This window comes from Gluconacetobacter azotocaptans, assembly GCF_014174355.1.
Classification (GTDB): domain Bacteria; phylum Pseudomonadota; class Alphaproteobacteria; order Acetobacterales; family Acetobacteraceae; genus Gluconacetobacter; species Gluconacetobacter azotocaptans.
Window position 1 is genome coordinate 112125 of sequence record NZ_JABEQF010000006.1, and the last position, 57671, is coordinate 169795.

Here is a 57671-nt window from a genome sequence, read left to right on the forward strand (position 1 = left end):
AAATTGATCGATCCGCCATGCGTATTCTGTTTGAGTACGATGTTGACGGCCCCTGCCAGAGCGTCCTGTCCGTAGAGGGCCGTGGCGCCTTCCGTAATGACCTCGACATGGTCGATGGCTGAAATCGGAATGAGTGAAATATCGGCTGGCTCGGTGCCCCAGTTTGGCCCGGCGTTGGCATTGAAATTCGCGCCGATATGCCGGCGATGCCCGTTGATGAGAATCAGCGTGTCATCCGCGGATTGCCCGCGGAGCTGCATTGTCTGGACGAAGGCATTGTTGCCGACCCCCGGCTGCGGAGGCGCCGTGATGGCGGCGGAGGCCTGGGCAAGGGCGCTCATGACGTTGGTCTGGCCCGTGGCCAGAAGCTGCGCGCCGGAGAAGACCGTGACCTGGGTTGTGCTGTGAACGCGCGTTGAAGGTGAGAGCACGGATTCGCCCGGCGCCGCCACGCCGGAGACGCTTACCTCCTCTGGGGCGGCGCTCAGGGAGGCCGCCCTGGACTGCGCGGCGTGGCGCGAACTCGGCGATTTGGCCGCATGATGCGCGCTGGGCTGGAGTGCGGCGCCGGAGGCCGATTGTGCGTGCGCGCCCGTAAAGCCGGGAACGAGGGCGGGCAGTGCTACGCCGCAGAGCCAAACAGCCTTTGATAGGAAAGAGCTCTCCATGAGCGTCACCTTGTCCGGGGTTGTGGTTCGTCCGTCACTGTCATATCGGTTTCGTGATCAAATCACACATATAACGGAATGGCAATAAAAATATGGGATTCCGAAAACGCGCCGGGTGACGGGAAAGGCGTGAATAAATAAGGTGTTATTTCAATGTGTTGAATATCATGTCGTCAGAGCCGGCACGAGATGGGCTCTCATGACATGAACAAAAAAAGTTTTTGACGTTCCGAATAAAAAAAATATATTTTTTGTAGATGATCGCAGAACTCCGGACCTTCGTCCTGGTCGCCCGGCTGGGAAGCTTTGCGGCGGCAGCCAGGCAGATTGGCCTGACGCAGGCGGCCATCGGCGCGCAGATCAGGCGCCTGGAGCAGGAGCTTGGTTACGAGGTGTTCGATCGGAGCGGCTGGTCCGTGACATTGAGCGGGAAAGGCGGTGCGATCCTGCCGGAGGTGGAGGGCATTCTCTCCAGCTTCAATGGACTCCGCCATTTCTCCCCGCGGGAGCCAAGCCGCCGGACCTTGCGGGTCGGCGCCATCTCCACCACCCAGACGTCCATTCTCGCACCCGCGGTCGCCGCCCTCTCTGCCGAGATGCCGTCGCTCATGGTCCGCCTGGTGCCCGGAATTTCCATGGTTCTGCTGGACCGGCTGGATGCGGGCGACTTGGACGCGGCCCTGATCGTCCGGCCGCCGCTGGGGCCGATGCCGCATATGACATGGCATCCGCTCGTCACGCAGGACTATGTGATGGTGCTTCCCGAGCGGATGCCCGGCGATGACTGGCGGCAGGTCCTGATGGAGCAGCCGTTTATTCGCTATGACAGCCGATCGTTCGGGGGGCGCACGCTTGACCGTTTTCTGCGTGCGCAGCACCTCGCACCGAGGTCGGTCATCGAGACCGAAGAAGTGCATACCATCCTGCAGATGGTGGCAAGCAACATGGGGTGCACGATCATCCCGCGCGTGCTGGCGATCGGGCTGTTGCCGAACATCCGGACGCTTCCCCTGGGCGAGCATCGCATTTCACGCGAGGTCGGCCTGATGACCGTGGGTCCTCACCAGGATGCCGCCATCGCGGCTTTGATCGGTCATCTGGCAGCCGCGGCGCGCAAGAGCGTCTCTCCATCACCGAGGGAGGGCGGGAGGACCCTCTGATATCGCTTCGATAATGAGGTCGTCGGATGCGACTGCCCGCGACGTCACGTCGGCGAGGCGGTAACCGGATGGGCCGGCGTACGGCCGTTCAGGCAATCGATGATCTGCGTCGCGCACAGCACGGCCGTGGCGCGCATGGCCTCCTCGGTCGCGCCGGCGATATGCGGCGACAGCACCACACGTGGCATGGCCAGGACCGGGTCGTCGGTCGCCGGTGGTTCCCGGGCAAAGACATCCAGGGCGGCTCCGCCGAGCCGGCCGTCTCGCAGGGCGCGGTTCAGGGCCTGGATATCCACCAGGCCACCCCGCCCGGTATTGATCAGCATCGCCCCCGGCCTGATCGCCCTGAGCGCCGCGTCATCGATCGTATTGACCGTATCCGGACGCAGGGGGCGATGCAGCGACACGACATCGGACATCGCCAGCAGGCCGTGCAGCGTATCGGCGCGGCGGACACCCGCCATCCGGATGATGTCGTCGGGGACGTTGGGCGACCAGACCGCGACCTCCATGTCCAGGGCGGCGCGTGCCATGGATGCGACCAGCCGCGCGATCTGCCCGAAGCCGACCAGGCCCAGGGACTTGCCGTGCAGTTCGGCCATGTGGCCCTGATAGCGGAAGCCCCAATTTCCGGCGCGGACTGCCCGGTCCGCCTCGGTGATGCGGCGGGCGACCGCGAACATCAGGCCGATCGTATATTCGGCCACGGACCGGATATTGGTGTCAGGGGTGTTGACCACCATGATGCCGCGCCGTTTCGCCTGGGGCAGGTCGATCCGGTTGGTGCCGACCCCATGCCCTGCGATGACGCGCAGGCCCGACGCGGCTGCCATGGCGCGGGCATCCAGCCCCGCATCCCGGGTGATCACCGCTACGGCGTCCCCGATTTCCGCCGCGACGACCGCCATGTCGGCACTGGAGGCGAACCGCACGGTGATGCCGGCGTCGCGCAGGCACGCGACACCGTCGGAATGAACCGGTTGGACGATGAAGCAGGTCGTCATTTCACATGTCCGATCGGCACTGCGCTGTCCTACAGATTACACAGCAGCATATTATCCCCGCTGTCGAACGTCACGCCGAAGGGGCGGGAGAGGTCGGCGAAACGGGACAGGATCCGCTGGCCTTCCGCCCCCCGTGCCAGGAACGGCACGCCCCTGCGATGGGCCGATTGCCCCAGCCCCAGGGAGACCGGATGGATTTCGATCGCCTCCAGGCCGTCCGGCCCGAAGGTGCAGATCGGCATGACCGTCTCCCAGAAGCGCCGGTCGGCCGGAAAGCCCTTCCGGTCATTGTTGCTGCGGTTCTTGTAGATGCGATGGGGTGTCATCTCCGGGCCTGCCTTGTAGGCCGCATAGGAATCGGCGGGCAGACGCTCCACCAGTTCGTTCTGGCCGATAAAATTCCCGAGGCTGTAGAAGATTGGCCGGTTCTTGTAGATCTCCATGCCGCGCAACAGGTGCGGACCGTGGCAGGCGACGATATCCGCGCCGGCGTCGATCGCGCGTTCCGCGAACAGACGCAGGAAATCGGCGGGGATTTCCACGTCGATCTCGCCCGCGTCGTTATATCCGCTTTCATGTGAATGAACGCTGACGATGACCACGTCGGAGACCAGGCGCGCTTCGCCAATCCAGCGGACGATCCCGGCGACGTCCTTCTCGTTCGGCGTCGTGTGGACCTTCGTATGGTCGGATTCGGTGAAATGCACGCCCTCGAACGACAGCGTGCCTGGGGCGGGCGGATAGCCGAAACCCAGCTGGATCTTGTCGTCGCGCGCCTTCTCCAGGCCCAGCTTCTCGTAAATGGCGCGCAACGTCGCCATTTCATCGGCCGTCACGTGGTGGGACAGAGTGAAATGCAGGGGGCTGACACCCGGACGGCCGGCCATCAGGTTTGTCTGCTCGGCGGCCTCCTGCCCGCGTGCGAAGGTCGAGACGCAGGACAGCATCGCGACGGCGCCCTTCGGGTGGGTGGCGTAGACCGGCCGGCGTGCTTCTTCCAGGTTTCGCCCCACGCCGGCGTACTGGATCTGCCGGCGATCCATCGCCTCGATGGCCTGGCGCAGGCCGGAGATGCTGTAGTCGAGGCTGTGATTCGTGGCCGAGGCAAAAAGATCGAAGCCCGCGTCGGACAGTTCGTCCAGCACCCACGCCGGGGCGCCGAAATGCGTGCCGCCATGATCCAGCGCGGGATCACCTAAGAAATCGTTCGGCACCAGCTCCAGATTGGTAAACGAGATATCGCAGTCCCGGATCATGTCGAACAGTGGCGAGACCATCCCGTCCGTACGGCTGTTCAGACGCCTGAACAGGATGCTGTCGCCCGTCAATGAAACCTTCATGAAGCCAGTGCCTTGTTATTATCGAAAAGGAAAATAAGGAAGTGAAGCGGTTATCCTGCCCGCCGCCATAACAGCGCCGACAGCAGTTCCGTACCCTGGACGAAATCCTGAAAATCCATCGCCTCGTCCGGATTATGGCTGCCATTGGCGTTTCGGACGAACAGCATCGCCGTCGGGACGCCCTGATTGGCGAAGGTCGCCGCATCGTGGCCGGCTCCGCTGGGCATCGACCGGGCCGCAAACCCAAGTTCCGATGCCAGGGATGTCAGATCGTCCTGCAAACCGGCATCCATGCTGGCCGGCGTACTGCCCGACAGTGTGCCGAGGTCGATGCGAACACCGTATTCGGCCTCGACCGCCGTGACGGCGGTGTGGATATGCCGGTCCATCCGTTCCAGGATCGACGGCGTGCGTGACCGCACGTCTATCGACAGATCCACACGTCCGGCGATCGTGCTGAAGTCGGATTGCCGTGGGTCTGTCCGGCAGACCCCGAAGGTGAGGGTCATTTCTCCGCCTTCGGCCTCGATCGCCAGCCACGTGGCTTCCAGCATGCCGATAAGCCGGGCGGTCGCCGCCATCGCATCCTGCCGGTAGGCCCGCGGCGTTGCACCCGAATGGGCGTAGCGGCCATGCACGACGACCTCGCGATAGCGCAGGCTGCCGCAGATGCCCGTGACGATGCCCAGGGTCATGTCGGTTTCCGTCAGGACCGGCCCTTGTTCGATATGGAGTTCCACGAAGCAGTCGATAGCCGACGGTGCCAGGACCGCGGCCGTTACGCGGTTCGACGGATCACCGCCGGCCTGGGCCATATGCGCGGCCAGAGGGCGCCCGCTGTCGCGTTGCGGCACGGTCAGCGCCGCATCGTCCAGCAGCCCGAACGCCGCCTTGCTGCCGATATAGGAAACCGGGAACCAGGCGCTTTCTTCCGCCCGAATGGCCATGACGGTGACATCGTGCACCGGCTGGCAGTCCGCGCGGATCCACCCCGCCAGCAGCGCAATGCCGGCGACCACGCCGGCAGCGCCGTCGAAATTGCCCCCGACGGGTACAGTATCCACATGCGATCCGGTCATGACGACCGGGGCGAGGCGATCCCGTCCCGGCAGCGTCATGTAGAGATTGGCGGCCCAGTCAGTGCGGATTTCGAGCCCGAGGCCGCGCGCCGTGTCGGCCAGCAGCGCATGGGCGCGATTTTCCCCGTCATCGTAAGAGGCGCGGGTCATGCCGACGCCGTCGAAGCCGATCCGATGCAACGCATCGAACAGGGAACGGGCCAGTGCGAAATCGGGCTCCATCGTCGCCATCTTGTTGCTCCACAATGTTCGGGTGGACGCCACCCCGCAAACAGATCGAAAGGAAAGGGCGCGACCAGCCCTTTCCTTTCATCCACGCCATAAGGGAAAATCCGGTCCCGGGTGTGTCCCGGATCAGAACGTGGTGTTCACGCGCAGGTAATAGTAGCCACCATTATAGCCCATCTGGTTCGAATAATCGTCGTAGATCTCGGCCCCCGCATAGGCGCCGTTGGCGGGCAGGCGTCTCGGCTTCATGTTGAACAGGTTGTTCGCACCGACGGCGACGTGAATCTTCTGCGTGGCCTGGTATCCCAGCTCCATGTTGGTGACCCAGACGGGCGTGTTCACGAATTGATAGAAAACGGAATTCGAATTCGCGAAGGGGCCGGAGCGGAAGGACTTCATGTCCTTCGTCTCGCCCCAGCGGAGTTCCTGGAGGTAGACGTCGAATTTCCGCCAGTTCCAGCGCGCGCCCAGCATGATCTTGCTGCGCGGCGACGTCGTCGTCAGATAGGAAATACCCTGTGCCGTCAGCAGGGGATTGCCATTGGTATCATCGCCAAGATGAGTCAGTCGGGTCCGGTTCAGCGAAATGCCCAGATCCCAGGTGATCCGTCCCATGCGATTCAGGTCGGTCAGATAGTTGGCGACGATATCCAATCCCTGCGTCCGTGTGCTGGCGCCGTTGGAATAGTAATGCGCCGTCACGGCCGACGGCGAGATCGTCGAGGGAACCTGGATTCCCATCGCCTGGATGGCATCGACGGCCTGCAGGCCGGAATAGCTGCCGCCATTGACGATGCGGTCGCGGATATTGATCTGGTAGACGTCCGTGGTGATGTTGAGGTTCTTGATCGGGCGCAGCACGAACCCGGCGCTGACGTTCGTCGAGAATTCCGGCGTCAGGGGCACGGCCCCCAATGCGGCGGCGGCGTTCGAATTCACGGCCAGCTGACCACCGGCATAGGTCGGGGCGACGCCCAGGGTCGAATAATGCTCTTCCGCCAGCGTCGGGGCGCGGAAGCCCGTGCTGATGGCGCCGCGGATCGCGAAATATCGGTTGAAGTCGTAGCGGGTCGCGATCTTGCCGGTCTTCGCATCCCCGGCATCCGTATAGTGCTCGAAACGGCCGGCCACGTCGACGTCCAGATGCTTCACCGGCTGGATGTCGAGGTCCACATATCCGGCATAGACATCCCTGTACCACGATCCGGCATTGGTAGGGGACAGACCGACCAGCGCCTGCGAGCCTGCGCCGTAGTAGGAGGCATAGTCACCCGCGCTCATCGTATAGCTTTCCATGCGATGCTCGGCGCCGAACGCCAGGTGCAGCGGTGCGGCCAGGACCGGAACCGGAATCGCACGATGGAAATCGAGGTTGTTGGTCCACTGGGTCGACTGGAAGCCACGCAAGGTGAAGCTGGTCGGTGTCCAGCCATAGGTCTGCAGATAGCTGAGATTCGCCGAATCATGCTGGCGCAGATGGATGTTGTCGGACCCGTAGGTGCTGCTGACATCCCACCCGAAACCCAGGAAATCGTCGCCCTTCAGGCCGATGGTCGCGGCGTAGTCGTCCTCGTCCGACGTGTCGACGGGGTCGAAGCCCCAGGGGTAATAGGACGGCAGCGTGCTGGCGACACGAAAAAATTGCGGTGTTTCACCGTGACGGTGGCCGTAGATGACGTTGCCGTAGAAGTTCGCCTTGCCGCCGAACAGGTCCTTGCCCCAGTTGATCGCCGCGTTCGCCCGCGTCTGGTCGGGCTCGCCTTCCTGATGGAAATCCTTGCGGCCGGTGCGGTTGTCGACCGCGTCGCGCGAGGTCAGGTCGTTATGCTTGAATTCCAGTGCGACATGCAGGAAACCGTCGTCGCCCAGACTGAAGCCATGGTCGCCGCGCACCAGGTAGGTAAAGCCGTCGCCCTGATAGTTCGCGCCGACCAGTCCCTGCTCCGAGCCGCCATGTGCCGATTTCTTCAGGATGATGTTGACGACGCCGGCGATGGCGTCCGATCCGTACTGGGCCGCCGCCCCATCGCGCAGCACTTCGATATGATCGATCATGCTGACCGGGATCATGTCGATGTCGACCGGCGTTTCACCCGATTCCGGTCCGGAATCGGAATTGATGTTGGCGGTGGTGTGACGCCGCTTGCCGTCGATCAGGATCAGAACCTGATCGGGATTGAGCCCGCGCATGCGGATCGACGATGTCAGCGCCGCCTGATCGGTCTGGTGGGCCTGCATGTTCAGCGAGGGGTTGGTCAGCACCAGGGCATCGCCCAGGTCGCCCTGGCCGGTGCGCGTCAGCTGCGCCGAGGTCACCACGTCGATGGGGTTGATGCTGTCGGTCACCTTGCGGCCCAAGCCGCGGGACCCGGTTACGACGATCTGTTCCTTGCCGGCGGATGCGGCGTCGGCCGGCATCGTCATCGGCTTCGGCCGGGTGGTCGCCGTCCCGATCTTCGCTGCCGCCGTCTGCGCATGTGACGCCGGCACCGAGAGAAGGGGCATGCACGTCGTTACCAGAAGGCTCAATACCCGGCGGTTGCCTGGTTTCTTGCTCACCCTGCTTTCCTTCTCTGCATAATCGTCAAAATCATTTCGATCAAATCATTGCATGAAAGAAACTATGAATGAACGTTCGCAAAAATACGTTCATGTTTTACTTTTTCTATCGATCTGCGTGGGAGGCGCGACGTCATGCAATGGGCATGACGTCGGCGTCGGCAAAGCCGATTTCGACCAGTTGTCCGACGGAAAACCGGTCCGGTTCGTTTTCTGTGGGAACCAGCGCGACGACATCCGCCTGCCCGACACGGGCCGTCACCCGCATGTTGGCCCCCAGGAACGTGACACGTTCGACCCGTCCGCTCATGACGTGATCCTGCGTCCGCGCATCGGCGCCAAGACGAAGCCGGGCGGGCCGGATGCCGGCCGGACCCGACGGCAGTTCCACGTAGTTGCATTCGTCAAGAAACGACGCGACGAAGCGATTTTTTGGTTGCCTGTACAGTTCCCATGGGGATCCCGCCTGTTCGATCGCCCCCTGGCGCATCAGCACGATCTGGTCGGACATATGCAGGGCCTCCTCCTGATCGTGGGTGACGAAGATGACGGTTATGCCAAGCTCTTTCTGGATGACCCTGATCTGGACCTGCAATGTCTGGCGTAGTGCGCGGTCCAGCGCGCCCAGCGGTTCGTCCATCAGCAGGATGTCCGGCCGTATCACCAGCGCCCGCGCCAGGGCCACCCGTTGCTGCTGTCCGCCGGACAGGTCGCGCGGACGACGATCGGCCAGGTCGTCGAGCCCGACCATCTCCAGTGCCTCGTCGACCCGCCGGGCAGACTCGCCAGGCGATATCCGGCGCATGTCCAGGCCAAAAGAGACATTGTGCCGCACGGACATATGCGGGAACAGCGCATAATTCTGAAAGACCATGCCGATGTTGCGCCGGTTGACCGGCACCTTGCCGACATCGTTTCCACCGATGCGGATCACCCCGGCATCCGGCGTCTCGAACCCGGCGATCAGCTTCAGCAGCGTGCTCTTGCCCGACCCGGACGATCCCAGCAGGGTGCAGAAGCATCCTGCCGGGATATCGAGCGACAGGTCGCGCAATACGGTTGTCGTGCCGTAGGATTTGCGAATCGCGTCCAGACGGACGGATTTGCCGAGAACGGTGTTCTGTCCGGTCATCGCGTATCCTTCTGAAAAAAGACATTGAGCAGCAGGGTCAGCAGGGTCAGCAGGATCACCAGAACGGCAACGGCGGTGATCGTCGGACTGATTTCCTCGGAAACGTTCTCATAGATCAGGCGGGGCAGGGTGCGGCCGCGCACGTCGGTCAGGAACAGGGCCAGAATCACGTCGTCGAAACTGGTGATGAAGGCAAAGATGGCGCCGGCGGCGACGCCCGGGCCGATGGCCGGCAGCATCACGCGCCGGAACATGGTCGGCCAACTGGCCCCCAGTCCCAGGGCCGCACGTTCCAAGTTGCGGTCGAACCCGCGCAGTGCGGCCTGCGCCGAGAGGAAGACGAACGGCAGGGCGATGACGATGTGTCCCAGTCCCAGCCCCCAATGCCCGCGTATCAGGCCCAGGGGCACCATCTGGTAATACAATCCGACCGCCAGGATGATCGGCGGAACGATCATCGGCAGGATGAACAGGACTTCCAGCCCGCGCGCCAGCCCCCCGCGCAGGCGCGAGACCCCGAGGGCCGCCATCGTGCCGAGCAGCGTCGCGCCCGGGACCGCGATGGCGGCGACCTGTAGGGAATTCCACGCCGAGGCCAGCCATTGCGGCCGCGCCAGCAATTCATGATACCAGCGCAGGGACAGATGCTGTGGCGGGAACGACAGGAACGGCGACGACCCGACGCTCATCGGGAAGACGATCAGCACCGGCGCCAGCAGGAACAGCAGCACCGCGCCCCCCAGCACCAGCATCGCACGGCCCGAGGCGGAGCGGCCGCGCGCGCCCACGGCGAACGGCACCACGCCCCGACCCGACGGGGCCGCGTCGCCGAACAGCCGGTCGAGACCGAATACCGCCTGGAACAGGAAGAAGATCAGCAGGGACGCCAGCAGCATGACGACCGACAGCGCACCGGCCATGGCCCAGTCGAGCTGCTCCTCCACGTTGAACGAGATAAGCTGGGCCACCATCGTCTGTGCCGGACCGCCCATCAGCGCCGGCGTGATGTAATAGCCGAGGGCGCTCATGAACACGATCGTCGCCCCCGCGGCGACGCCCGGGGCCGTCAGTGGCAGGAACACGCGCCGGCACAGCGTCGTCGGGCCGGCGCCCAGCGTTTCCGCGGCATGGATCAGGTTCTGATCGATGCCGCGGAAGGCGTTGTAGAGTGGGAAGACGATGAACGGCATCAGGACGTGGCTCATGCCGATCAGGACGCCGGACAGGTTGTAGACGAACGAGACGGGATGGCGCAGCAGATGGCTGTCCACCAGCAGGGTGTTCAGAACGCCATATCGTTGCAGCAGGATGATCCAGGCCGTGGTCCGCACCAGTGCGCTGGTCCAGAACGGCAGCAGGACGCACAATCCCAGCAGGCGGGCCACGCGCGGGGGAACGGTCGCCATCAGATAGGCGACGGGATAGGCCAGCAGGACCGACAGCACCGTCACCAGCCCCCCGATGCCCACCGTGGTCAGCAGCGCGGTCCGATAGGCGGGGATGTCGACGATCCGCCAATAGGGGCTGAACGGACCGGCCGGGTCGGAAAAACTGAGGATCAGCAGGCGCAGGACCGGCAGCGCGAACAGCGCGGCCAGAAACAGGGTCGGCGGCAGGGCGACCCATGCCGCGCCGCGCCGCATGACGGCGGCGCGCAGGCGCCCGCGCCGGGGTACGGCGGACTCCCTGCTCACGTCACGAACAGTCGACGGGGGAAGTTCGTCAGCCGTTCGTACCCGCCATCGGTGACATGAATGGTCTCGGACATGCCGAAACCGCGCGCCAGGACGTAGGTGTGGAATGTCATGCCCGGCTGGAACGCCCAGGTGCAGCCGGGGGCCGCATCCAGCCCCTCGGCCGCGTTCGGCTGCAGCATCAGGCCCACGGAATAGAACGTCTTGTTCGTGTAGGTCGCGGCCAGGCCGGCCGACAGCACGCCGTCGCGATAGATGCCGTCCGGAACGGCGGCCGGCACGCCGGGCGCTACGGTCGCCAGGGCGGCATCCTGGATTGCGATCAATCGTTCCACCACGCGATGGTCCGCGTCCGTGGCGGTGCCGACCTTCATCGGCCGCATGAATCGCGCGTGGTACTGCCTGACGTTCGGCGTGGTTTCCAGTTGGACGACGTCGCCCCGCAGCAGCGTCCGGTCGGTGTAGGACCCATGCAGGTGGAAGGCCCGTTCGCCGGACGACAGCACCCCCGGGCCGGGCAGGTCGCTGCCGGCGTGGATCATGGCGGCGCAGATCGCGGCCGCCATGTCGCGTTCGTTCGCGCCCGGCCGCGCGCTGTCGATTCCGGCCTGCATCCCGCGTTCGGCCGCCCGCGCGGCGCGGCGCTGATAGGCCACTTCGGCGGGCGACTTGATCAGACGCAGGGCCGACACCAGCGTTCCCGCATCCTCCAGGCGCGCGCGCGGCATGGCCGCGCACAGGGCGAGGTACCGCGCGGCCGTCAGCGTCCAGGACGACAATTCCACCGCCAGGCGGGGGGCATCGCCCACGACGCGGCGGATTGCGGCGATCCCGACATCCATCGGCACGTCGCTGTCGCACCACAGCGCGCGTCCGGAAAAAACGCATGTCTGGTCGAGATAATAGGCTTCGACATCGCGGCAGACCACCACGGGCTCTCCGTCCGCGGGAATGATGGCGAACTGGAACGTGCCGTATGCGCGCGTGAAATATCCGGTCAGCCACGTCACGGTTTCCGGCAGGAACGCCAGCAGCGCGTCCTGCCCGGCGGCCTTCAGCACGGCCTGCACACGCTCGACGCGACGAAGATATTCATCGCGCGCGAACCAGAATCCTGCCTCGCTCATCAGTTTCCTTCCATCACGGCGGTATATTTTTCGGTCGCGTCCTGGCCGTGGCGCGCCCACCAGTCATTGTCGACGAACAGCCCGCGCGCCATCCGTTCGGGCGTCGAGGGCAGCCGCGTGCGACGGGCCGGTTCGATCCCGGGCAGGACGTCGGTGCGGGTGGGGCCATAGGCGACGTAGCGGCTGAATCGCGCCTGCGCCTCGGCCGACGAGATGTAACGCAGGAAGCGGATCGCCGCGTCCCGGTCCGGCGCGCCTTTCACGATCAGGAAATAGCCCACCTGCAGGATGCTCTGGTCCCAGGACATCGCGATCGGCAGGTCCGCATCCTGACCATCCTGGAAGCGGCCGTTCCACCCCAGCGCCATCGCCGCGTCGCCGCTGGCCAGGGCCTGGACCACCTGCGCGCCGGAATTCCACCAGACCGCCACCGAGGGGCGAATGGCGCGCACCTTGTCCAGCGCACGCTGCAGGCCCGCCGGCGTCGACAGCGTGGCGTAGACGTCGGCGGCCGGCACGCCATCGGCCAGCAACGCGGCCTCCAACACCGTAGTGGGGCGGGCGGGCAACATGCGACGGCCCGGAAATTTCTTCACATCCCAGAAATCGGCGAAGGTGCGTGGATGGTCGTGCGGAAAGGCCCGCGTGGAATAGCCCAGCACGGTCGCGAAGATTTCCGACGGTACCCCATAGGGCGTTCGCGCGCCAGGGATCAGGTGGCTCTGATCCACCATGTCGTCGGTAATGCGTTCGAACAATCCCAGCTTCACGCCCAGCATGAAGCTGGCGCCGCTGGTGCCGACGACATCCCAGCTGACCGATCCGGTTTCCACCATCGCCCGGATCTTCGCCAGTGATGGCCCGGTATCCTCCAGCACGGCAAGACCGGTTTCCTTACCGAACGGCGTGAGCCAGGCGTCGCGCACCGCATCCTGGTAGGCCCCGCCCCAACTGGTGAAGACCAGTTCGCCCGCCCGCGCCGGTCCGCACAGGCCCGCCAGCAGACACAGTCCGCCGATGATCGTCCGGTATGGCGGGGCGGTCCGTGTCATTGACGGCACAGTTGGGCGAAGTCGCGCAGCATCGTCTTGGCGTCCTCGGCCTCGCTGGCCGTCCGCATCAGTTCGTCGAGATCCGCGCCGTCGCGTTCCAGCCGCGCGCGGCTGCTCTCGAACCAGGCGCGGGCCTGCACCATGGTGATTTCCGGATGGCCCTGGATGCCCCAGACCGGCATGTCGCGATAGCGCCAGATCTGGTTGGGGCAGAGGTCGGACGAGGCGATGATGCGCATGTCGGGATGGTCGGCGCGGACTTCGTCGTTATGCCAGACGAACATGTGCATGCGCGCGCCGAGATGGCGGCAGAGCGGATCGCCGCTCGCGGCCGGATGGACGTCGAGCCATTTGAACCCGACTTCGCACCCGTCGCGGCGAAACACCTGGTCGCGCCCGCACAGCGCCGAGGCCAGGATCTGGTGCCCGAAGCAGATCCCCAGCATCGGAATCCCACGCGCGGCGGCCTCGCGCACCAGATCATGCTCGCGCAGGATGAAGGGAATATCCTCGTACGCGCCATGCGGGCTGCCCGAAAGGAAGATCCCGGTGTAACCGTCGAGCGAGTCCGGGAACTCGTCGCGATAGGCCCAGTGAATATCCACCTCCATCCCCTCGGAAGCGAATCGCTCGTCGAGCCGCGCCGCGGATATCCGCTGCGCCCCGTTGGCAAGATACAGCAGCCTGTTGCCCATCAGTCGTCTTGTCCTTGCAGCATGGAAATGATCGCATCGCGGGCCCGGTCGAGGTGCAGCCGCATCCGATCCTCCGCCGCGTTGCAATCGCGCGCGGCGATGGCGTCCAGGATGGCCAGATGCTCGTCCTTGCCGCGATCGAAACGTTCGGGCAGGCGGGTCAGGCCGAACATGCGCGTCCTCTGGCGCAACTCGCCGATCAGGCGGCTCAGTTCCCGATTCCCCGAGGCGTCGGCGATCCCGCGATGCAGCAGGTCGTCATTTGCCCAATGGGCGTCGTCCGTGACCAGGCCGCCGTCTTCCATGCCCAGAATCGCGCCGCGGATGGCCTCGATCTGCGCGGTTGTCATCCGCGTCGCGGCCATCCGGGCGGCGTCGCCTTCGATCAGGCGGCGGATGTGCAGGATGTCGATGATCTCCCGTACCGACACGGTGGCGACGAACAGCAGCCGGCCATTGCGGCTGAGCAGCCGTTCGCCTTCCAGGCGGCTCAGCGCATCGCGGACGGGCGTGCGGGACAGGCCCAGCTGCTCGGCCAGGCGGCGCTCCTGGATCAGCGCGCCGGCCGGCAGTTCGCCGCTGAACAGGAAGGTCCGCAGCCGGCCATAGGCGGACGCGGCCAGGGATTCGATCGAAGCGTCGCCCGACAGGTCGGGCAGGGCGGAAGACATCATGACAGGCCAATATGCAGGTGGTATGCCAGATGAGTTCCAGCAGAATTCCATCATCAGGTCCAGTCGATTCGTTCCGGTTTCAATCCTCCGACGCCGTTTCGTCCCCGGACCGTCCATCCATGGAGACGTCGCTTGCCCCTATCCGATCAATCCCTGGGCTTCATGGGCCAGACACGGTCCGGCCGCTCGGTCGCCCTGACCTTTCCGCAGGACGAGCACGAGGGCCGCCTGCGCCGCACCGCGGAAATCCTGAAATCGCGGGGCCTCGCCGCCCTGCTGGTCTTCGCGCAGGAAAGTCACCTGTACCTGACCGGCTTCGACACGGCGGGATATGTCTTCTTCCAGTGCGGGATCATCACCGCCGACGGGCAGGCGGCGGTGCTGCTGACCCGTCGGCCCGACCGGAGCCAGGCTCTGCGCGCCTCGCTCTACGAAGATGTCCGGGTCTGGTACAATGCCGAAGACGCCGATCCGATCCGGGACCTGGCGCGGATCCTGGACGAACTCGGCCTGCGGGGCGAACGGATCGGTGTCGAACTGGACACGTACGGGCTGACGGGCCTCAACTGGGAAAAGCTGCGCACCGGCTTGCAGGATGACGTCGTGCTGGAGGACGGGTCGGGCCTGATTCGCAGCCTGCGCCTGGTCAAGTCGCCCAGCGAACTGGCGCTGGTCCGGCAGGCGGGCGCGCTGGCCGACGATGCCATCCGCGCCATGGTCGACGCGACCGAGCCCGGCATCCTGGACAGCGCCGTGACGGCGGCGGGGGTGACGGCCATGTTGCGGGGCGGCGGCGACATGCCGGCCGGCGGCCCGATGGTCAATAGCGGCCCGCGCGCGATCTACGGCCGCGGCTTTGGCAGCGCGCGTCGGCTGGAAACGCCGGACCAGATGGTCCTGGAACTGGCCGCGTCCTATCGCCGGTACAATGTCTGCATCGAACATACCGTCACCCTGGGTCCGGTCCCGCCGGCACAGGCGCGCATGCACGCGCTAACGGCCGACGCGTTGGAACAGGTGATCGACGCGGCCCGGCCGGGCACGCCGATCGGCCGCCTGGACGATATCCATCGCGCCGTCCTGGATCGCGGCGGCTACCAGCAGGCCCGCTTCTCGGCCTGTGGCTATTCGTTGGGCGCCACGTTCCGGCCGACCTGGATGGATGCGCCGCCGATGATCTATTCGGGTAACCCGCTGCTGCTGGCGCCGGGCATGGTCCTGTTCGTGCATATCATGTTGGGTGACACGACAACCGGCCTGGCCGCCGGCGTGGGCGAGACGTTCGTCATCACCGATGGTGCGGCAGAGCGGCTGAGCATGCTGCGGCCCGTGCTATACCGGAAATAGTCCCCCGAATGGAGGGCCGGCCGTGACGGTCATGGAATCCGGCCCTGCCATCCCCCAATCCGCGTTGCGATGTGAAGCCACGACATGGATACACGCTTTCTGGAAAGCTTTATCATCGTCATCGAACATGGTTCGCTGGCCGAAGCCGCGCGCCAACTGGGCATCACGCCCGCCGCCGTGGCGCAGCGGATTCGCGCGCTGGAGGACGAAATCGGCTGCACACTGATGCAAAGGACCGGACGGACCGTCAAGCCGACCGAACATGGACTCGCCATCATCGAGAACAGCCGTTCCATCATCACCAGCGTCAAGGATTTGCGTGCGGTCGCGGCCCTTGACGAGCCAGTCGGCAAATTGCGGCTGGGCGCCATTTCCAGCGTCGTCAGCGGCATCCTGCCGACCAGTCTGAAGCTGTTCTTCGAACGCTTTCCGGATATCGAGCTGCACATCATTCCCGGCGCGTCCTCCGAATTGCACAACCGGGTGCAGGACGGGTCGCTGGATGCGGCCTTCATTGCCGAACCGCCCTTCGATATTCCAAAAACCTGCCGCTGGTGCACCTTCCGTTCCGAACCGCTGGTCGTCCTGGCACACGCGGGCATCGTCTCGAACGATCCGGCCGAGATCCTGCGCGGCAACCCATTCATCCGCTACGACCGGAATCACTGGGGCGGACGGCTGGCCGATACCTGTCTGCGGCGGTGGGGGATCTGGCCGCACGAACGGCTGGAACTCGATTCATTGGAAGCAATCGCCATCATGGTCAGTCAGGGGATCGGCGTATCGCTGGTGCCGGACTGGGCCCCGCCCTGGCCGGCCGGAATCGATCTGCGCAAGATCGGCCTGCCTCGCCCCGCGCCATGCCGCAACGTGGGCATGCTGTGGCAAAACCATTCCCCCCGGAGACGGCTGGTCGAACGCCTGTTGCAGGTCCTGGCGGAACGTCACGCCCCCTCGGATGCAAAGGCATTGTAGGGCAAGAAGATAGGACAACCGGTCTTTTTGCCGCCCCCTTCGCGGCCCTATGCTTTCCCACCTTGATCGAGGGATACTTGCCGATGTCAAAACCGTTCCACCTGGCCTTTCCCGTCGATGATCTCGACGCCGCACGTCATTTCTACGGTACGGTGCTCGGCTGTCCGGAAGGGCGCAGCACCGATGCCTGGATCGATTTCGACCTGTTCGGCAACCAGATCGTCACCCACCATAATCCCGCCCGTGCCTCGGAGGAGGGGAATGTCAGCCCGGTGGACGGCCATAACGTTCCCATTCCGCATTTCGGTGTGGTTCTGGATATGGCGGACTGGTCGGCGCTGGCCGACCGCCTGAAGGCGCAACAGGTGCGTTTCGGCATGGCGCCGCAGGTCCGCTTTGCGGGGCAGCCGGGCGAGCAGGCCACGATGTTCCTATATGATCCGGCAGGCAATGCGCTGGAATTCAAGGCATTCGCCGACCTGGACCAGCTTTTTCGCACGACTTAGGAGACCTGTGCGCGGGTGCCTGAACGGGCGGAGAATGCATCGAACCAGGCGTCCGGGGACGGATCGAGAAGATCTGCGGTACCTGGAAACGCAGCTACGGCCTGCGCGGGATGCGATGGCGCGGCCTCGCCAAAGCCGCCGTCCAGGTTCCGCGATCGCATACAACCTCAGGCGCACGCTCGATATCGTCACCGCATAACAAGGCGCAGGTCTCATCAAAGGGTCGCGGGAGGCCGGCCTGCCAGGGCGCTTTCGATGAGGTGCGACAGCAGCAGGACCTGTTTGTCCTGTCCGCGTGCGCCCCACAGCATGAGGCCCACCGGTAGTTCATCGGTCGGGATGGGCAGGGAGCTGGACGGCAGGTCCAGCAGGTTGCCGATACGTGTATTGCGAAGCAGCAGCCCGTTGGTCCGTCGGAACGCTTCGTCATCGTCGAGGGAGTCGATGCGCGGTGCGGTGACCGGGACGGTCGGGAGCAGCAGGGCGTCATACCCGGCCATCAGGGCGGACATCCGGGCGATCATGACGCGGCGCTGCTCCTGCATGGCCAGGTAGGTCGTGGCGGAGACCGCATATCCCGGCACGACGCGAGACCAGATGCGGGGATCGATCTGCCGGGTTTCGGCCGGGGACAGGCCGGCCAGGATGGCGGCCAGTTCGATGGCGGGAAACAGGCCCAGCCCGTCCAGATGCGCCAGGCCGTCCAGGATATCCGTGATATCGACATCGACCGGCGTGGCGCCGGCCGCGCGCAACGCCTGCTCGGCCGTCCGCATGGCCGCGAGCACGGCGGGCTCCGCCCCGTCATACACGCTGTCGGTCCGGATGATGCCCAGGCGATGGCGTGACAGCCGTGCGGCGCTCCGTGTCGGCGGCAGCAGGCCCGGCCGATCCGACAGGACGGCGAAGGCATGCGCGCATTCCGCCACGGTGCGGGCGATGGGCCCGATCGTATCCAGCGTTGGCGACAGCGGAAAGGCGCCGTCCAGAGGAACGTGCCCGCTTGTCGGCTTGAAACCGGTCAGGCCACACAGCGCCGCCGGAATGCGCACGGACCCGCCGGTGTCGCTGCCCAGTCCGATATCGCACATCCCGTAGCCCACGCTGGCGGCCGCGCCCGAGGACGAACCGCCGGGAATGCGCGTGGCGTCGCGCGGGTTGCCGGGCGTGCCGAACGCGGCGTTGATCCCGATGCCGGAGAACGCGAACTCGCTCATGTGCGTGCGGCCGATGATGATGGCGCCGGCTTGCTTCAGGCGCTGCACGGCCGTGGCATCCGTCTGCGCGGGCGGCGCGGACGCTCTGACCGGGGCGCCGGCGATCGTCACCTCGCCGGCCTCGTCGAACAAATCCTTGACCGACAGGATGCACCCGTCCAGCGGTCCCAGCGCCAGGCCCTGCGCGTGCCGCCGTGCCGAGGCTTCGGCCTCCTGCAGCGCGGTGTCGGCGTGGATCACGCGAAAGGCCTGCCGCTCGGGGCGCGTCGGATCGTCCAGGACGGCCAGGCGCCGTGTCACCCGGTCGACGATGTCGTGCGATCCGGTGGCCGGTGTGGGGGTGGGACGGGCCATGCTCTTTCCTTCCTCTGGCCTTCTCGCGCGGTCAGTCAGGCAATGACGGGCAATTCCCGCACCGTATAGCGATGGCGCAGGGTTGTGTCGGTACGCGGGTCGTACAGTTCCACGGTCCAGGCGTCCGCGCGGAAGATGCCTGCGATGGTGGGGACGGTGCCGCAGAACATCACGCTGCCGTCCTGCAACCGGCCGTTGTCGCGGGCACGGCAGGTCTCGACCAGTTCTTCCGGCCGCAGCAGGGCGGACAGCGCGCCTTCCTGGTAAAGTGCCCGGACGCCGTCGATTTCGCTGTAGGCCCGGATGACCAGGGCGTCCCAATGCGTCCGGACGTCGTCGAAGCGCCAGAACCGCGTTCCGACGATCTTGGGGCATAATTGCTTCGACAGGGCGACGCTGTAGGCTTCGCTGGTACGGTCGGTATGGTCGGACCCGACGCCCACCAGCAGGCCGTCCGGCGACCAGACAAGCACGGGTTCGGCCTCGCCGGATGTATCATGGCCGACGACCTCGATCTCCTCGGCCTGCGTGAGGCGGTCGGCCGAAACCCGATAGAACAGCGGGGTGCGCGATGGCGGGGCCACGCCGATGGCGGCCAGTTCCTGGATATGGTGATCGACGTCCTGCCGGTCGCGGCCGGCCCAGCCGGCGATGACGACGCTTTGTACAGCAGGCAGGGATGCGGAATAGGTCTTCATGGTCTTGTTCCGAACTGGAGCGTTATCCGATGAGATGAACCGGCCTTGTCGCAGGCCGGGAAGCGCGCGTGCGTCCTGCCGTCAGGGATCGGCTTCGTCGCCAGCCGGTGTCTCGCGGGCCAGCAGCATGCCGGCGCCGCTGACCAGCAGCGCCGCGAGCGTGTAAAGCGAGATGGCGAGGGTCGAGGACGTTTCCCTGAAAAGGCTGGCCATGATCAGTGGCGCGAAGGCCCCCCCGCCGGCCAGGCTGCCGAACGTGTAGGCGATGGAGGCGCCGGTATAGCGAATGGCGGGCGGAAACTGCTCGGTAATGATCGCCCCCTGGACGGCATACATGGCGGCATGGATGGCCAGCCCCGCCGCCACGGCCAGGACGATCAACGCGAACTGCCGGGTGTCGGCCAGGGGAAAGAACGCGAACGCGACGGGAATCCCGCACAGCAGGCCGGCCGCGAAGATCGGGCGCGACCCGATCCGGTCGCTGAGATGCCCGTACAGCATCGTCATGACCACGCCGCAGGCGGACCCGGCGAGCAGCGCCGTCAGAATGACCCGGCGCGGCAGCCCGTCGATCTGGTTGACATAGGTGATGCTGAAGACGACCAGCAGCGCATAGAGCACGTCCGGCCCGATCCGCGAACTGGCGGCGACCAGCAGCCCGCGCTTGTGCCGGCGCAGCAGGAGGCTCACCGGCGTCCTGATGATGGCATCCCTGCGTTTCAGGTCCTGGAACATCGGCGTTTCGGCTATGGACCGGCGCAGGACCAGACCGAAAATGACCAGCAGGCCGCTGAGGGCGAACGGAACGCGCCATCCCCAGCCGACGAACTGGTCGTTGTCGAGCGTCGTCACCAGAAGGCCGATGACCGCCGACGACAGGATCGTTCCCAGCCCGGGGCCCACCTGCGCCCAGGACGCGTTCAGGCCGCGCCGGCCCGCGACGCCATGTTCCACGGTCAGCAGCACCGCGCCGGCCCATTCGCCGCCCAGCGCGATTCCCTGGGCCAGCCGCAGCAGGACCAGGACGATCGGGCTGGCGATCCCGATCGCGGCGAAGGTGGGCAGCACGGCGATGAGGCTGGTGGACAGCCCCATGACGATCAGCGTCACCATCAACACCGTGCGTCGGCCGATCCTGTCCCCCAGCCGGCCGAAGATGACGCCGCCCAGCGGCCGCGACAGATATCCGACCGCATAGGTGGAAAACGCCAGAAGCGTGCCGATCATCGGTACACTGGTCGGAAAGAACAGCTTGTTGAAGATCAGCGCCGCCATGGTGTTGTAGATCATGAAATCATACCACTCCAGCGCGGTGCCGATCATGCTGGCCAACGCCAGGCGCACGCCGCCGGATCGCCTGTCGGTATGGGGAACGATAGAAATATCCTTATGCTCCGTCTGGAGAAAGTCCATCCCGCCTGTTGCGGTGTCGTGCATCACTGGAACAGAGACGACAGTCTTCCGGCATGTATCGATGGAAACCGGGGCCACGGTAGCGGCCCGCCAACAGGCCAGGCAAGCAAGAATTCGAAGAGAGCGGTGATCATATTTCCTTATCGATCCAGAGGAACGGCGAAGCGTTCCCCCACGCGGATGCAATAGGCGCGTGTTTCCCGGCGCGCGGTCTCGACGACGGCGTCAAGGATCTCGTTCCCCGGTTCGGGGCGATAGCTGATCATGATCGGCAGGTGCGGCAGGCGCACATCGTCGGCGATCAGCGCGACCTGGCTGCTGTCCAGTTCCTGCTCGATCGCCGCCAGCGGCATCGAGGCGATGCCGATTCCCGCGTGCACCAGGCGCATGATTACCGCGATGGACGCGATGCAATGAAGCAGGTTCAACTGCGTTCCCGATTCGCGAAACGCGTCCAGGACGGAGGCATGGGGCAGGGATCCGTGCGGAAAGGTAATGATGGGATAGCCGGACAGCGCGGAAAAATCGGAGGGATGGCGGGCCGTGTCGGGATCGTGGCGGCGGATCCATCCCATCGGGAATTCGCACAGCATGTCGTTGCGGATATTGGCGTCGGTCACGGCGCTGGTATGCATGGCAATGTCGATGGCGCCGCGCTTGAGAAGATCCTGCAGGGCACGGCTGGGTTCGGACGTGATCTCCAGCGCCAGGCTGGGATAGGCGACCTGCAGCGCCTGCAGGATGCCCGGCAGAACCGTGTGGACGACGGATTCGATCACGCCGATGCGTACGGTGCCGTGCGGGGCATCGGTCTGGGCGATTGCGCGTTTCAGCTCGCGTTGCGTTTCCAGCATGCGTTCGCTGAAAATCAGCAACGTCTGGCCGGCCTGCGTCAGCCGCAGGTCGCGGCTGTCCCGGTCGAACAGGCGGTGGCCCATCTGTTCCTCGAGCGTGGCGATGCGGCTGGAAATGGCGGCCTGGCTGATGTTCAGCCGCGCGGCGGCGCGGCGGAAGCTGCCCAGGCGGGCAATCCAGACGAACGCCTCGAGAAAGCGGAGGTTCATGCGGGATCTCCTTGCCGTGCGAACCGACAGCGGGTCGGCGATAGTCTTCGTATCTTCAAGACAGCTTCTCTAGCCTTGCAGGATCCGGGCGAAGAGCGCGGCATCGACATTCCCCCCGCTGATCACGACCACGCTCGTCGTGCCCCGCACGTCGATCTTGCCCGACAGGATCGCCGCCAGGGGGGGCGACGCCCCCCGGCTCGGTCACGATTTTCAGATGCTCGAAACAGGCGCGCATGGCGGTGCGGACCTCGCTGTCGCTCACCACCAGCACATCGGTCAGCAAGGCGCGGTTCAGCGGAAAAGTCAGGGCGCCCGGCGTCGGGTCCATCAGCGCGTCGCACAGGGACTCGGCCCCGCCCGTATTCGACTGCCGTTCGCCCAAAGCCAGCGAGCGCGCCGTATCGTCGAAGCCCGCGGGCTCGACGGCGTAAAGGCGGGTGGCGGCGTTCAGCGCCCGCACCGCCGTGCCGGCCCCGGCGATCAACCCTCCGCCGCCGACGCCGGCCAGCACCGCATCGGGGCGCAGGCCGCGCTCGGCGCATTGCTGCATGATCTCAAGCCCCACGGTCCCTTGTCCCGCCATGATATCCGGATCGTCGTACGGATGGATGATCGTGGCGCCGGTCCGTTCCGAGATTTGCCGGCCGATCTCCTCGCGGTTCTCGATGGCGCGATCGTACAGACGCACGATGGCGCCCTGGGCCCGCGTGGCATCGATCTTCAGTCGCGGGGCGGTATGAGGCATGACGATCGTGGCGGGAATGCCCCGGCGCGCACAGTTCGCCGCCACGGCCTGGCCGTGATTGCCCGATGACCACGCCACCACGCCGCGCTGCCTTTGCGCGTCGGGCAGTTGCTCGATCCGATTGCACGCGCCACGGAATGTGAAGGATCCGGTATGTTGTAGCGCCTCCAGCTTCAGCAGCAGCCGCGCCTGCAGCCGCTCGTTCAGCCGGGGATTTTCCAGCAGGGGCGTGCGGACGATGAACGGCCCGATGCGTTCGGCGGCCTGGCGGATGCGCGCCAGTGTCAGGATTGGAGGCGTGCCGGACTCCGTGGATTTGGACGGCATGGGATTTCCCGGAATGATATGGACGAATTGTGATAAAATCGTAATGAATTCGCGATCGCGATCCGATTTCCAGTCGTGAATACGGTATGAATATATTTAGATAATGAAAAATTATATCGTTATTATTTATAGTTCGGCATGTTGTTTTTCGGATGAATGGAGGCGCCGTGTCGGCTTGGCGTTTCTGGCGCGACGTGGGGGCAGCATGATATAAATATGCTTTATCGGTTGGGGATCGTGAACGATGGATTTCAAGAGCCTCGAGGCGGTGCTGTGGATCGATCGGCTGGGCGGATTCAAGGCGGCATCGGAAGCCCTGCGCATGACGCAGCCGGCAATCTCGATCAGGGTGTCGCAGCTTGAAACCCTGCTCGGGGCCAAGATATTCCATCGCTCCGCCAAGCGCGTGGTCCCCACGCCGATCGGCATGACGCTGATCCGGTATGCCGAGCGCATCCTGGAACTGCGTGACGAGGCGATCCTGACCATCAAGGGTCATAGCGAGGAAAACGGCATCCTGCGGCTGGGCACGATGGAAACGGCTGTGCACACCTGGCTGTCGCGGCTGCTGTGCCGCATCGACGAGAAATATCCCAATATCACCGTCGATCTCGATATCAGCATTTCCGATGACATCCAGCGCAAGGTGGCGAAGGGCATGCTGGATATCGGGCTGTTCGTCGGGCCGGTCAATTCGCCGATGATGATCGAGACGCCGGTCTGCAGTTTCGATGTCGCGCTGATCGCGCCGCGCGCGGTCGTGGACAGGCGTACCGGGCGCATCGACCTGGGTAGCCTGCCGTCCCTGCCGATCATGACGTTCTCGCGCAATACCGTTCCACATTCGATGTTGCGCAACCTGCTGTCCCGGCAGGGGATCGGCCATCATCGCGTCAATGCCATGAGTTCGGTGCCGACCATCGTCAACATGCTGCTGAACGGCACGGGGCTGGCGCTGCTGCCGCCGGATGTCGTGCGATCCCATCTCGACTCAGGCGAATTATGCGTCCTCGACGCCGGCCTGACGCTTCCCCCGCTCAACTGCGTCGCGGGCCGGCTGATCAAGCATGGATCCAGCCTGGTGGAAGACATCGTCATCATGGCGCAGGAGGTCGCGCGCGAAGCCGACGGCCGGGCGGAGTGACGCATGGGCTACCTGGCCGGCGTGATGGAAAAGAGCGGTTGGTGATACCCCACCGGCGCGCCGTCTTCCGCCCGGCAAGGGCCGATCGTTCCGGCCAGCGGCGCGGTCACGGGCAACAGGGCGTCGTCGATCCGTACGGAGGCCCGGATATCGTCCTGGGCCACCGGCGTGCCTTCGGCGCCCCGGGGCGTGTCCTCCAGCGGGCGGCATCGCAGCAGCAGGCCAGGCTCGGGACTGACGGCCCAGATATCGGAAGGAATGTCGGACGGGACGGGTGGGGCCGGCCGGGGCGTCGCCCCGCTCTCTCCGGCGGGGGGCGCCAGCCTGATCCCCAGCCGGGACGTGCCGTCCTGGCATTCGAGGGACAGGACGCCGCGCGCGCGCATCAGGCGCACGATCCGGCGGCGGCGTTCGATGCTATCCACGCGCGTCATCCTTCGCCCCGGCGCGCGCGCAGGGCTTCCATGGATGGTCATGGCCTCGTCGCGAAAGGCGGGTCGTCCGTCAGGCGTCGATGCAGCGGGTCGCGGGGACGAGATATGCCTCGTATAGACGGGTGTCCATGCGGACGTCGAAACCGCCCGCCGGGCGCCATCGCGGGATCGTGCCGGGCGGCTGGCATGAAGGTGGTCGGATTCTCGGCATTGATCCGGCATTCGATGGCATGCCCGCTCGGCGCGATGTCCTCCTGGCGGATCCGCAGTGCCTCGCCCATCGCAATGCGGATCTGTTCCCGGACGATGCCGGTCGTCATTTCCGTCACCGGATGTTCGACCTGAAGCCGCCCGCGCGGCGTCGAGGAACAGGGCGGATTCGCGGTCATGCTCAGCCGGGCGGCATCGGGGGGCTGCGTCACCTTCGGGGCTCCGGGAAACAACGGGCGTTGGTCATGCGTAATGCCGATATCCTTGACGGGACAGGCGGGCATGACGCGGCCGTATGAAGGCCGAGCGTCGTGCTGCCTGTCAGCACGATACAATAAAGAATGCGTTTTGCATCACAAATAATAAAAAAACATTATAAAATATCATTATTTGTCGGTATTTATATAAATTATTTGCAATTGTCTGTCATGTATTCATATTCGTTTCTGGAATGCTATATTCCGCCGCGCGGGATTGCGCGCCCGCGGGGTGCACCATCATGAAAGGGACGCAGACCATGGCCCAACCCGGTCCAGCGACGTTACCCTATTTCAATGCCTCTCCCGCCGAAGTCCGCCGCCTCTGCCGAACGGGCCAGGTCACGGACATGACGGCTGGCATGGCCGCCGGGTATATCCAGGCGAACATCGTCATGCTGCCGGCGGCCCTGGCCGACGCATTCCATGAATTCTGCCTGAAGAATCCCAGGCCATGCCCGCTGGTCGGCATGTCCCGCCCTGGTGAATACGGCATTCCCGCGCTGGGCGCGGACCTCGATCTCCGCACGGACCTGCCGCGCTACCGGATATGGCGGAATGGCGTCCTGGTCGTCGAGGCCAGCGACCTGGGCGATTACTGGCAGGACGACCTGGTGACGTTCGCGCTCGGCTGTTCCTTCTCGTTCGAGAATGCGCTGACGGCCTGCGGGATCCCCATGCGCCACCTGCAGACGGGCAGGGGCGTGTCGATGTACCGGACGAATATCGCCTGCACGCCGGTCGGGCCGTTTTCCGGCCCCGTCGTGGTGTCGATGCGCCCCTTCCGGTCGCAGGACATCATCAAGGCGGTGGAGATCAGTTCGGCCATTCCTCTGGCTCATGGATCGCCGGTCCAGATCGGCTTTCCGGCGGAAATCGGCATCGCCGACATCGGCACGCCCGATTACGGCGACGCGACGCCGGTGGCCGAGGACGAACTGCCGGTCTTCTGGGCGTGCGGCGTCACACCCCAGGCCGTGCTGGCGGCCAGCATGCCGGAATTCGCCATCACGCACGCGCCCGGGGCCATGCTGGTGACGGACATGCCGATCGCGCATTATCAGGACCTGGTGGAGCGCCATCGCCGCGGAGTCATCTGACCGACGCGTTCTCAACAAAAGAAGGATCATCCGCTTGACCGATCGGGCTGTGCGTTCAACGGAGCATCTCGACGGCCGGTCGGCCGCTCGCCCCTCGGCGGAGGCCGCCCTTCCTCCGGCGGAAGCCCGTATCCTTCGGGCGGCCGCCTGGCGGATTATTCCGCTGCTGATCCTGTGCTATATGTTTTCCTACCTGGACCGGATCAATCTCAGCTTCGCGCGCCAGCCGATGGAGCACGACCTGAATTTCTCCGATGCGACGTTCGGGCTGGGGGCGGGCCTGTTCTTCGTCGGCTATATCGCCTTCCAGGTGCCCTCCTCGGTGTTGCTGATGCGCTTCGGTGCGCGGCGCACCATCGCCGCGATCATGATCGGCTGGAGCCTGATCTCGTTCCTGTTCACGATCGTGGACACGGTCTGGCAGTTCTGCGCCCTGCGCGTGCTGCTGGGCGTGGCCGAGGCGGGGTTCTATCCGGCCGTGCTGTACTACCTGGCGTTGTGGTTTTCCCGGCAGATGCTGGGCCGAGTCACTTCGGGATTCCTGATTGCCATCCCGCTGTCCGGCGCGCTCGGCGGCCCGGTCTCCGTCTTCATCCTGTCGCGGCTCGATGGCGCGATGTCCGTTCCCGGCTGGAAATGGATGTTCGTGATCGAGGCGCTGCCCGCCCTGCTGCTGGGCTTCGTGCTGCTTCGATGGCTGGATGACGGGCCGGCCGACGCAGGCTGGCTTGATGAGTCGCAGCGCCGTCTGCTCCTGACGCGTGCCCCGGCGGGGGAGGGCACGGGGCCGGCGGGGGCCGGGGGACGCACCCCGCGCGCGTTCACGGCCCTCACGCGTCCGCTCGTCCCCCTGCTGATCGTGATCTGCTTCTGCCAGGCCGTGTGCAATTACGGGATCGTCTTCTGGATTCCGACTTTCATCGCGCAGGTGCTGGCTGTGCCCCCATCACAGGTTGGCCTCTATACTACGCTGCCGTTCCTGACGGCGATCCTCGCGATGACCCTGAACGCGCGCAGTTCCGATCGACGGCAGGAACGGCGCTGGCATATGGCCGCGCCCTTCCTGGCCGTGTCGGTGCTGCTGGTCCTGGCCTTCCTGTTCCAGGGGCACGGCGCCGTGGCGCTGCTGCTGCTGACGGGCGCGCTGGCGGCGGCGCTGTGCGTAACGGCGATGATCTTCACCATTCCCGCGCTGGTCCTGGAAAAGGGCACGCTGGCAACCAGCCTTGCCTGGATCAACAGTCTCGGCGCCCTTGGCGGGCTGATCGGCCCATACGCAATCGGTTGGCTGCGCGTCCATACCGGCCAGCCGCTGGCCGGATTGTTCCTGGTGGCCGTCTGCGCCGGTGTCGGGGGCGTGGCAACGCTGCGCCTGCCGCGCTGACCGGCCAGGCGTGCGCCGCGTCAGCGATGGACCAGAGTTGAAATCAGGGCGTCGAGATGGGCGGGGGTGGATTGCCGGCCCGTCATCAGGCCCAGTTCCCGATAGAAGACGTCATCGCCCAGGGGCAGGGTGACGACCCCCGGCGGCATGACGGCGTCGTCATCGACGGGAATGATCGCGACGCCCAGTCCCGCTTCCACCATGTCGCGAATGGCGACGATGTCGTCCATTTCGACATGATCGTTCGCCACAAGATCGCATCGCCGCAAAAAAAGATCGACGGCGCGTCCGCCGAACGACGTCCGTTCATAGCGGACGAAGGGCTGCGTCAGGACCAGCGTCCGCCAATCGTCGCCCGGCATGTCCGCCGGCTTGATCAGGCGATAGCGCTGCCGGACGACGGGCGACCACGCCAGCGCCGATGGAATGCCGAAGGGCGGCCGCACCATCAGCGCGACGTCGATTTCACCCGTGTCCACCTTGTCCAGCAGACGCAACGAGATGTCGGGAACGATGCGCAGCTGGACATGTGGAAAATCGCGCCGGAACGTCTGCATCGCGCGCGTCAGCAGCCCGTGGGCGCTGGAGATCGTGCCGACCCGCAGCACGACAGGCGCCACATTCTCATCCGTCATGTCCGAAAGCTTCTGGAAGGCGGCGACAACGGTCTCGGCGCCGGCAAGGACGCGCTTGCCGTTCCGATTGAGCGACACCGCCCGTCCCGAGCGATCGAACAAGGGAAAGCCCAGCGCGTCCTCCAGCCGCCGGATCTGCCCGCTGACGGCCGATTGCGTCAGGTTGACCCGCGAGGCGGCGGCGGCAAACGACCCCAGTCGCGCGACATGGAGAAAGGTCTTGAGTTCGGTCAGCATCGATTCATCAGCAAAAAACGTTCTCAGGCGGAATATATAACATTTTTCGTTCGTGTGTCGTCGTTCTAGCAAGGGAATGATCCTTTCCGCCACGTCGCGAGCACGTCCATGACCGTCCAATCCGACCTTCGACCGTTTCATCTCGCCTTTCCTGTCCATGATATTGCGGCGGCACGCCGTTTCTACGGCGAAATCCTGGGCTGCCCGGAAGGACGCAGCGCGCCGGACTGGGTCGATTTCAACCTGTATGGGCATCAGGTCGTTGCCCATCTCGCCCCGCAGGAAGCCGGGCAGGTGCAGCGGAACGTCGTGGACGACCACGGCGTTCCGGTCCGGCATTTCGGCCTTGTGCTGACCATGCCGGAATGGGAGGATATGGCGGTGCGCATGAAGGCCGCCAATATCTCCTTCATTATCGATCCCTATATCCGCTTCAAGGGAGAGGCGGGCGAGCAGGCGACGATGTTTTTTCTCGATCCCAGCGGAAATGCACTGGAATTCAAGGCTTTTGCAAACATGGACATGCTGTTCGCCCGCTGAGGCGCCGGCGAATCCGGCTGCCGCGCCGGACCGGTCGAGGAAGTAATAGCACCCGAACGGAAGTATAGAAAAAATTGACAGGGGTATCCGCAATCCGATAGCCATCGGGCCGGGTTGGGGGCAGGGCGGTTCGCGCGGACGATGCCGCCCTGCCCCTTTTGTATTCATGCTTCGTTAAATAAAGTTAAATTCCGTCCGGTCGGCGTTGATTCGGATGCCACGGAATATAAAATGGAAGATGTCCGGCATCTGCCCAGGATATTCTGCCATGATTTTTTTAAAAAATTCAGGGAATTTCGATTTTCCAGTTGAAAAACCATGAACGTGCCGTTTGTTCGCGATCGTCGGGTGAATGCGGTTTTTTTTGGTAATGTTCCGTCCATGAGCGGGACAAACGGACACGATCGATTTCCTGATATCGGCCGACAGAGCATATTGGACCATGCGATAAAATAACTTATTTATTTCAATAATTTGGATCAATAAGAAAACATTATAATAACAGATAAGGAAATAATTATTCCCATGTGGAAACGTCGTCATTATGCTGAAAAGCAGATGACGGCCGTCCGCGAGAGAGGGGCCTGGCCATCCGGTTCGCCTTCATCCTGCGGTTTCTTTCTGTTCTGGAATTGAAAGATGGTCATACGGGACGTGAGGCTGTCGACGCGGTTTGCCTCTCCGGTTCCATGAGCGGAATATATGACAGGCCGCGGCGGAACGCCGGGATGGCTTGATAGATAAAAGTGATCAAGTCCATTTCTGAATTCTGTCTTGCCTGTTCTTGTAATAGACGGTTAATTTTCGATTTCGCATCGAAATGGATCCGGAACGGAGAGCGGTTCCGGGATGCAGTGCGGGCCGCTTCCGCCGATGGTCATGTGGATATTATCGTTATTTCATAAGCATGAATCTTTTTTGACCATGCGGTCGAGATCCGTCGCGCGGGACCTATCATGTTCGTTCCCATGCCGGACGCAGGGAAATTTCTGGAGAATGATATGACGAAACTATACCGGGCACATATGCGAGGTAAGAAAGAGTACGCCGCATCATGTGCGGTATGGGTCATGCTCGCTTTGTCAGGATATGCGGCGCAGGCGCAAACGCAGGCCGTCGCTTCGCGGAAGAAGTCGGCTCCGTCCGCCGCCCATGCGCCGGTTGCCGCCGCCCGGCGTGCGGCGGCCGCCAGGGCGCAGAGCGAGGCCATTACGGTGCAGGCCGCCGCCGTGCCGGGCAATTCCGTCCTGTCGCCCTCGACGCGGGAACACAGCACCGTCCAGGTCTATCGTTACAGCGCCGAGCAGTTGCATGAAACCGGACAGACCAACATCCTGGCCGCGATCGCCCAGCTTTCGCCGGCGGTGACGTCGTCGCCCTTTGGCGGGATCGGCGGAAACGGCTTCAACAAGACGATGCAGCTGCGCAATCTCGGCGCCGACCAGACCCTGATGCTGGTCAACGGCAAGCGCCGTCACGTGGATGCCAATTTCAACTATTATCAGGCCGGACCGAATTACGGCACCGATCCCGCGGACCTGTCCCTGATTCCGATGAGCGCGATCGACCATGTCGAGATCATCACCGAGGGGGCGAGCGCGCTGTATGGCCAGGATGCCGAGGCGGGCGCGGTCAATATCGTGCTCAAGGAAAATACGCAGGGCGGGACGCTCAATCTGCAGAACAGCGGCTATTATCCGGGCGACGGCCAGTCTTTCGACGGCAATGCCGATTACGGCATCCGCCTGGGACATTCCGGCGGTTACCTGAACTTCGCGGGGCAGGTCACCAACCAGCTGGCCACCAATCGGTCCGGCGATTATCCGGGCAATCTCTATTTCGCGGGCAATCCGCTGAACCAGACGGTCAACCGCGATGTCCAGCGCCTGGCCGGTACGCCGCGAACGCTGCTGGAAGCCGGCAGCATCAACATGGCGTATCCGCTGTCGCCGCAATTCGAGTTCTACAACACCTCGACATACGCTCACAAGGACATCACCGAGACGGAAACCTATCGTGCGCCGTCGAACGACAATGTCGTGCGCGCGCTGCATCCGAACGGCATGGAGCCGCTGTGGCTCGGAACGGAAAACGACTTCCAGGTCAATGATGGGATCCGGTCGTCCAATTTCCTGGACATGCAGTGGGACGCCTACGTGAATTACGGGCGCGACCAGATGAGCAACTGGATCACCAACACCGACAATCCCACCATGGGCGTTGCCAGCCCGACGACATTCTATACCGGCCAGTTCATCTCGTCCCAATTGTCGGTGGGCCTGAAATCGACCAAATTCTTCCACACCGCCCTGCTGCCGCGTCCGATCAACCTGTCCTATGGCTTCGAATATCGGCACGATATGTACCAGGTGAATCCGGGCGACGCGGCGTCGGTCCTCAATGGCGGCGTTCCGGTGCTGGATGGTCCTGACAAGGGGATTGCCGTCTCGGCGGGCGCTGTCGATAAATTCGGTGTTCCCGCCGCCGCGGGGGGGACGCTGTCGCGCAACATCTATGATGGTTCCGTCAATGTTGACCTGTACGCGACAAGGAACTGGGAGTGGACGTTCGGCGGACACGCGGTCGGGTACAGCGACGAAGGCGTCGCGGCGACGGGGTCAATCGGGACCCGCTACAATTTCAGCAAGAACTTCGCCCTGCGCGCCAATGCGAACACCGGCTATCGTCCTCCGACCCTGGCGGAGGAAGCCTTCTTCGCCGAAACGACCTATCCGACCTACCGGACGGCCCAGCTGCCGGTGAATTCGCCCTGGGCCAAGGTCCTCGGCGCGTCCCACCTGAAGGGCGAGCAATCGCGCAGCTTCAGCGTCGGCATGGATGCGACATTGCTGCCGAACTGGACCCTGACCGCCAACCTGTATCGTATCTCGATCAACGATCGCCTGTTCAACACGTCGCAATTCGGCGGGACGGATGTCGAGAACCTGCTGGCGGGCGCCGGTCTGCCGGGCGTGCTGTATGCGTCCTATTACAGCAATCCGGTCAACACGACCACGAATGGTGGTGACATCTCCACGGCATATACGTGGCACGGGGGGGGCGCCGGCACGTTCCAGTTCCGCCTCGGGGTCAATATCGCGGATACGGAAATCAGCCACTATCATGCGACGCCTTCCACCCTCGCCGACCTGGGGCTCAGCACGTTCAACCGCACGAACGAGGAATATCTGATCCATTCCGCGCCGAAGAACATCGAGAACCTGACGGTCGTCTGGAACAAGGGACCATACTCCGTCCGCGTGCAGGAGCAGCGGTTCGGGTCCTATACCTGGGTGGCCTCGCCCTCGCTGACGCAATCCCAATGGACCTATGCGGCCCCGTCCTACATCACGAATCTTGAACTGGGTTACGATATCTTCAAGCGCTGGCATTTCGCCATTGGCGCCTATAACCTTGGGAACCACTATCCGACCAAGGCCAATGCGGCATCCCGCGCCGCCCTGCAGAATTCCTTCATTTATGCGGGGAACTCACCCTATGGCTTCAATGGCGGTATGTATTACGTCAAGACCTCTCTGAAGTTCTGACGATCCCATCCGGTCGTCATGGGGCTCGTTTCACCGCTGTCGGTCCGCATCGCGCGCCGGCAGCCAGCGAGTTCGACAGTGCGGCCGGGTTGGTTTCTCGATGGCGCTATTGATGCCAGCTCAGGCCCTTCGGCACCATTGAGAAACCGCAGGCGCGCAGGGCGGTGTCCAGGCGCGTCATCCTGACCGGGCGGTCGTCAACCATTTCAAGCGTGAACATGAGATGCTTCTCGCGCTTCAGCGCGGCGGCGAGCGCTGCAAGGCTGGTGCTGAGCATGGGGGCGAGGGCGGGATCATCCGCATCGATATAAGTCAGCAGGTTACGGCCGCCCTGCGTAAGATAGAGTACGAGGCGGTCATCGGCGATCACGACGAACGCGCCGCCACGGCGGGTCGGGCGGATCGCGGATCGGTGCGGCGGCCATGGCAGAATCATGCCGAAGGGGTTGGCCGGATCGCCCGCCGAAAGCGCGACCGGAACGGGATCGGCGGAGCGCGTGTCTGCGAGTTCGCGGAGCCGGTACGGTCGCGCGTCCCGCGAACCGGGAGGCTCCCGGCCCTTCGACGAAGCGGCCGCGCACGATCTGCCCCGGGTTTACCGGAGAGAGATCTGTTCAGTGTTCAGGCTGCGATATCAAGTTTGTTCTGATCTGCATAGAAGGCCCGTTCGGCTTCGGCAGGAGGCCTGTAGCCGATTGGTGCCAGCAGGCGTTGGTTATTATACCAGTCCACCCATCTGAGTGTTTCCCACTCGACCTGCGCCATGGATTTCCATGGCCCCAGACGGTGGATGACCTCGGCCTTGTATAAACCGTTGATCGTCTCCGCCAGTGCGTTGTCATAGCTGTCACCGACAGTGCCGACCGAGGCATCAATGTCTGCCAGCGCCAAGCGTTCGGTATATCGGATCGATAGATATTGTGATCCACGGTCCGAATGATGGATCAGTGCTGTGTTTCCAGCGGGCTTTCGTTGCCAGATGGCCTGTTCAAGGGCGTCGAGCACGCACTGGGTGGTCATGGAGGTCGAGACCTTCCAGCCCACGATCCTGCGGGCGAACACATCAACGACGAACGCCACGTAGACCATGCCATTCCAGGTCTGGACATAGGTGAAGTCCGAGACCCAGAGCTGGTTGGGTGCCTCGGCCCGGAACTGCCGGTTGACCCTGTCATCGGGACAGGGGCGCGCCGTATCCGGGCGGGTTGTGGTGACCTGCCGGCCCCGGATCACGCCCTTCAGACCCATCTGCCGCATCAGGCGCTCGACAGTGCAGCGCGCGACCGGGTGGCCTTCCCGTCGCAGGCTGTGCCAGACCTTGCGCGCGCCATAAACAGCACGGTTATCCTGCCAGATCCGACGGATATGCTCCATCAGTTCCCCATCGCGTCGGGCACGCGGGCTGGCCCTGGTCGGATCTCTGGCTATGGCCGCCTGATGATAGAACGTCGACGGGGCAATCGGCAAAACGTGACAGATTGGCTCGACCCCGTAATCGGCTCGATAGGTTTCAATAAACGCGATCATTTGCGAAACGGGCGGTCGAGCTCCGCCTGGGCAAAATAAGCCGAGGCCTTCTTCAGGATCTCATTGGCCTGACGAAGCTCCCGAACCTCACGTTCCAACGCCTTGATCCGTGCCCTCTCGGTCGTGGTCGGTCCCGGTTGCGCACCCGCGTCTCGCCGGGCCTGCTTCCACCAGTCGTGCAGGCTGTCTCCCGAACAGCCAAGCTTGCCACCAATCTCACGACAGGCAGCAGAAATGCTCGGGTAATCTGATCGGTGCTCTTCCAACAAGCGCACGGCGCGCTCACGGAACTCAGGCGAATAACGCGATGTCTTCTTCTCTACCATAGGGCTCATCCTCCGAGAGTTTTACTCTCCGGTAAACCCGGGGCAGTTCATTCGTGGCAGTCCCGAAGGGACCTGGCCGCACGATGAGCAATGCGTCGTCGTATATGCACCTGACATCCAGCTAAGGAGTCTTGGCTATCCCCAGCCGTGAAACCGACGTTGATACGTCGTTGACACGTCGTTGACACATGGGTACTCGAAAACGTAGTATCGACGTCGTCGATACCTTATGGAGTTGGCAATGAAAGCCGTGGTTAAAAAGTGGGGCAATAGCGCGTCGATCCGCATTCCCGCGTCGGTCATGGCGGCTGCTGGATTGAAGTTGGATCAGCCGGTCGACGTTCGCGAGGAAAGCGGACGCGTGATCATCGAGCCGGTCAGCAACATGGAGTATGATCTGACGGAGCTGCTGTCGGGCATTACGCCGGAAAATCTCCATGCCGAAGTTGATTTCGGCGCTCCGGTTGGCAAGGAACGCCTCTGAAATGGCGGCATACGTGCCGGACGCCGGCGACATTGTCTGGCTCGAATTCTCCCTGCAGGCCGGCCATGAGCAGGCTGGGCACCGTCCCGCAGTCGTTCTCTCGCCGGCGACTTACAATCGGATCGGCCTACTTCTGTGCTGCCCGCTTACGACCAAGCGGAAAGGTTATCCCTTTGAAGTCGCGATCGACAACGACCGGCAGAGCGCGGTGCTCGCCGACCAAGTGAAGTCACTCGACTGGCGAGCCCGAGGGGCTAAGCGGAAGGGGCGGGTGTCGGAATCGGAACTCGCCGAAGTGCGTGCGAAGGCCCGTGCCCTGATTGGGAAATAATCCATCTAAGGAGCAGATCATGAGCAAGAATGAAAACGCCAAGTCGTCGCTGTCGGCCGAGAGCGAATTTGTATTCAGGACGGAGACGTCGCCCTTTGTGTTTCCGAAGATGTGGACGCCGAGGCGAGGCACACTCTGGTAGTTGGACCGACACGTAAGGGCATGTCCCAGCCATGGCTGGACGCCTGGCGGGCGGCTGGCCTGAATCAGCGGTCCAAGTAAGGAGAAAATCATGCGCGCCGCGAAAATACCGGGATTTGGCACGGTAATGGGAATCGTTAGCTTAACTTTCCAGGTGAGCGCATTGGGCGCGCTGGTGATCGCGATCGCTGCCGCCGCGACGCACGCCCTCGGGATGGCAATGATCTCTGCCACCTGGATGATCTTCGCACTTCTCTTCGTATTCCTCACCAACAGCTACTTCGAACAATCCACGTAAGAAGGTGTCATTTTGTCGAAAGCCGATTGTTCGCCCGGTCTTGCCCTGTTGTCCCTCGCCTGCGGGGCGTTCGCGATCGGGGTGACCGAGTTCACCCCCATGGGGTTGCTGCCCGTCCTGGCGGACGGGGTCCATGTTAGCGTGCCCAAGGCAGGCGGCCTGATCAGTGCCTATGCCTTCGGCGTAATGGGGGGCGCGCCCTTCGTCACCCTGCTGCTGGCGCGCTATCCGCGCAAATATGCGCTGATCGGGCTGATGATCCTGTATGCGATCGGCAACCTGACCTCGGCCGCCAGCGGCGACTACATGCAGTTGCTGCTGTCTCGGATCCTGACCAGCATGGCACACGGGGCGTTCTTCGGGCTGGGGGCCGTGGAGGCGGCGAGCCTGGTCGCGGCCAACCGCCGGGCCAGTGCGGTGGCCAGCATGTTCATGGGGCTGACGGTCGCAAATATCTTCGGCGTGCCGGCGGCGACCTGGCTGGGCGATACGCTGGGCTGGCGCAGCGCGTTCGCCGCCATTTCGCTGTTGGGGGTCATCGCGGTGGCGGCCCTGTCCTTCGCCCTGCCATTGGCGGAGGCCGGGCCCAGGCCGGACGCAGCAGCCGAGATGAAAGCGATCATGCGCCCGAATGTGCTGATGGCGCTGGGCATCACCGTGATCGGCGCCGGGGCAATGTTCGAACTCTATACCTATATCGTGCCGATGCTGGAGCATATCACCAAGGGGGGGGCGACCCTGGCGACGGTCGCGCTGATGCTGATCGGTGTCGGGTTTAGTATCGGCAATGCCATCGGCGGCCGGGCGGCGGACCGGTCGCTGGCCGGCACGTTGCTGCTCTTCTTCCCGATCCTCGGCCTGATCATGCTGGCCTTTCCCTTCGCGGCGCAGACGCCGGCCGGCGCGCTGGTCGGGGTCCTGCTGTGGGGGATCGCCAGCTTTTCCCTGATGCCGGCCTTGCAGATGCGGACCATGCAGGCCGCGCACGATGCGCCGGGGCTGGCGTCGTCGGTCAATATAGGCGCGTTTAATCTGGGCAACGCCCTGGGAGCTGCCTTGGGCGGGGCGGTTCTGTCGCTGGGGTTCGGCTATCCGATGGTCTCCGCCGCCGGGCTGGGGATCAGCCTGCTGGGGGTGGTGCTGGTCCTGCTCTCCCGTACGGGGCGGCTGTCGCCGCAAGCAAGATGAGGCGTTCGGACCGAGATCTCCTAAGTGTTTAGTTCTGAGGTGCCCCCTTCAGCCGAACACGCATGAGCCAGTGCCGCTCGAGGGCACGACCGTCCTCGTGAACGGCGCCGCTGGCGGCGTAGGGCACTTCGCGGTGCAAATCGCGAAGGTGAAGGGTGCGCGCGTCATCGCCGTGGCGTCGGGCAAGCATGAATTGCTGCTGCGTGATCTCGGTGCTGACGAATTCATCGATTTCACCAAAACGCCTCCCGAAGAGGTTGCACATGACGTTGATCTCGTCATCGACTCAGTTGGCGGACCGAAAACCGGCCGCTTCTTGCGCACGCTCAAGCGGGGTGGCGCATTGTTCCCGGTGTTCCCCTTGGGCTTCTCCGGTGCTGAGGACGCCGAGATCCGTTCGACCCGCTTATGGTTCACCGCCCAGCCGGCCGCATGCACCAGTGCCGTAATCCGCCGGTAGCCATAGCGCCCATATTGCCTGGCCAGGGCGATGATATCCTCAGTCAGTGCCTCTTCATCATCCGCCCCGCACGGCACCTTGCGCTGTGTCGACCGGTGCTGTCCCAGAACGCGGCATACTCGCCGCTCGGACACCGCCATCGTGCTACGAACATGGTCGATGCAGCGCCGCCGCCGCGCGGGGCTCAGAAGTTTCCCTTCGCCGCTTCCTGCAGAATAAGTTTGTCCGGCGTCAGATCCGAGACCGCCCGACGAAGCCGCGCGTTCTCCTTCTCCAGTTCCTTCCTCCGACGAGCCTGATCGGTTTTCAGGCCGCCACATTCTTTGCGCCAGCGATAATAAGTCTGCTCGCTGACCCCAATCCGCCGGCAGGCTTCTGCGGCCGTTCCGCCCTGGTCCAGAACAATCTTGACCTCACGCAGCTTCCCGATGATCTCTTCGGGCTTGTGCTTCTTCAAGGGCATCTGTCGTCCCTTCAGCAGTGAATTCCATCTTACTCAATGGACCGCCCTGAAGGGGGCACGCTCAATGCGTGATCGCACTTCCATGCGAGAACAGGGCACGCATCCAGGCCGATCAGCCGTCTGAACCATGACCATTGCAGCGCAGCATGTTGCAAGATCATCTGGAAGGCGTCTCGGCACCGCTCTCGCTCACCCGCGCGCATTTCGAGGAGAGTTTTTAGAACCGTTCGATCTGGTTCCGGAAATCGTTCAGGCGATCCAGTGTTGCCACCGTATGGTCGCGACGGGCGACCGACAGACCGAAGGCAATGGCTTCCAGAACGGCGACTGTCGCCGAATGCAGGGCGATATGTTCTTCCTTGCCGCGCATTGCCGACACGATGACGGTGCCGGGCGGCACGTCGGCTGCCGCGATCCGGTCGGTGACCAGCACGACCGGCAGGCCCATGCGTCGGGCTTCGCGAAACAGGAGCGCGATTTCGCGATACAGCGTCCCATAGGCCATGATGATGACGCCGTCGCCCGGATGCAGCGCGACCAGATCGTCGGCGAAGGCGCGGCCGGTGGTGCCGATCGGCAGGCTGGCAACGCCGTTCCGGTTCAGGACCCGGCAGATATAGTCCGCCAATCCATTGGAAGGGCCGATCCCGAAGACGACGATGCGCGGGCAGGGGTGCAGTGCCCGCACGGCATCGGCGATATGCCGCCGCGTGGCCGGATGTTGCAGGGTGGCCGCCATGTCCGCATGGGTCTGCAGGATGCCGCCCACCGCGTCGTCGAGGTCCGAACCGATATCCTCGATCGTCTTGGATAATGCCGATGCCGGGTCGCGCGCATGTGTCAGGCTGGCGATCAATGCGGCACGCAGGGCCGCCAGGCTGTCGAATCCGATGGCCTGCACCGAGCGGATCACGGTCGCGTCCGACGTGCCGATCCGTTCGGCCAGTTCGGCCGCGGAACTGGCCAAGGCCAGCGGACGGTTGGCGTGAATGAACTGTACCACCCGGCGCGCCATCGGGGTCAGTCCTGAATCGGGACGAAGGCTCTCGGCGATCGGGTCGGGTTTCAAGACGTTTCAGGCCTCCGGATTCGTCACGAACGCGCCGACATAGCAGGCGGGGCAGGTGGGGGCATCAAGTTCATCAAACCTTCATTCCGTAGTGTTTGCGACAATTCTATAGGGATCGTGTCGCATCGGCTACGGGGGCCCGGATCGGAATGGCGGGAAGGACATGACGGGCGTGCGTGTGGCCGCCGCCGCGCTGCTGCTGCTGGTTCTGTGGTGTCTGGCCAGCCTGGCGGGCGGGCGTGGGCCGGGGCTGGTCATCTACAGCTCGGTCGGCGCGGCACCGGCCGTCGTCGCCGCCTATGCCCGCGAAACCGGCCGGCCGGCGACTGTGCTGGTGATGTCCGGCGGCATGCTGCTGGCGCGCGTGTCGGCCGAGGCGCACCATCCGCGCTGGGATGCGGTGTGGTTCGAGGGTGATGACGGCGCCGTGGCCCTGGATCGGACGGGGCTGCTGGCGCACGGCATGGTGCCGGATCTGGACTGGACGCCGACCGGACGGGACCTGCTGCCGGCTGACGGATCGTACGAGGTGACCGGTTTCACGCTGGCGGGCGTCTTCCTGTCGCGCCGTGACCAGGCGCATGCGCCACGAAACTGGCGCGATGTCATGGGGGCCGCGCGCGTGGGGATGGCCAATCCGGCACTGTCCGGCCCGGCTTATCCGCTTCTGGCCGGGATGCTGGCGCTAAATGGAGGCTGGCCGGCGGGACGGGCGGCGTTGCGGCAGATGGTCGCGGGTGGGCTGCTGGTCGGGCCCTCCAACCCGTCGGTCCTGATGGCCCTGCGTGCGGGACGGATCGGCATCGCGATCGTGCAGAGCACGGCGGCGATGGCCCTGGCACGCGCCAATCCCGATTATGTCGTCGATATTCCCTCTCCGGCCTTCGTCCTGGCTGCCGTCGCGGCGGTGGCGGCGGACCGGCCATCGGGCCGCCGGCAGGAGGCCGCGTCTTTCCTGCGTTTCATCATGCGCCCCGATATCCAGTCCTGGCGCATGCGCCAGCCTGGTGCCGAGCGGCTGTTCTGGCCCGTGACCACCCGGCCCGCCCAGCCCGACCTGCCCGATGCGGGCGCGATCGCGCTGTCGCATCCGGACCCGGAGGTCTGGGGACCGCGTCAGGCCGAAGTGACCGGATGGTTCCAGCAGGAGATCATGCGGTGAGGGGCATGCGGCGTTTGATCGGGGCCGTGGGCACCTGCGGATCGTCGGCGCTCTTCGGTGCCGTCATCGCTGTCAGTTTCCTCTATCCGCTGGCGCGTTTCCTGCTGCTGCCGCTGATGCCGGACTGGGCGCCGCTGCCCGGGTTGGGGACGGTATCGGGTCTCGGTCTGTCGTCGGAGGCATTGGGGAATACGGTGCGGCTCAGCACCGAAGCCGGGCTGCTGGTGATTCCGCCGGGGCTGCTTGCCGGGTTCCTGCTGGAACGCCGGCGGTGGCGCGGTGCGGGCCTGCTGTCCGCCGCGCTGTGGGGCGTGTTCCTGATGCCCAGCTACCTGCTGACCATGGGCTGGCAGATCGTGATGGCCGCGCCGTTCCTGACCGATGGTCCTGTCGGTCGTCTGTTCTATGGCGAAGCAGGGATCGTTGCGCTGCTGACGGTCAAGGGGCTGGCCTTTTCGTCGGTGGCGGCCCGCGCGGGCTGGCATGCGGTCGGTGCCGACATGGATGCGGCGTCGCGGGTGCATGTGCCCGCGGCGTGGCGGCGCGCTTGGCTGACGCTGCGGCTTCTGCTGCCCGTGGCCGGCAGCATGTTCGCGATACAGATGGTGGCCGCGTCACAGGATTTCGGTATTGCGGCAACGTTGGGGGCACAGGCGCACATCCCGCTGGTCATCTATGCCATCTATCAGAATCTCTCGACCGTTCCGCTGGATTTCATCCAGGCTGCCCGGCTGAGCTGGGTTCTGGTGCTGCTGGCCCTGGCGGCTCTGGTGGTGCAGGCCGCGCTGGCGCGGCGCGGCACGACGACCGCCGGGGGGCATCGGCACCGTTCTGGTACCCTGGCCTGTGGCGGGGGTATGATCGTGCTGGCATGGTGTCTGACGGTGGGCGTCCTGCTGGCGGGGGTGGTGGTGCCGCTGCTGGCCCTGGCGGTGCAGGCCATGGGTGACACCGGCGCCGGCGATCGCCTGTCGATCGACGGGGACGGGTGGCGCGGGATCGGCCTGTCGCTGCGCTATGCATTCGTTTCGGCGGTCTTCGCCGTTCTGCTGGCCGCCCTCATCCTGGGCGGGCGCATGCGGGCCGATGGTTCGGGGCGTGTGGTGGCGCGCATGCTGCTGTGGCTGACATCGGCGAACATGGCGGTGCCGGGCGTCATACTCGGCGCCGCCTATGTGATCGCGTTCAATGGTCGTGTCCTGTCCCTGTACGGCACGCCAGCCCTGCTGATCCTGGCTTATACCGCTAGCCATCTTCCGATCGCTATCCGCTTTCTCGATGCGCCGTTCGCGCAGCTGCATCGCGGGCTGGGCGAGGCCGCGCGCGTGCATGGGGTGTCGCTGGCGCGGCGGGTGGAACGGATCTACGTGCCGCTGCTGCTGCGGCGGCTGACCTGGGCGTGGGGCATGGTGTTCGTGACCCTGTTCTTCGAACTGCCCTTGTCGGAAATCCTGTATCCCGCAGGCGGCGCGCCCCTGGGTGTCACGCTGCTGTCGCTGGATGATACACTGCATTACGGGGCCGAGGCCCGGCTGGCGCTGGTCGCGATGGGGATTTGCCTGGCGGCGACGGCGGTTGCGACGATCCTGGTGCCGCGTCTGGTGACGGGTTCCGGGCTGGAACGGACAGGTGGGTCCGGAAAGGCCCCGACCCTGGAGCAAGAGAATGTCTGAAAATATCCTGTCTCTGGATGGACTCATGAAATCCCATGGCCGGACAAGGGTTCTGCGCGGCATTACCCTCGATGTTCCGCGCGGGCAGTTCGTGCTGCTGATGGGCGGCTCGGGGTCCGGCAAGACGACCTTGATCCGCCTGGTGGCGGGGCTGGAGCGGCCCGATGCGGGGAGCGTGACATTGCGCGGCAGTCGGGTCGACAGCCACGCCGAGGGCGTTTTCGTGCCGCCGGAGCGACGCGGCCTGGGCATGGTCTTTCAGGATTATGCGTTGTGGCCGCATCTGACCTGTCTGGACAATATCGTGACGGCCATGCCCGGCCATGGGCGTGATCGGGGGGAGCGGGCCCGTGCGCTGTTGCGTGACGTGTCCTTGGCAGGACTGGAGGAACGCTATCCCGCGCAATTGTCGGGCGGCCAGCAGCAGCGGGTCGGCCTGGCACGGGCTCTTGCGGCGCGACCGGACCTGCTGCTGCTGGACGAACCCTTGTCGGGACTGGATGTCGAGGTACGCGGCCGCATGCGCGACCAGATCCGCCGTCTGGTGCGCGAGACCGGATGTTCCGCGCTGTTCGTGACCCACGATCCGGTCGATGTCTGGCGCCTGGCCGACCGTGTCCTGATGCTGGAAGGTGGGCGGATCGTGCAGGATGCCGCGCCGGACGGGCTGTACCGCCACCCGCTTTCGCCGCGCATCGCGCGCATGACCGGCGCCGAAGGCGCGTTGCCGGTCATGCTGCGCCGCCGTGACATGCGATGGGGGTTCGACGGTGCCAGCGGATTTCAGGACGTGACGCCGGTCGGTGTGGACAATGAGGGGCCGGCTTGCGCCTATCTGCGCCCCGAAGGCGTGCGGCGGGGGACGCGCGGCCATGCGGCGATCCGGATGGACATGACGTTCGAGGCCGGACGCTGGCGCACCCTGTGGCATCTGCCGTCCCTCGACTGGTCGGTACATAGTCTGGAGGCCGACCTTCCGCCCGAACATGCCTTCCTGAATTTCGATGGGCAGCATCTCTTCGCCTATCCGGCGTCCTGAGCATGCTGAACCGAACCGGTCGTGTCAGCGTAATCGACGATATTTCCGTTCCGTCGGGCGGCGGCATCCTGCCCCGAGGGCTTTCCGTGCGCGCCCTGGGCAACGCCCATGCCGGGCCATTCGAATTCGACGTGCCGGCGGGCGCGTGCCTGGTCATTACCGGCATGTCCGGCGCCGGCAAGTCCGTGCTGCTGCGCATGATGGCGGATCTCGACCCCCACCAGGGGGACGTGGCGCTGGACGGGCGGTTCTGTTCCGCCATGCCGGCCCATCGCTGGCGGCGGCAGGTCGTGTACCTGCCGGCCGAGCCGGGCTGGTGGTCGGATTCGGTCCTGGACCATATCCCCGACGATGTGCTGACCCGCGGCCTGATGGCCAAGGCCGGCCTGCGCGCCGGGGTGCTAAACGATCCGGTGCATCGTCTGTCCACCGGCGAACGGCAGCGCCTGGCCCTGGTGCGCGGCTTGCGCCTGGCTCCGCGCGCGTTGCTGATGGACGAACCCTGTTCCGCCCTGGATGAAGCGACGACGCTGATGGTGGAGGCGATGATGCGCGAGGTGATGACCGGCGGGACCGCGATCGTCCTGGTGTCGCACGATTCGGCACAGGCCATGCGGATGGCCGACCTGCGCCGCGAATTGGCGAACGGGCATTTTGTCGGGGTGGATTCATGACGCCGATCCTGCTGAATACCGGCGACATGCTCATGGCGGCAGGGCTGATCGTCGGCTGCGCGGCACTGTCGCTTGTGCTGTCGCTGGGCATCCACCGCACGCTGGTTGTCGCCGCCATACGCATGGCGGTCCAATTGGTCCTGACCGGAAGCGTGCTGCTGTTCGTTTTCGGCCGGTCATCGGTCTGGCTGACCCTGCTTGTGCTGGCTTTCATGTTTTCAGCCGCGACGTTCGAGGTCGGGTCGCGCCAGGTCGCGCGGCTGACACCGGCGTGGCATTTCGGAATCGGCGGGTTCAGCACGATGACGGGTACCATTATCGTGGTGCTGGTCGGGCTGCTGACGGCGCTGCAGCCGCATCCCTGGTACCAGGCGCGCACCGCCATTCCGATGACGGGCCTGCTGCTGGGCAATGTGATGAACGCGACCAGCCTGTCGATGAACACGCTCCTGTCCATGGTCTCGCGCGAACGTGCCGCGATAGAGGCGCGGCTGATCCTGGGGGCGACACGCGCCGAGGCGATGAACAGCCTGATCCGGCAGTCGATCCGTACCGCGCTGATTCCGACCCTGAACCAGATGGCCGCCGCGGGGGTCATCACGCTGCCGGGGATCATGACGGGCCAGATCCTGGCCGGAATGGACCCGTTCGAAGCGTCGAAATACCAGATCGTGCTGATGAGCCTGATCGTCAGCGGCAACATGATCGGCGCCACCTTGTCCGCCGTTCTGACTTCGGCGCGGTTGAGCGACGCGCGGGGGCGGCTGCGGCTGGATCATCTGGCACGGTGAGCCGTGCCCGCTTGGGGTGGTGTAGCTGTAGCTACATTGGCGACTTTTTAAATCCCAGAGGTCTATTTTGATCAATCGTGGCATTTCTGCAAATTTTATTTGAGAATGCGAAGCAAGATACAAATAAAAAATATTTTCTTCATAAAAATGGAACATCAATTTCACGAAAATGATTTTGGGTGCGTGATAGAAGGCTGCCCGTGTCGTGATCGCTACGGGAGGTCCGAGGCGGCCGGCGGCTATTCCGAGGGTCCAATGCTACAACCTGTTCTTTTTCGTCAGCGATCGTCGCGCCGCCTGATGGGGCGCAAGGCACGTGGCTTGGCTTCTACTGCGCTGGTCTGCATGGGCATGATGTCTGGCGTATCCGTCACCCATGCTGCGCCGGCCGCCGATAAGTCGCGCGATACCATGCAGAAGAAAGGCCGGGTGACGTCGGGGACGGCGAAGAAAGACGGCAAGGTGGCGGCCTCCACCATCGCGCCGACGGGCGAGCAGATCGAGACGATCGGTCGGACGAAAGTCGATTCCGCAGCCTATCAGGCCCCGACCAAGGCACCGTTGGCAGCCTTCCAGCCGACATCGGTCATCAGCCAGCATTTCATCGAGAACAACATCCCGCCGTCGGGCAGTTACGACACCATGGTGGCGCTTGCGCCCAGCGTCATGACCATCGGATCGAACGGGCCAGGCCTGGCGGAAAACAAGGTGTCGGTCCGCGGGTTCTCGGATGGCCAGTATAATGTCCTGTTCGATGGCATCCCATTCGCCGACGGCAACAACTTCACGCATCACACCACCAGCTATTATACCGCACACGACCTGGGCGACATCAGCGTCGATCGTGGCCCGGGTGATGCCAGTACCATGGGCTATGCGACGTTCGGCGGAACCATTGCGGTCAACGGCAAGGCGCCGACCGACCGGCGCGCGGTCGAAGCCTATGGCAGTATGGGTGCCTGGAATACCTATACATATGGCGGCGAGTTCAATAGCGGCCGGATGAGGAAACTGAACAACGCATCGTTTGTATTCGATGCCGGCGGCGTCCAGAGCGACGGCTACCAGACCTATGCGGGGCAGCAGCGATACAATTTCTACGGAAAGTGGATCCAGCCGGTCAACGACCACACCACGCTGACCTTCATGGGGATGTACAACAACCTCGTCCAGTATGTGCCGCCCGGCGTGACGACAGGGGAGATCGCCGCCTATGGTGCCGATTACGGCCTGTCGAACAATCCGAATTCGCAGAACTACTATAAATACAATGTCGACACCATTCAGACCGACATGGCTTATATCGGGCTGAATTCGGATATCGGTGGTGGATGGACCATCGACAATAAAACCTATACTTATGCCTACTACCATCATGGTCATAACGAAAATGACGTGAACGGCACCACCCAGGCGCAGTATCTCGATGCCGCGCCGGTCTGGAAGGGGAATGTCGTCGCGTGCGGCGGAACGTACGGCGCCAGCAAGATGACCTATAATTCCGGCCCGGGTTGCGAATACGGCCAGGCGATGCGACAGGATTATCGCGCCTGGGGCGATACGTTCGCCGTCAAGCGCGATTTCGGCCTGGTGAAGCTGAATCTCGGCTTCTGGCTGGAACATCAGACCGACACCCGCCAGCAGGGCAACATCAATTGGGCGACCGGCCAGTTCACCAATCCGACGGCCCCCCTCAACCGTCTCATGACGCTGGAAAATCTCAGTGCACAGCCTTATGTGCAACTGACGTTCCGGCCCTTGCCGAACCTTGAAATTTCGCCGGGCTTCAAATACGCGCTGATGGTTCGCCAGATCAACGCGCCCGTCAATCAGAAGACCGGCACGCCGCTCAACTATGACCAGACCTACGGCGCGCCCATGCCGTCGCTGAATGTGCATTACATGGTCAACCCGAACTGGTCGGCCTATCTGCAGATCGCGCGCGGCTTCCTGGCGCCGGATGCCGCCTATTTCTACACACCCGATCCGGCGGCCAACAAGGTCAGTCCGGAAAACACCATGAACTATCAGATCGGCACGGCCTGGCAGAGCCGGCGCTTCACCCTGTCGGCCGACGTGTATTACATCAATTTCAGCAATTTCGTTACCAGCGCCAATCAGAACATTCCGGGCTATGGCCTGATGACGGTCTATTACAACCAGGGGGGCGTCAATTATTACGGGATCGAAGGTGAAGCGTCCTACCATCTGGGTGCCGGCTTCACGCTGTTCGCCAATGGCAGCCTCAACCAGTCCAAGACCCAGGGCACCGGCGCGCCGATCGCCAACGCGCCCGACGCCACGGCGGCGGGCGGCCTGATCTATGAACATGACGGGCTCTATGCCTCGGTGATCGATAAATGGATCGGCGCGCGGGCCGGCGTGATCAGTTCGGCGGGCAAGGCCATGAACGGGCTTGACCCGTTCAACCAGTTCGACGTCTCGATCGGCTATACGGTTCATGGCAAGGATCATTCCGTGCCACCGATCAAGTTTCAGCTCAGCGTAACAAACCTGGCCGACAGCAAAAAGATCTTTTCCTATTATGGGATGACGGCCGAGGGCGCGGCGCTGTGGAATACCCAGCCCGGTCGCGGTTTCTTCGGGTCGATCTCTGTGCCCATCGGGTTCTGATCGCCTGCCCGGAAAATCATGGTCCGTGAGACGCCGATGCGGCGCCCGTCATCGCGGTGAGGTTGTCATTGGCGCTGCGATTGCGGGTAATTTAAATAATCGCCAATGTTTTAAAAATTCAGCCACAATTGTTCTTCATAACCTTCACGCAGTTTTCCAATACGCTCGAATATAACACCTTCATTCATTTCGCAGTTGATCCGCTGTTGTCGCGGAGACCGCCTTTCCGGCGGTCCATGACTGCCGAACGGATGGGATGTTGTAGAAATGAGAAAAATGTTTCTTCTTGTGGGCACGGTTCTGGTCGGTTGCGGAACGGCTGTAGCCGCGCCGTTGAATGCCGACACCGGCCCGGTGCAATTCCTGCGCAGCACGCCGTTGCCCGAAATCACCGAAGGCGGCTTCGATCATTTCGCTGTGGACAAAAAGGATGATCGCCTTCTGATCATGGCGGAAAAACATGCGACGGTTGAAATGTTCCGTCTCAGCGACGGGGCTCACCTGGCTTCGGCCGGCGGGTTCGGTTTGCCGCATACGCCTGCTTATGTCGCCGACCAGCATCAGATGTTCGTTTCGGACGACAAGCTGGGCTGCGTCGTTGTCGACGTGCCGTCGCTGAAGATCGCCCACATCATTCCACTGCGTCAGGGTGCCGATGAAGCGATCTTCGACAAGAAGGCGGGCCTCTTCTATATCGGCAACGGCGGCAAGAAGGACAAGTCCGACAATTCGTCGATCAGTGTGATCGACGTCAAGACGTACAAGGAAGTCGCGCGGATCGCGATTCCGTCGTCCAATATCGAGATGATGGCCATCGATCACGCGCGCGGCCTGATGTTCGCCAACCTGCGCGACAAGAACCAGATCGCCGTCATCGATCTGGCGACGCGGACGCTGAAGACGATCTGGACCGTCCCCGGCCTGAATCTGATCACGCCGATGGCCTATGACGGCAAGACCCAGCGCCTGTTCGTCATCGGCCGCAGGCCGGGTAAGCTGTCGGTGATCGATGCGACCAACGGCACGCTGCTCTCTACCGCCGGTTCGGTGGATACGGCCGACGGCATCACCTGGGATGGCGGAAATGCCCGTCTGTATGTCAGCGGCAGCGAAGGGCTGAGCGTCTTTCACCGCGACGACGCCGATCATTTCACCGAAATCCAGCGCATCGACACCAAGACCGGCAAGGTCTCCGTCTATGTCGACAAGCTGAAGCAGCTTTATATCGCCCATGCCAGGACGCCGGCCGGTCCGGCGGCGCTGGACATCTACACCGTGGCGCCCGATCCGATCGCTCAAGCCGCCGCGAAGGCGGCCGCCGACGCCAGGAAGAAGCCCTGACATCCCGCTCGTCGCGCCCCGTCTCCGGGGTGCGGCGGCCCTGATATCCCGATTTTTCCCCGTCAAATCCAGCGAGGCCGCCCAGCGTGCCCGCACCGCCTGGAGTCGTCATTTTCGATGCGTATCCATCCGATGCTATGCCGCAGTACGCTTTTATGCCTGGCGACCGCGCTGGCCCCCGTCGGGGCGCCTCTTCTGTATGCCCAGGATGTACAGAAGGTGGAAAAGTCCCATCATGACGGGAAGAGGCACAAGGAAAACAAGAAGCACCACGGTGAGCGGGCGTCGCATGCCAATACCGGGCGATCTCATGGCAGTGACGCCGGACGTGGCGCACGGCACGCGGACGCGGTGCGCTCCTCCGCCCCCGAGCATCTTCAGGTCGTGGGGTTCAAGCGCCCGCCCAAGGCCAATGCCCTCGGCACCATCGAGGAAGCGCGCCTGGTCCAGAAAAACGCGCCCAACATCGTCGTTCTGATGCCGCAGTCGGAAATCGAGAAAATTCCGAACTTCGTTCTGGGTGATGCGATGCGCCGGATGCCTGGAGCCTCGATCATCTTCAAAAGCGGCGAATCGCGGGCTCTTCAGGTACGTGGCCTGGATTCCAGCCTCAACGGCGTGATGTTCGAGGACGTTCTGCTACCCGCCGGTTCGATGAGCAGCTCGGGCCGTGCCATGCCGCTGGATGCCATGCCGGCATCGCTGGCCGGCGCGCTGGAGCTTACCAAGACCAACCGCCCCGAGCAGGACGCCATCGCGCTGGGCGGCCAGATGAACATCCTGTCGCGCGATATTGGCGAAAATCAGGACCCGTTCCTGAAATTCCACCTTGCGGGCGGCTACCGCGATCCCAGCGCGACACCGGTCTTTCAGGGCACTCTGGCGGGCGGCATGCGGTTTGGCCTGCGTGGTGATCCCTTCAATCCCCATGCATCGGGCGACAAGCCGTTCAGCGTTTCGTTCTTCCTCAACGGTTTGACCGACTGGTTGAACATGGGGGACCTGCAACAGAAATTCGCGTCGGGCGATCCGGTCGGCAGCCAGGCGAACAAGGTCACGCAGGCATCGCAGGTGATGTATGCGGGGCACAAGGTGCGTTATTCCTACGGCGGCACGCTGGGCTGGGATATCGACCATAATAACAAGATCTATCTGAAAATGTTCGAATCGGCGATCTACGCGCCGGTCGTCAGGAATCAGCTGATCTATGCGTTCAGCCCCAAGACCGGTCTGGGTGATCCGGGGCAGGATGGTACCGCAAGCCTGACGCAGGGCGTGACCAATACCAAGACAACGGATCTGGAGCGGGTTTACAAATTCGGAGGCGACAGCCACGTCGGAAGATTCAAGCTGGACTATTTCGGCGCGTGGGCCGCCAACAATGTCGATCAGACTTCGTCCTATGTCTCCAATTTTTCTGGCCCGACAAATGTTCCAGTCAGTTATGACAATGTGACCAATCCCCTGCGCCCGACGGTCACCGTGCTGAACGGAGTCAACCCGCTGAACTATAATGCGTACAAACTATCGTCCTTGAGCAACCAGATCCAGCACGACAAGGATTACGAATGGACCGGCCATGTCGGGGCGTCGACGGAGCTGAACCTGTTCCGCGAACTCAAGGGCATGCTCAGCTTCGGCGGCGGTCTGCGCATGGAGCACATCCAGCACTATGACCCGACCTACACATATTCCAACCTGCCTGGCGTCACTGCCGGGCAGCTGGCGGGCAGCGACCGATGGACGTTCTTCGACGGGCTTTATAATATCGGCTACCCGGCGGGCCCTCACCAGGTCAACCAGCTGGCCAGCAGCGCGATCGATCCGCAAGTCACCAGCTCCGCCGGCACGACGGCGCAGCAGCAATATATCAACGATAACGAGAACGTCTATAATACCTATCTGCAATATCGGGCGACCTGGCGTCGCCTGGGTATCCTCGCCGGCTTCCGCTATGAAAAGACGGATGGTGTCTATCGCGGTACGCAGACGGTTACGCAGGGTAGTGTCACGACGCTCTCACCGCGCGCAGTGGGGCAGGAATATGCCAATTTTTTTCCCACCCTACAGTTGCGCTACAATATCACCGATAATCTGATCGGCCGCGCCAATTGGTCCACTGCCGTTGGCCGCCCCGGCTTCAACCAGGTAACGGCCAGCCAGACGGTCAATACGTCCACGAACGCGGTCAGTATCGGCAATCCTGGGCTGAAGCCGACCACCGGCAATAATTTCGACGTGTCGATGGAATATTACCTGCCGCATGGCGGAATCATTTCCGGTGGGGCATTTTACAAACTGTTCAAGAACTATATCGTCAATTACACGAATTATTGTACAGGGTGCTACAACCTTCCCGGCCAGGCCACCGTCAGCACCTACGCCAATATCCCCGATGCCTACGCCCGCGGATTCGAACTGAACTACCGGCAGCAATTCGAATTCCTGCCAGGAATTCTGAAAGGGCTCGGGGTCGGCGGCAATATGACCTACGTCAACTCGCGCGGCCAGCAGCGCAACGGCACGCAGGAGACGCTGCCCAATACCACAAGCCATATCTGGAATTTCGAAGCCTTCTATAATTATGGACCGGTCAACGTGCAGTTCAACGGCAATTACCAGGGGCTGACCATGACCGGTCTGGGCTCGGATCCGTCTCTGGACAGCTACGTGCAGCCGTTCCTGAATTTCGACATCGGCGCGAGCTACCGGATCAATCGCAGGGTCAGCGTCAATTTCCAGGCCCGTAACTTCACCAATACGATGCAGAACGCGACGCAGGGCATCTCCGCGAAGAGAATGGTCGAACTGCAATATTTCGGCTCGGCCTACATGTTCGGTGTCGATGTCTCTTTGTAAATTCAAATCAATAATTTCCAAAAAAATTCATGCTGGAACGACGTTTTCGTCCTTCTGGCGGGCCGGTCGGGGCGGTATGACGGGTTTCTGCAAGGAAACATGCCCCCCGCTATGTTTCACGGATGAAAAACAAGGTAGACATGACCAAGCGATCGATCTTCAGCCGTCTCGGCGCTGCTCTGCTCGTGACTTCGTCGTTCGCGGCGGCCCAGCAGGCTCATGCCGCGCGTCACGCGGCACCGGTGCTGGAAGGCGTGCCGCATTACGACAACATCATCGTCATCGAGATGGAAAATCGCCAGTATGGCGAAATCATCGGTGCCGATCCGGCCAGTTCGCCCCATATGACGGAACTGGCGCGGACCTATAATTCGGCCACTTCCTATTACGGGATCACCCACCCCAGCGAACCGAACTATATCGCCATGATGGCCGGCGACCAGGAAGGCGTCCTGGATGACGATGGCTGGTACTGCCAGGCCGACGGCACCCCGCTGCCGGCCGAAAGGGCGATCGTGGCCGGCAAGCCGGATGCGGCACCGATGAACCGGCCTTGTAACGGCATCAAGAAGAACAAGGCCTATGTCGCGCATCATTTCACGGTACCGAATTTCTTTGCGCAGCTGAACAAGGCTGGCATTTCCTGGTCGATGTACAGCCAGAGCATGCCCACCAATCCGCAGACCGGCGAAAGCATGCCGGAAATGCCCACCTATCCGGCATCGGACGATACCACTGCCGACGTGCGCGGCCTGTATGCGTCCAAGCATAATCCGTCGGTCAATTTCGACGATATTCGCGAGGCGGCGGATTTCCATGCGCATAATCGCGGCGAGAAGGCCTTCTTCAACGACCTGGCGGCGGGCAGGCTGCCGCGTTTCGCCTATTTCGTACCTGACCAGTGTCATGACGATCATGGTCCGTCCGGCCCCATGAACGATCACCCGGAGTGCAAGGGCCATGGCTATGGGCCGTCGCCGCTGCTGACGACAGGAGACAATTATGTCCAGACCCTGGTGCACCATATTCAGGCTTCGCCTCAGTGGAAGTCGAAGAAGAACGTGGCGATCGTGGTCACGTTCGATGAGGATGACAGCGGTGGCGCTGGTGTTCAGGGCTGCTGCGGCTATCATCCGGTTGCTCCCGGGCAGCCGCACAAGGGCGTGGTCAACCAGGGTGGCGGACGCATTCCCACGCTGGTGATCACCAATCACGGTGTGCGCGGCGTGCAGGACGACACGCCCTATAATCACTATTCGCTGCTGCGTACGATGGAAGATGCGTTCGGCATCGCCGGGCATATCGGCCACGCCAATGACGGGACGGCGGCCCAGCCGGCCGACGGCTCGTTCGTGCAGACGCCGGTCGTGCCGATGGTCAGGATGTTCGCCCTGGCAGCACATTGATGGCAGGCGGGTCGGGGCGCATGGGTGCGGCGACCCGGCCCGCCGGGCGGGTGGCTGGATGGTGCGTGCTGGCCACCCTGCTGGTCATGCCCTGGGGTGCCGGCACAGCGCGGGCGGCAGACGGGTTGTCGCCCGCCGCCCGGCTGGGTCGGCAATTATTCTTCGATCCTGGACTATCGGCCTCCGGCCGGCAATCCTGCGCCAGTTGCCACGATCCGGCCAATCACTATGCGCCCTCCAATGCCCGGCCGGTGCAGATGGGCGGTGCGGCCCTGGACCGGGCCGGAGTCCGGGCCGTCCCGACCCTGACATACAGGGATGAAAATCCCGATTTCTCGGAGTCTTTGGAGAATCCGGATGAATCGGCCAGCGGCCCTGGCGGCGGCTATGATTGGGATGGTCGCATGGCGTCGGTGGCGGCTCAGTCGGCCAGTCCACTGACCACGCCATTCGAAATGGCGAATCCCGACCTTGCGGCCGTCCGCGCGCGCGTGCGGCGCAATCCGGACTATGTGCGGATATTTACCAAATTATTCGGCGCGGACATATTCGCCACGCCCGATCGGCTGGTTCAGGCGATGGGGACGGCGCTGGCGGCCTTTCAGCATGAAGATACGTCCTTTCATCCCTACAGCAGCAAATATGATCTCTATGCGCGCGGCCTGGCGACACTGAGCGCACAGGAACAGCGGGGCATGGCGTTGTTCAACGACGCCGACCGTGCGAACTGCGCATCATGCCACACGGCCGGCCAGGGGCCGGGACGCGACGGCGCGACATCGGTGGGTCAGTTCACGGATTTTTTCCTCAAGGATATCGGTGTTCCCGCCAATCCGGATATCGCACCGGCCGGAAACGGGGCCTACGACATGGGGCTGTGCGGCCCGCTGCGCACAGATCTGACCCCGGCGCGCGACCCGGCCAATCGGGCTTATTGCGGGCTGTTCATGACGCCGACATTGCGCAACGTCGCCAGCCGGCATGTCTTCTTTCATAACGGGTCTCTGAAAAGCCTGCGCGACGTCGTCGAATTCTACGTCACCCGCGATACCGACCCAAGCCGATGGTATGGGCGGCAGGATGCGGCGCTGCCCTATGATGGGTTGCCACCTGATCTGCGCGGAAACGTGGACCGTGCGGACATGCCTTTCGCCGCCCAGACCCGCGGCGGCAGGCCGATCCTCTCGGAACGCGAGGTCGATGACCTGGTGGCCTTTTTGAAAACCCTGACCGATGGCTATCGGATTCCGCCGGTCCAACCGAAATGATCACGATGCAGAATTTTCCCTCCCTTTCCTATGATCCTGTGACGCGCCGGCTGCACTGGATCACCGCCGCCATCGTGATCCTGCAATTCGCCGCGGGCGAAAGCTGGGGCTGGTTCGGACCGGTCTGGAAAACGGCGGCCCGCAATATTCATACCAGTGTCGGGGTGGCGTTCGCGCTTCTTCTTCTGGTGCGTCTGTATTGGCGCTGGACACGCCGGGCCGGTATGCCGCCGGTGCATGGCCGGCTGGTGCCGGGGGTTCATGCGCTGTTATACGGGCTGCTGATTGCCGAAGTGGTCGATGGTATCGGCTGGCGATTGACGGGCACCCATCCGCTTTATGTCTTTGGCGCTAACATAAGCTGCGGCGCCTGCCGGCTGGATCGGTCCTGGCATAATGCCCTGACCTGGCTGCACCATTATGGTGCCTGGGTTATCATCGTACTGGCATGCGGCCATGCCGGCGTCGCGTTGTGGCATCATCTGGTGGGGCGCGATGATACGCTGGGGCGGATGCTGCCGCCTCTCCGCCCCCGGTGATGGTACGGATCATTTCCCGTCGGACAGGCTCTCCAGATAGGCCACGATATCCGCCCGGTCCCGATCATCCGTGATACCATCAAGCGCCATGCGTGTGCCCGGCGCGAAGGCGGCGGGGTTCTTCAACCAGGCGGAGAGTGTGTCGGCAGTCCAGACCTGCGGTTTGTGGGCCTGAAGGGCAGGCGAAAAGTTGAAATCGGCCATGGAGGCGATTGGCCGGCCCTGTACGGCATAGAGGTTGGGTCCGATCATTGCCGCGCCGCCGCGATCGAAATTATGGCAGTCGGAACACATGCTGTCCGCCAGATCGCGGCCGCGCGAACGATCGCCATGCTGCACCAGATTGGCGAACGGCGTCTCCGCGGCGTCGGACGTGGCGATTACGGGTCCGCCCGCCAGGGCAGACAGGGTCAGGAACAGGAACATTCTTTTCGACATCGCATGTCATCCTTTCGGCCTTTTTGTGTCGGAAGTTTAAAGGGGCGCATCGGGCATCACGAGAACATGTGTCCGGAATGCGAACGATATTCAAAAAACATTCACGGAATATAGAACTGTCGACGATTCGCCATTTTCGATGGTCCCTCGGGAGGGCTGTAGTAGCAATAAATTCTATCTTGGAATTGAGAAATTCTCATATTTGAATATATTTCCGAATTTCATATTGCAATTTTGTATATATTGTCTTCTATAAAGCAAGTTTAGTCATGATATTTTCTTCCGATGATAATTCATGCACGTCGCCCGACGGCAGGTGCGGACCATGCGCCGATTCCTGTTATCGATGCTGTCATTTCCTTGCATTCGAAAAAGGTCGTTTCCAGATGAAATCAGTATATATCGTGTTTACGTCCATGTTCCTCGCTGCCGGTACGGCCATGGCGGACACGAAGTCGCCGGTGCATTACGATCTGGTCCACGCCCCGACCGCGTAGACGCGCTTATGCATTAACAATTACATCGGACTACCCCATGGGGCTGCGCAGCAATCCGACTCTGGTCCATTTTCAGGCTCGACACCTTGATCGGCCTCCGGTTGCGGCCCAGAATCGTGCCAGCTTTCGCCGCTTCCAGATACCAGTCGCATATCTCGGATACGGTCATTCAGGCCCGCACAGCCCGGCCCTCGGCCGACGGGTCCTTTCCTTGCGCAACTTCGGTCAGTCGTTGCCGCGCCATGTCGCGGGCGATCTCGACCGTCAGCCGACTTCGCATTAGGCTTTAACGCATCGACGCTACGCTTTGTAAGCTTTGCCATTTTCTTCAACTCCGTTTCGATATCGTTCCTCGTTTGCTTCCCCGGCTCCGACGGCGGTGGCCGGGGAAGCAGGGGGGAAACAAAAGTGGACGATTCGGCAGTCTTTTTCTGTCTTTTCTGTGCTGACTGCCCGAGAGACATTAACCGTCGATGTGACCGTGCCGCGCTCGTTGCCACCGAGTGGACGAAACGCGGAGAGGGGCGGCTTCCACATAATCGGGGAGGATGGCGGCTATGCGTGGCGTGGGTGATCGCGCATGTGGGACGGAAGCTGGCGGTGAGCCGTGCAGCACGCTGGCGACGGCGGAAATCAAATGTGGTTTGACCCACGGGTGGAAGCGCTGAAGCACTTAGTCTCCGCAGACCGCCTGCCAACGCATCTGAGGCATCCTGCCCGCGCGGAAGTATTATCCTCGCGCGATTAAGGCCGCGAATTGCGTGATGTCGATATTCCCGCCGGACAGGATCACGCCGACCTTCTTGCCTGCCACCTCGACCGCACCCTGCAACGTAGCCGCGGCCGCGAGGCACCCTGTCGGCTCAACGATCTGCTTCATGCGCTCGGCGATCAGCCGCATGGTCTCCACCAGTTGCAAGTCAGTGACCGTCACCATCTGCGAGACGTGTTTTTGCATGAGCGGAAAGGTGAGCGACCCGAGCGCCGTCGTTTGCGCCCCGTCGGCGATCGTACGCGGGACCGGAATCGTCACGATCTCGCCACGCGTCAGCGATTGCTGCGCGTCGTTGCCCGTTTCCGGTTCCACGCCGACGACCTTGCAGCCCGGCGACAGCTCCGCCGCCACCAGCGCAGATCCTGCGATCAATCCTCCCCCGCCAACCGGCACCAGCAGGAGATCAAGCGGTCCGGTCTCCTCGAACAGTTCCAACGCGGCCGTGCCCTGACCGGTGATGACGTCGAGATGGTTGAACGGCGGGATCAGCGTCAGCCCTCGCTCCGCCGCCAGCCCGGCGCCAATGATGTTGCGGTCCTGCGTGTAACGGTCGTAGAGCACCACCTCGGCGCCATAACCGCGCGTGGCTATAATTTTCATTGCAGGCGCGTCCTCGGGCATGACGATGACCGCCGGAATGCTCGCCAGAGACGCCGCCAGCGCGATTGCCTGGGCGTGATTGCCGGACGAAAACGCCACCACACCTCGCGTTCGCGCCTCGGGATCGAGGGCAGCAATCGCATTCACGGCCCCTCGGAACTTGAACGCTCCAACCCGCTGCAGATGCTCTGCTTTGAAAAACAGTTCCGCGCCCGTGCGCGTGTTCAAGGCGCGAGAGGTCAGGACCGGGGTGCGGTGAACGACACCGGCGATACGCGCGGCGGCAGTTCGGACAGAGGAAATATTCGGTACGGGCATAGCTGTCCTACAATCGACGGAGAGAGAGAGAATAAATTATTCATCGGCAAGAAGAATCACACAAGACGCTGTTATCGAACCTATTTGACCCAACCCTATGCCTGAGCCGTTTTAATAACGCGGTGCCGCCTGAGAGCCTGTTTGAAAATGCGCGTCGGATCGCCGCCAGCGCGCATTTTCAAACAGGCTCTGAGTCCTGGGCCGTGAACTCATAAAATTGTTTGGTGTTTAACGGCTCGCGTGATCCAGGGCTTCGGACTGAGGGAGCCTGATGACGCGCTGCGGCTACGAACTCACCGGCCGCGAATGGTCTATGGCGGCATGGGAGGTTCCCGCGGCGGCCTCACCTGCTTCTCACGCTGGGTCTTTCGGCAAAGGAACCTCGTGGAATGCTTCTTCAAAACGATCGAACAGTTCCGAGGTGTCGCAACCCGATACAAGCGTCCCGATAACTATCTCGCCGCTGTAAAGCTCATCGCAGCGAGAAGCTGGTGTCGGTGTTTTATGAGTCGACGCCCTGAGCAACCAAAGCCCTGCTGGTGAGTAGCCCGCCTGTGACGAAGGAGACCGCCATGACGTTCACCCGTTCGCGCCCGTCTGTGCTGTCGACCCTGCTTGCGGCCGTCTTGCTTGCCGCTTCTGGTGCGGTTCGGGCCACAGCGCAGACCACGCCTGCGGCACCGCCTTCCAGCCATGCGGTGGCGACGCCGGATAACGCCATTCTGCTGACGATCTTCCTCAAGCACGATGAAAACCGGCCTTTGGGCGAACTGAGCGCCCAGCTCGAGCGGCAGGGATTCTACAAGGCGTTTCCGCCGAA

General features: G+C 63.3%; 49 protein-coding genes, 4 pseudogenes and 1 other annotated feature (2 of these 54 cut by a window edge). Of the genes and pseudogenes, 27 read left to right on the top strand and 26 right to left on the bottom strand.

Annotation, left to right across the window (positions count from 1 at the left end):
- Positions 1-668 (bottom strand): annotated as a pseudogene (locus tag HLH34_RS09915) (TonB-dependent receptor plug domain-containing protein); it reaches 1811 nt to the left of the window's first position.
- A gap of 257 nt (positions 669-925) precedes the next feature.
- Between HLH34_RS09915 and HLH34_RS09920 the strand changes: the two are divergent.
- On the top strand, positions 926-1828 hold the full coding sequence (locus tag HLH34_RS09920) for a LysR family transcriptional regulator (protein WP_183119424.1): 903 nt from the start codon (positions 926-928) through the stop codon (positions 1826-1828).
- Positions 1829-1872: 44 nt separating this feature from the next.
- On the opposite strand, the gene HLH34_RS09925 is transcribed toward HLH34_RS09920, so the two are convergent.
- The 10 genes from HLH34_RS09925 to HLH34_RS09970 all read right to left on the bottom strand — a co-directional run bounded on the left by HLH34_RS09925 (position 1873) and on the right by HLH34_RS09970 (position 14412).
- Positions 1873-2832: a hydroxyacid dehydrogenase gene (locus HLH34_RS09925; protein WP_183119425.1), complete on the bottom strand. Its 960-nt coding sequence runs from the start codon at positions 2830-2832 to the stop codon at positions 1873-1875.
- Positions 2833-2861: 29 nt separating this feature from the next.
- Entirely contained in the window at positions 2862-4172 is a 1311-nt protein-coding gene (locus HLH34_RS09930; RefSeq protein ID WP_183119426.1) for a CapA family protein, read from the bottom strand.
- A gap of 50 nt (positions 4173-4222) precedes the next feature.
- The gene (locus tag HLH34_RS09935; protein WP_183119427.1) at positions 4223-5482 is read right to left on the bottom strand and encodes a Zn-dependent hydrolase; all 1260 of its coding nucleotides are present in this window, start codon (positions 5480-5482) and stop codon (positions 4223-4225) included.
- Between the two features lie 123 nt (positions 5483-5605).
- Entirely contained in the window at positions 5606-8038 is a 2433-nt protein-coding gene (locus tag HLH34_RS09940) for a TonB-dependent receptor plug domain-containing protein (protein ID WP_183119428.1), read from the bottom strand.
- 133 nt (positions 8039-8171) lie between these two features.
- Positions 8172-9170 (bottom strand): ABC transporter ATP-binding protein, encoded by a 999-nt coding sequence (locus HLH34_RS09945; RefSeq protein ID WP_183119429.1) that lies wholly within the window; start codon positions 9168-9170, stop codon positions 8172-8174.
- The gene (locus HLH34_RS09950) at positions 9167-10864 is read right to left on the bottom strand and encodes an ABC transporter permease (RefSeq protein ID WP_220792121.1); all 1698 of its coding nucleotides are present in this window, start codon (positions 10862-10864) and stop codon (positions 9167-9169) included. The genes HLH34_RS09945 and HLH34_RS09950 overlap by 4 nt, the downstream gene beginning before the upstream one ends.
- Positions 10861-11991: a M24 family metallopeptidase gene (locus HLH34_RS09955; RefSeq protein WP_183119430.1), complete on the bottom strand. Its 1131-nt coding sequence runs from the start codon at positions 11989-11991 to the stop codon at positions 10861-10863. Before HLH34_RS09955 ends, HLH34_RS09950 begins: the two co-directional genes overlap by 4 nt.
- The gene (locus HLH34_RS09960) at positions 11991-13043 is read right to left on the bottom strand and encodes an ABC transporter substrate-binding protein (protein WP_183119431.1); all 1053 of its coding nucleotides are present in this window, start codon (positions 13041-13043) and stop codon (positions 11991-11993) included. Before HLH34_RS09960 ends, HLH34_RS09955 begins: the two co-directional genes overlap by 1 nt.
- Complete coding sequence (locus tag HLH34_RS09965; protein WP_183119432.1) at positions 13040-13738, bottom strand: type 1 glutamine amidotransferase; 699 nt, start codon at positions 13736-13738, stop codon at positions 13040-13042. The genes HLH34_RS09960 and HLH34_RS09965 overlap by 4 nt, the downstream gene beginning before the upstream one ends.
- Positions 13738-14412 (bottom strand): GntR family transcriptional regulator, encoded by a 675-nt coding sequence (locus HLH34_RS09970; protein WP_183119433.1) that lies wholly within the window; start codon positions 14410-14412, stop codon positions 13738-13740. Before HLH34_RS09970 ends, HLH34_RS09965 begins: the two co-directional genes overlap by 1 nt.
- A gap of 132 nt (positions 14413-14544) precedes the next feature.
- Here HLH34_RS09970 and HLH34_RS09975 point away from each other — a divergent pair, with 132 nt between their 5' ends.
- The 3 genes from HLH34_RS09975 to HLH34_RS09985 all read left to right on the top strand — a co-directional run bounded on the left by HLH34_RS09975 (position 14545) and on the right by HLH34_RS09985 (position 17240).
- Positions 14545-15759: a M24 family metallopeptidase gene (locus HLH34_RS09975; RefSeq protein ID WP_183119434.1), complete on the top strand. Its 1215-nt coding sequence runs from the start codon at positions 14545-14547 to the stop codon at positions 15757-15759.
- A gap of 84 nt (positions 15760-15843) precedes the next feature.
- Positions 15844-16734, top strand: coding sequence for a LysR family transcriptional regulator (locus tag HLH34_RS09980; RefSeq protein ID WP_183119435.1), 891 nt, complete (start codon positions 15844-15846; stop codon positions 16732-16734).
- An 83-nt stretch (positions 16735-16817) separates the two neighbouring features.
- Entirely contained in the window at positions 16818-17240 is a 423-nt protein-coding gene (locus HLH34_RS09985; protein ID WP_183119436.1) for a VOC family protein, read from the top strand.
- Positions 17241-17455: 215 nt separating this feature from the next.
- Here HLH34_RS09985 and HLH34_RS09990 read toward each other — a convergent pair whose 3' ends face one another.
- The 5 genes from HLH34_RS09990 to HLH34_RS10010 all read right to left on the bottom strand — a co-directional run bounded on the left by HLH34_RS09990 (position 17456) and on the right by HLH34_RS10010 (position 23061).
- Complete coding sequence (locus tag HLH34_RS09990; protein ID WP_183119437.1) at positions 17456-18811, bottom strand: amidase family protein; 1356 nt, start codon at positions 18809-18811, stop codon at positions 17456-17458.
- A 35-nt stretch (positions 18812-18846) separates the two neighbouring features.
- The gene (locus tag HLH34_RS09995) at positions 18847-19509 is read right to left on the bottom strand and encodes a DUF2848 domain-containing protein (RefSeq protein ID WP_183119438.1); all 663 of its coding nucleotides are present in this window, start codon (positions 19507-19509) and stop codon (positions 18847-18849) included.
- A gap of 81 nt (positions 19510-19590) precedes the next feature.
- A complete protein-coding gene (locus HLH34_RS10000; protein ID WP_220792122.1) occupies positions 19591-20853 on the bottom strand; it encodes an MFS transporter in 1263 nt (420 codons plus the stop codon).
- A 209-nt stretch (positions 20854-21062) separates the two neighbouring features.
- Positions 21063-21986, bottom strand: a complete 924-nt coding sequence (locus HLH34_RS10005) for a LysR family transcriptional regulator (protein WP_183119440.1) — start codon at positions 21984-21986, stop codon at positions 21063-21065.
- Positions 21987-22041: 55 nt separating this feature from the next.
- Positions 22042-23061 (bottom strand): threonine/serine dehydratase, encoded by a 1020-nt coding sequence (locus HLH34_RS10010; RefSeq protein WP_244959828.1) that lies wholly within the window; start codon positions 23059-23061, stop codon positions 22042-22044.
- Between the two features lie 244 nt (positions 23062-23305).
- On the opposite strand from HLH34_RS10010, the gene HLH34_RS10015 reads away from it, so the two are divergent.
- Complete coding sequence (locus HLH34_RS10015) at positions 23306-24205, top strand: LysR family transcriptional regulator (RefSeq protein WP_183119441.1); 900 nt, start codon at positions 23306-23308, stop codon at positions 24203-24205.
- Between the two features lie 8 nt (positions 24206-24213).
- On the opposite strand, the gene HLH34_RS10020 is transcribed toward HLH34_RS10015, so the two are convergent.
- On the bottom strand, positions 24214-24630 hold the full coding sequence (locus tag HLH34_RS10020) for a hypothetical protein (protein WP_183119442.1): 417 nt from the start codon (positions 24628-24630) through the stop codon (positions 24214-24216).
- A gap of 103 nt (positions 24631-24733) precedes the next feature.
- A pseudogene (locus HLH34_RS19630) lies at positions 24734-24989 on the bottom strand (ATP-binding protein); the annotation flags it as partial.
- Positions 24990-25366: 377 nt separating this feature from the next.
- On the opposite strand from HLH34_RS19630, the gene HLH34_RS10030 reads away from it, so the two are divergent.
- Positions 25367-26206 carry a putative hydro-lyase gene (locus HLH34_RS10030; RefSeq protein ID WP_183119443.1) on the top strand — a complete coding sequence of 280 codons (840 nt, stop codon included), beginning with the start codon at positions 25367-25369 and terminating at the stop codon, positions 26204-26206.
- Positions 26207-26240: 34 nt separating this feature from the next.
- On the top strand, positions 26241-27590 hold the full coding sequence (locus tag HLH34_RS10035; RefSeq protein WP_244959830.1) for an MFS transporter: 1350 nt from the start codon (positions 26241-26243) through the stop codon (positions 27588-27590).
- Between the two features lie 20 nt (positions 27591-27610).
- On the opposite strand, the gene HLH34_RS10040 is transcribed toward HLH34_RS10035, so the two are convergent.
- The gene (locus HLH34_RS10040) at positions 27611-28462 is read right to left on the bottom strand and encodes a LysR substrate-binding domain-containing protein (RefSeq protein WP_183119444.1); all 852 of its coding nucleotides are present in this window, start codon (positions 28460-28462) and stop codon (positions 27611-27613) included.
- Between the two features lie 108 nt (positions 28463-28570).
- Here HLH34_RS10040 and HLH34_RS10045 point away from each other — a divergent pair, with 108 nt between their 5' ends.
- Together HLH34_RS10045 and HLH34_RS10050 are read left to right on the top strand one after the other, a co-directional pair.
- Positions 28571-29002 (top strand): VOC family protein, encoded by a 432-nt coding sequence (locus HLH34_RS10045; RefSeq protein ID WP_183119445.1) that lies wholly within the window; start codon positions 28571-28573, stop codon positions 29000-29002.
- A 1070-nt stretch (positions 29003-30072) separates the two neighbouring features.
- Positions 30073-32550, top strand: coding sequence for a TonB-dependent receptor plug domain-containing protein (locus tag HLH34_RS10050; RefSeq protein ID WP_244959831.1), 2478 nt, complete (start codon positions 30073-30075; stop codon positions 32548-32550).
- Between the two features lie 106 nt (positions 32551-32656).
- On the opposite strand, the gene HLH34_RS10055 is transcribed toward HLH34_RS10050, so the two are convergent.
- Together HLH34_RS10055 and HLH34_RS10060 are read right to left on the bottom strand one after the other, a co-directional pair.
- Positions 32657-32920, bottom strand: a complete 264-nt coding sequence (locus HLH34_RS10055; protein ID WP_183119447.1) for a hypothetical protein — start codon at positions 32918-32920, stop codon at positions 32657-32659.
- A 251-nt stretch (positions 32921-33171) separates the two neighbouring features.
- A protein-coding gene (locus HLH34_RS10060; protein WP_183119448.1) for an IS3 family transposase occupies positions 33172-34403 on the bottom strand; the annotation gives its coding sequence in 2 pieces (ribosomal slippage) (positions 33172-34112 and positions 34112-34403; 1233 coding nt in all).
- Positions 34003-34119: a sequence feature (AL1L pseudoknot), on the bottom strand. It overlaps the preceding gene by 117 nt.
- Before the next feature lie 229 nt (positions 34404-34632).
- Between HLH34_RS10060 and HLH34_RS10065 the strand changes: the two genes are divergently transcribed.
- The 5 genes from HLH34_RS10065 to HLH34_RS10085 all read left to right on the top strand — a co-directional run bounded on the left by HLH34_RS10065 (position 34633) and on the right by HLH34_RS10085 (position 37305).
- The gene (locus HLH34_RS10065; protein ID WP_183119449.1) at positions 34633-34887 is read left to right on the top strand and encodes an AbrB/MazE/SpoVT family DNA-binding domain-containing protein; all 255 of its coding nucleotides are present in this window, start codon (positions 34633-34635) and stop codon (positions 34885-34887) included.
- A gap of 1 nt (position 34888) precedes the next feature.
- Positions 34889-35218, top strand: coding sequence for an endoribonuclease MazF (gene mazF, locus HLH34_RS10070; protein WP_183119617.1), 330 nt, complete (start codon positions 34889-34891; stop codon positions 35216-35218).
- 232 nt (positions 35219-35450) lie between these two features.
- Positions 35451-35657, top strand: a complete 207-nt coding sequence (locus HLH34_RS10075; RefSeq protein ID WP_183119450.1) for a hypothetical protein — start codon at positions 35451-35453, stop codon at positions 35655-35657.
- A gap of 12 nt (positions 35658-35669) precedes the next feature.
- Complete coding sequence (locus tag HLH34_RS10080; RefSeq protein ID WP_183119451.1) at positions 35670-36845, top strand: MFS transporter; 1176 nt, start codon at positions 35670-35672, stop codon at positions 36843-36845.
- A 97-nt stretch (positions 36846-36942) separates the two neighbouring features.
- Complete coding sequence (locus HLH34_RS10085; RefSeq protein WP_264784188.1) at positions 36943-37305, top strand: zinc-binding dehydrogenase; 363 nt, start codon at positions 36943-36945, stop codon at positions 37303-37305.
- On the opposite strand, the pseudogene HLH34_RS10090 reads toward HLH34_RS10085, so the two are convergent.
- Positions 37236-37768: pseudogene (locus HLH34_RS10090) on the bottom strand (transposase); the annotation flags it as partial. The gene HLH34_RS10085 and the pseudogene HLH34_RS10090 sit on opposite strands and share 70 nt — an antisense overlap.
- A gap of 217 nt (positions 37769-37985) precedes the next feature.
- On the bottom strand, positions 37986-38837 hold the full coding sequence (locus tag HLH34_RS10095; protein ID WP_183119452.1) for a MurR/RpiR family transcriptional regulator: 852 nt from the start codon (positions 38835-38837) through the stop codon (positions 37986-37988).
- A gap of 163 nt (positions 38838-39000) precedes the next feature.
- Here HLH34_RS10095 and HLH34_RS10100 point away from each other — a divergent pair, with 163 nt between their 5' ends.
- From HLH34_RS10100 to HLH34_RS10125, 6 genes are all read left to right on the top strand, one after another.
- Positions 39001-39999 (top strand): ABC transporter substrate-binding protein, encoded by a 999-nt coding sequence (locus HLH34_RS10100; RefSeq protein ID WP_183119453.1) that lies wholly within the window; start codon positions 39001-39003, stop codon positions 39997-39999.
- 5 nt (positions 40000-40004) lie between these two features.
- Positions 40005-41672 (top strand): ABC transporter permease, encoded by a 1668-nt coding sequence (locus HLH34_RS10105; protein WP_183119454.1) that lies wholly within the window; start codon positions 40005-40007, stop codon positions 41670-41672.
- A gap of 25 nt (positions 41673-41697) precedes the next feature.
- Complete coding sequence (locus HLH34_RS10110) at positions 41698-42711, top strand: ABC transporter ATP-binding protein (RefSeq protein WP_183119455.1); 1014 nt, start codon at positions 41698-41700, stop codon at positions 42709-42711.
- Between the two features lie 2 nt (positions 42712-42713).
- Entirely contained in the window at positions 42714-43385 is a 672-nt protein-coding gene (locus HLH34_RS10115; RefSeq protein ID WP_183119456.1) for an ABC transporter ATP-binding protein, read from the top strand.
- Positions 43382-44176, top strand: a complete 795-nt coding sequence (locus tag HLH34_RS10120) for an ABC transporter permease (RefSeq protein ID WP_183119457.1) — start codon at positions 43382-43384, stop codon at positions 44174-44176. Before HLH34_RS10115 ends, HLH34_RS10120 begins: the two co-directional genes overlap by 4 nt.
- 321 nt (positions 44177-44497) lie before the next feature.
- Positions 44498-46810, top strand: a complete 2313-nt coding sequence (locus tag HLH34_RS10125) for a TonB-dependent receptor (protein ID WP_183119458.1) — start codon at positions 44498-44500, stop codon at positions 46808-46810.
- Positions 46811-46990: 180 nt separating this feature from the next.
- On the opposite strand, the gene HLH34_RS10130 is transcribed toward HLH34_RS10125, so the two are convergent.
- Positions 46991-47371: a hypothetical protein gene (locus tag HLH34_RS10130; RefSeq protein WP_183119459.1), complete on the bottom strand. Its 381-nt coding sequence runs from the start codon at positions 47369-47371 to the stop codon at positions 46991-46993.
- A gap of 3 nt (positions 47372-47374) precedes the next feature.
- Between HLH34_RS10130 and HLH34_RS10135 the strand changes: the two genes are divergently transcribed.
- From HLH34_RS10135 to HLH34_RS10155, 5 genes are all read left to right on the top strand, one after another.
- A complete protein-coding gene (locus HLH34_RS10135) occupies positions 47375-48151 on the top strand; it encodes a YncE family protein (protein WP_183119460.1) in 777 nt (258 codons plus the stop codon).
- Between the two features lie 219 nt (positions 48152-48370).
- Positions 48371-51010, top strand: a complete 2640-nt coding sequence (locus tag HLH34_RS10140) for a TonB-dependent receptor (protein ID WP_183119461.1) — start codon at positions 48371-48373, stop codon at positions 51008-51010.
- A 140-nt stretch (positions 51011-51150) separates the two neighbouring features.
- Positions 51151-52416 carry an alkaline phosphatase family protein gene (locus HLH34_RS10145; RefSeq protein ID WP_183119462.1) on the top strand — a complete coding sequence of 422 codons (1266 nt, stop codon included), beginning with the start codon at positions 51151-51153 and terminating at the stop codon, positions 52414-52416.
- A 20-nt stretch (positions 52417-52436) separates the two neighbouring features.
- Positions 52437-53684: a cytochrome-c peroxidase gene (locus tag HLH34_RS10150; RefSeq protein ID WP_183119463.1), complete on the top strand. Its 1248-nt coding sequence runs from the start codon at positions 52437-52439 to the stop codon at positions 53682-53684.
- 5 nt (positions 53685-53689) lie between these two features.
- Complete coding sequence (locus HLH34_RS10155) at positions 53690-54223, top strand: cytochrome b (RefSeq protein WP_183119464.1); 534 nt, start codon at positions 53690-53692, stop codon at positions 54221-54223.
- 9 nt (positions 54224-54232) lie between these two features.
- Here the strand turns inward: HLH34_RS10155 and HLH34_RS10160 are convergent, their stop codons facing one another.
- Complete coding sequence (locus tag HLH34_RS10160; protein ID WP_183119465.1) at positions 54233-54661, bottom strand: c-type cytochrome; 429 nt, start codon at positions 54659-54661, stop codon at positions 54233-54235.
- Between the two features lie 1227 nt (positions 54662-55888).
- Positions 55889-56851 carry a threo-3-hydroxy-L-aspartate ammonia-lyase gene (locus tag HLH34_RS10165; RefSeq protein WP_183119466.1) on the bottom strand — a complete coding sequence of 321 codons (963 nt, stop codon included), beginning with the start codon at positions 56849-56851 and terminating at the stop codon, positions 55889-55891.
- 339 nt (positions 56852-57190) lie between these two features.
- Here HLH34_RS10165 and HLH34_RS19410 point away from each other — a divergent pair.
- Positions 57191-57394 (top strand): annotated as a pseudogene (locus HLH34_RS19410) (hypothetical protein); the annotation flags it as partial.
- A gap of 29 nt (positions 57395-57423) precedes the next feature.
- Positions 57424-57671: the 5' portion of a hypothetical protein gene (locus HLH34_RS10175; RefSeq protein ID WP_183119467.1), read on the top strand. The gene runs 193 nt beyond the window's last position; only the first 248 of its 441 coding nucleotides appear in the window; its start codon is at positions 57424-57426; its stop codon lies beyond the right edge, outside the window.

Excerpts from the sequence above, each read along its gene's own strand:
- HLH34_RS09920 (WP_183119424.1), top strand. The coding sequence starts at position 926 with ATGATCGCAGAACTCCGGACCTTCGTCCTGGTCGCCCGGCTGGGAAGC.
- HLH34_RS09925 (WP_183119425.1), bottom strand. The coding sequence starts at position 2,832 with ATGACGACCTGCTTCATCGTCCAACCGGTTCATTCCGACGGTGTCGCG.
- HLH34_RS09930 (WP_183119426.1), bottom strand. The coding sequence starts at position 4,172 with ATGAAGGTTTCATTGACGGGCGACAGCATCCTGTTCAGGCGTCTGAAC.
- HLH34_RS09935 (WP_183119427.1), bottom strand. The coding sequence starts at position 5,482 with ATGGCGACGATGGAGCCCGATTTCGCACTGGCCCGTTCCCTGTTCGAT.
- HLH34_RS09945 (WP_183119429.1), bottom strand. The coding sequence starts at position 9,170 with ATGACCGGACAGAACACCGTTCTCGGCAAATCCGTCCGTCTGGACGCG.
- HLH34_RS09955 (WP_183119430.1), bottom strand. The coding sequence starts at position 11,991 with ATGAGCGAGGCAGGATTCTGGTTCGCGCGCGATGAATATCTTCGTCGC.
- HLH34_RS09960 (WP_183119431.1), bottom strand. The coding sequence starts at position 13,043 with ATGACACGGACCGCCCCGCCATACCGGACGATCATCGGCGGACTGTGT.
- HLH34_RS09965 (WP_183119432.1), bottom strand. The coding sequence starts at position 13,738 with ATGGGCAACAGGCTGCTGTATCTTGCCAACGGGGCGCAGCGGATATCC.
- HLH34_RS09970 (WP_183119433.1), bottom strand. The coding sequence starts at position 14,412 with ATGATGTCTTCCGCCCTGCCCGACCTGTCGGGCGACGCTTCGATCGAA.
- HLH34_RS09980 (WP_183119435.1), top strand. The coding sequence starts at position 15,844 with ATGGATACACGCTTTCTGGAAAGCTTTATCATCGTCATCGAACATGGT.
- HLH34_RS09985 (WP_183119436.1), top strand. The coding sequence starts at position 16,818 with ATGTCAAAACCGTTCCACCTGGCCTTTCCCGTCGATGATCTCGACGCC.
- HLH34_RS09990 (WP_183119437.1), bottom strand. The coding sequence starts at position 18,811 with ATGGCCCGTCCCACCCCCACACCGGCCACCGGATCGCACGACATCGTC.
- HLH34_RS09995 (WP_183119438.1), bottom strand. The coding sequence starts at position 19,509 with ATGAAGACCTATTCCGCATCCCTGCCTGCTGTACAAAGCGTCGTCATC.
- HLH34_RS10005 (WP_183119440.1), bottom strand. The coding sequence starts at position 21,986 with ATGAACCTCCGCTTTCTCGAGGCGTTCGTCTGGATTGCCCGCCTGGGC.
- HLH34_RS10010 (WP_244959828.1), bottom strand. The coding sequence starts at position 23,061 with ATGCCGTCCAAATCCACGGAGTCCGGCACGCCTCCAATCCTGACACTG.
- HLH34_RS10015 (WP_183119441.1), top strand. The coding sequence starts at position 23,306 with ATGGATTTCAAGAGCCTCGAGGCGGTGCTGTGGATCGATCGGCTGGGC.
- HLH34_RS10030 (WP_183119443.1), top strand. The coding sequence starts at position 25,367 with ATGGCCCAACCCGGTCCAGCGACGTTACCCTATTTCAATGCCTCTCCC.
- HLH34_RS10040 (WP_183119444.1), bottom strand. The coding sequence starts at position 28,462 with ATGCTGACCGAACTCAAGACCTTTCTCCATGTCGCGCGACTGGGGTCG.
- HLH34_RS10045 (WP_183119445.1), top strand. The coding sequence starts at position 28,571 with ATGACCGTCCAATCCGACCTTCGACCGTTTCATCTCGCCTTTCCTGTC.
- HLH34_RS10050 (WP_244959831.1), top strand. The coding sequence starts at position 30,073 with ATGCTCGCTTTGTCAGGATATGCGGCGCAGGCGCAAACGCAGGCCGTC.
- HLH34_RS10065 (WP_183119449.1), top strand. The coding sequence starts at position 34,633 with ATGGAGTTGGCAATGAAAGCCGTGGTTAAAAAGTGGGGCAATAGCGCG.
- mazF (WP_183119617.1), top strand. The coding sequence starts at position 34,889 with ATGGCGGCATACGTGCCGGACGCCGGCGACATTGTCTGGCTCGAATTC.
- HLH34_RS10075 (WP_183119450.1), top strand. The coding sequence starts at position 35,451 with ATGCGCGCCGCGAAAATACCGGGATTTGGCACGGTAATGGGAATCGTT.
- HLH34_RS10100 (WP_183119453.1), top strand. The coding sequence starts at position 39,001 with ATGACGGGCGTGCGTGTGGCCGCCGCCGCGCTGCTGCTGCTGGTTCTG.
- HLH34_RS10105 (WP_183119454.1), top strand. The coding sequence starts at position 40,005 with ATGCGGCGTTTGATCGGGGCCGTGGGCACCTGCGGATCGTCGGCGCTC.
- HLH34_RS10110 (WP_183119455.1), top strand. The coding sequence starts at position 41,698 with ATGAAATCCCATGGCCGGACAAGGGTTCTGCGCGGCATTACCCTCGAT.
- HLH34_RS10115 (WP_183119456.1), top strand. The coding sequence starts at position 42,714 with ATGCTGAACCGAACCGGTCGTGTCAGCGTAATCGACGATATTTCCGTT.
- HLH34_RS10120 (WP_183119457.1), top strand. The coding sequence starts at position 43,382 with ATGACGCCGATCCTGCTGAATACCGGCGACATGCTCATGGCGGCAGGG.
- HLH34_RS10130 (WP_183119459.1), bottom strand. The coding sequence starts at position 47,371 with ATGCTGGTCGGCGACATAAGCAGGCGTATGCGGCAAACCGAACCCGCC.
- HLH34_RS10135 (WP_183119460.1), top strand. The coding sequence starts at position 47,375 with ATGTTCGTTTCGGACGACAAGCTGGGCTGCGTCGTTGTCGACGTGCCG.
- HLH34_RS10145 (WP_183119462.1), top strand. The coding sequence starts at position 51,151 with ATGACCAAGCGATCGATCTTCAGCCGTCTCGGCGCTGCTCTGCTCGTG.
- HLH34_RS10150 (WP_183119463.1), top strand. The coding sequence starts at position 52,437 with ATGGGTGCGGCGACCCGGCCCGCCGGGCGGGTGGCTGGATGGTGCGTG.
- HLH34_RS10155 (WP_183119464.1), top strand. The coding sequence starts at position 53,690 with ATGCAGAATTTTCCCTCCCTTTCCTATGATCCTGTGACGCGCCGGCTG.
- HLH34_RS10160 (WP_183119465.1), bottom strand. The coding sequence starts at position 54,661 with ATGTCGAAAAGAATGTTCCTGTTCCTGACCCTGTCTGCCCTGGCGGGC.
- HLH34_RS10165 (WP_183119466.1), bottom strand. The coding sequence starts at position 56,851 with ATGCCCGTACCGAATATTTCCTCTGTCCGAACTGCCGCCGCGCGTATC.